Annotated in this window: 32 protein-coding genes, 1 pseudogene and 1 riboswitch (1 of these 34 running past the window's edge); of the genes and pseudogenes, 14 read left to right on the top strand and 19 right to left on the bottom strand. The window is 35.4% G+C overall.

Translation table 11 applies throughout. The annotated features are described in order from the left end of the window. The 3 genes from ABXT06_RS14785 to ABXT06_RS14795 form a co-directional block, all read right to left on the bottom strand. A partial coding sequence (locus ABXT06_RS14785) for a four helix bundle protein (protein ID WP_354591589.1) occupies positions 1-91 on the bottom strand: 91 nt, incomplete at its 3' end. 398 nt (positions 92-489) lie between these two features. After that, positions 490-1,635, bottom strand: coding sequence for a YncE family protein (locus ABXT06_RS14790; protein WP_354591433.1), 1,146 nt, complete (start codon positions 1,633-1,635; stop codon positions 490-492). Further along, the gene (locus tag ABXT06_RS14795) at positions 1,632-3,680 is read right to left on the bottom strand and encodes a TonB-dependent receptor (RefSeq protein ID WP_502909048.1); all 2,049 of its coding nucleotides are present in this window, start codon (positions 3,678-3,680) and stop codon (positions 1,632-1,634) included. Before ABXT06_RS14795 ends, ABXT06_RS14790 begins: the two co-directional genes overlap by 4 nt. A gap of 110 nt (positions 3,681-3,790) precedes the next feature. Then, a riboswitch (cobalamin riboswitch) is annotated at positions 3,791-3,994 on the bottom strand. A gap of 101 nt (positions 3,995-4,095) precedes the next feature. Here ABXT06_RS14795 and ABXT06_RS14800 point away from each other — a divergent pair. Then, entirely contained in the window at positions 4,096-5,031 is a 936-nt protein-coding gene (locus tag ABXT06_RS14800; RefSeq protein WP_354591435.1) for a hypothetical protein, read from the top strand. 120 nt (positions 5,032-5,151) lie between these two features. Here ABXT06_RS14800 and ABXT06_RS14805 read toward each other — a convergent pair whose 3' ends face one another. From ABXT06_RS14805 to ABXT06_RS14820, 4 genes are all read right to left on the bottom strand, one after another. Continuing rightward, positions 5,152-5,796 (bottom strand): porin family protein, encoded by a 645-nt coding sequence (locus tag ABXT06_RS14805; protein WP_354591436.1) that lies wholly within the window; start codon positions 5,794-5,796, stop codon positions 5,152-5,154. A gap of 66 nt (positions 5,797-5,862) precedes the next feature. Next, positions 5,863-12,000, bottom strand: coding sequence for a M4 family metallopeptidase (locus ABXT06_RS14810; RefSeq protein ID WP_354591437.1), 6,138 nt, complete (start codon positions 11,998-12,000; stop codon positions 5,863-5,865). Between the two features lie 385 nt (positions 12,001-12,385). Further along, complete coding sequence (locus tag ABXT06_RS14815) at positions 12,386-14,011, bottom strand: tetratricopeptide repeat protein (protein ID WP_354591438.1); 1,626 nt, start codon at positions 14,009-14,011, stop codon at positions 12,386-12,388. A gap of 100 nt (positions 14,012-14,111) precedes the next feature. Beyond that, positions 14,112-15,023: a YybH family protein gene (locus tag ABXT06_RS14820; RefSeq protein ID WP_354591439.1), complete on the bottom strand. Its 912-nt coding sequence runs from the start codon at positions 15,021-15,023 to the stop codon at positions 14,112-14,114. Positions 15,024-15,274: 251 nt separating this feature from the next. On the opposite strand from ABXT06_RS14820, the gene ABXT06_RS14825 reads away from it, so the two are divergent. From ABXT06_RS14825 to ABXT06_RS14835, 3 genes are all read left to right on the top strand, one after another. Further along, positions 15,275-15,868, top strand: a complete 594-nt coding sequence (locus ABXT06_RS14825) for a hypothetical protein (RefSeq protein WP_354591440.1) — start codon at positions 15,275-15,277, stop codon at positions 15,866-15,868. Between the two features lie 127 nt (positions 15,869-15,995). After that, entirely contained in the window at positions 15,996-16,481 is a 486-nt protein-coding gene (locus ABXT06_RS14830; RefSeq protein WP_354591441.1) for a GNAT family N-acetyltransferase, read from the top strand. A 2-nt stretch (positions 16,482-16,483) separates the two neighbouring features. After that, positions 16,484-16,963 carry a MarR family winged helix-turn-helix transcriptional regulator gene (locus ABXT06_RS14835; protein ID WP_354591442.1) on the top strand — a complete coding sequence of 160 codons (480 nt, stop codon included), beginning with the start codon at positions 16,484-16,486 and terminating at the stop codon, positions 16,961-16,963. Here the strand turns inward: ABXT06_RS14835 and ABXT06_RS14840 are convergent. Then, on the bottom strand, positions 16,960-17,316 hold the full coding sequence (locus tag ABXT06_RS14840) for a winged helix-turn-helix transcriptional regulator (protein ID WP_035690806.1): 357 nt from the start codon (positions 17,314-17,316) through the stop codon (positions 16,960-16,962). The two genes, ABXT06_RS14835 and ABXT06_RS14840, sit on opposite strands and share 4 nt — an antisense overlap. Positions 17,317-17,423: 107 nt before the next feature. On the opposite strand from ABXT06_RS14840, the gene ABXT06_RS14845 reads away from it, so the two are divergent. The 3 genes and pseudogenes from ABXT06_RS14845 to ABXT06_RS14855 form a co-directional block, all read left to right on the top strand. Then, the gene (locus tag ABXT06_RS14845; protein WP_354591443.1) at positions 17,424-18,056 is read left to right on the top strand and encodes a nitroreductase family protein; all 633 of its coding nucleotides are present in this window, start codon (positions 17,424-17,426) and stop codon (positions 18,054-18,056) included. A 268-nt stretch (positions 18,057-18,324) separates the two neighbouring features. Further along, entirely contained in the window at positions 18,325-18,702 is a 378-nt protein-coding gene (locus ABXT06_RS14850) for a hypothetical protein (protein WP_354591444.1), read from the top strand. A 128-nt stretch (positions 18,703-18,830) separates the two neighbouring features. Next, positions 18,831-19,253: pseudogene (locus tag ABXT06_RS14855) on the top strand (IS1595 family transposase); the annotation flags it as partial. A gap of 232 nt (positions 19,254-19,485) precedes the next feature. Here the strand turns inward: ABXT06_RS14855 and ABXT06_RS14860 are convergent. Continuing rightward, on the bottom strand, positions 19,486-19,977 hold the full coding sequence (locus tag ABXT06_RS14860) for a hypothetical protein (protein WP_354591445.1): 492 nt from the start codon (positions 19,975-19,977) through the stop codon (positions 19,486-19,488). A gap of 308 nt (positions 19,978-20,285) precedes the next feature. Here ABXT06_RS14860 and ABXT06_RS14865 point away from each other — a divergent pair, with 308 nt between their 5' ends. From ABXT06_RS14865 to ABXT06_RS14890, 6 genes are all read left to right on the top strand, one after another. Next, positions 20,286-21,044, top strand: coding sequence for a helix-turn-helix domain-containing protein (locus ABXT06_RS14865; RefSeq protein ID WP_354591446.1), 759 nt, complete (start codon positions 20,286-20,288; stop codon positions 21,042-21,044). Positions 21,045-21,074: 30 nt separating this feature from the next. Next, on the top strand, positions 21,075-22,277 hold the full coding sequence (locus ABXT06_RS14870; protein WP_354591447.1) for an FAD-dependent oxidoreductase: 1,203 nt from the start codon (positions 21,075-21,077) through the stop codon (positions 22,275-22,277). Between the two features lie 99 nt (positions 22,278-22,376). Beyond that, positions 22,377-23,438 (top strand): BamA/TamA family outer membrane protein, encoded by a 1,062-nt coding sequence (locus tag ABXT06_RS14875; RefSeq protein ID WP_354591448.1) that lies wholly within the window; start codon positions 22,377-22,379, stop codon positions 23,436-23,438. A gap of 407 nt (positions 23,439-23,845) precedes the next feature. Then, the gene (locus ABXT06_RS14880) at positions 23,846-35,053 is read left to right on the top strand and encodes a PKD domain-containing protein (protein ID WP_354591449.1); all 11,208 of its coding nucleotides are present in this window, start codon (positions 23,846-23,848) and stop codon (positions 35,051-35,053) included. Between the two features lie 54 nt (positions 35,054-35,107). Continuing rightward, a complete protein-coding gene (locus ABXT06_RS14885; RefSeq protein ID WP_354591450.1) occupies positions 35,108-36,031 on the top strand; it encodes a PorP/SprF family type IX secretion system membrane protein in 924 nt (307 codons plus the stop codon). Positions 36,032-36,043: 12 nt separating this feature from the next. Beyond that, complete coding sequence (locus ABXT06_RS14890; protein ID WP_354591451.1) at positions 36,044-37,972, top strand: OmpA family protein; 1,929 nt, start codon at positions 36,044-36,046, stop codon at positions 37,970-37,972. A 79-nt stretch (positions 37,973-38,051) separates the two neighbouring features. Here ABXT06_RS14890 and ABXT06_RS14895 read toward each other — a convergent pair whose 3' ends face one another. The 9 genes from ABXT06_RS14895 to ABXT06_RS14935 all read right to left on the bottom strand — a co-directional run bounded on the left by ABXT06_RS14895 (position 38,052) and on the right by ABXT06_RS14935 (position 51,513). Next, positions 38,052-38,465: a 3-hydroxyacyl-ACP dehydratase FabZ family protein gene (locus ABXT06_RS14895; RefSeq protein WP_202001850.1), complete on the bottom strand. Its 414-nt coding sequence runs from the start codon at positions 38,463-38,465 to the stop codon at positions 38,052-38,054. Positions 38,466-38,609: 144 nt separating this feature from the next. Further along, positions 38,610-39,590, bottom strand: a complete 981-nt coding sequence (locus ABXT06_RS14900) for a glycoside hydrolase family 43 protein (protein ID WP_354591452.1) — start codon at positions 39,588-39,590, stop codon at positions 38,610-38,612. A gap of 196 nt (positions 39,591-39,786) precedes the next feature. Further along, entirely contained in the window at positions 39,787-40,962 is a 1,176-nt protein-coding gene (locus ABXT06_RS14905) for an aldose epimerase family protein (protein WP_354591453.1), read from the bottom strand. Positions 40,963-40,984: 22 nt separating this feature from the next. After that, positions 40,985-42,007: a glycoside hydrolase family 43 protein gene (locus ABXT06_RS14910; RefSeq protein ID WP_354591454.1), complete on the bottom strand. Its 1,023-nt coding sequence runs from the start codon at positions 42,005-42,007 to the stop codon at positions 40,985-40,987. A gap of 109 nt (positions 42,008-42,116) precedes the next feature. After that, entirely contained in the window at positions 42,117-43,925 is a 1,809-nt protein-coding gene (locus ABXT06_RS14915) for a glycoside hydrolase family 2 protein (protein WP_354591455.1), read from the bottom strand. A 219-nt stretch (positions 43,926-44,144) separates the two neighbouring features. After that, positions 44,145-45,173, bottom strand: a complete 1,029-nt coding sequence (locus ABXT06_RS14920) for a glycoside hydrolase family 43 protein (protein WP_354591456.1) — start codon at positions 45,171-45,173, stop codon at positions 44,145-44,147. 343 nt (positions 45,174-45,516) lie between these two features. Next, on the bottom strand, positions 45,517-46,692 hold the full coding sequence (locus ABXT06_RS14925) for a cellulase family glycosylhydrolase (RefSeq protein ID WP_354591457.1): 1,176 nt from the start codon (positions 46,690-46,692) through the stop codon (positions 45,517-45,519). A 273-nt stretch (positions 46,693-46,965) separates the two neighbouring features. Continuing rightward, entirely contained in the window at positions 46,966-48,489 is a 1,524-nt protein-coding gene (locus ABXT06_RS14930; protein ID WP_354591458.1) for a RagB/SusD family nutrient uptake outer membrane protein, read from the bottom strand. Positions 48,490-48,507: 18 nt separating this feature from the next. Then, positions 48,508-51,513: a SusC/RagA family TonB-linked outer membrane protein gene (locus ABXT06_RS14935; protein WP_354591459.1), complete on the bottom strand. Its 3,006-nt coding sequence runs from the start codon at positions 51,511-51,513 to the stop codon at positions 48,508-48,510. A 395-nt stretch (positions 51,514-51,908) separates the two neighbouring features. Between ABXT06_RS14935 and ABXT06_RS14940 the strand changes: the two genes are divergently transcribed. Beyond that, positions 51,909-55,838: a hybrid sensor histidine kinase/response regulator transcription factor gene (locus ABXT06_RS14940; RefSeq protein ID WP_354591460.1), complete on the top strand. Its 3,930-nt coding sequence runs from the start codon at positions 51,909-51,911 to the stop codon at positions 55,836-55,838. Between the two features lie 75 nt (positions 55,839-55,913). On the opposite strand, the gene ABXT06_RS14945 is transcribed toward ABXT06_RS14940, so the two are convergent. Beyond that, on the bottom strand, positions 55,914-57,671 hold the 3' portion of the coding sequence (locus ABXT06_RS14945; protein WP_354591461.1) for a TonB-dependent receptor. The gene runs 447 nt beyond the window's last position; 1,758 of the gene's 2,205 nt are visible here — the last part of the coding sequence; its start codon lies off the right edge, out of view; it ends in the stop codon at positions 55,914-55,916.

The raw sequence follows: 57,671 nt of genomic DNA on the forward strand, positions 1-57,671 counted from the left end.
CAGCTTTGGAAATATAATTTGTCGCAATTAATATTTCTAACCAATACATTGACTCATCGCATTCTTTTTGAGAAATTGATAATTTATGAATCCAACTGCGGGACGAAAATCAAATACATTAGAAATATATTTACTGTACGTTCCTGTTTCCTTTGTGACATTTATTGATGAGTTGTAAATCTTGGTTTCTCCGTTTATCTCAACTTTTAAAGTCAGCGGATAATTTTTCTGAAACGGACTTATAAAATCTAAATCTGCATTTTCTGAAATAATCGAATCTTTAATACTCCAAATCAGTTTTGCTGAGCTTGGAAGGTTTGCAGCAATATTCAGGACTTTAAAGCGGTCAATTGTGTACGATTCTTTCAGCACTTCTGCTGGAAGCAAATCTTCTTCGCTATCATTATCCTTATCGCAAGAGGCAAATCCCAAGAAAAGAATTAAAAACATAGCGATTTTTAAAAGGTCTTTATTCACCATTTTTAATTTTTAATTTTTAGTTATAAAAGCAATATGAGCAGGAATATTCCCTGCGGTTGTTTTCCATTTTAGTTTTCCATCTGGCGTAAAACAGTAGATATAACCTGTTACGACATAGTTTTGCGCATCGGTAATGTAGATTTCTTTGGTTTCTGGATTCACTTGAAGTCCGTACGGAATCATGATTTTTTTATCGGTTCCATCCGTAATAATCTGATTGGTAATTACTTTTTTAGTTTTAGTATCTAAAATTCCGTAACTCACTTTATTACTACCTGATAAGTAACTCCAAGAAACGCTGTAGTAATACAACAAATCATCGACTAGACAGGTTCCAGAAACGGGAATATCGAGTTGCATTTTCTTTTCGTCAGTCTTTGTATCAATCACAAAAAGATTGGATGGCGTGTTGTAATAATCACCTCGTGAACTCACATAAATATCGCCTCGACTGTCAATTTGCATGCTGTACAAATTGATGCCCACATCTATTTTTTTGATTTCTGTGAAAGTCGCCAGATCAATAACTGAAACGGTTCTATCGTAATTCGGAACTCTGTAACCGCCAGAATTCGCGACATACAATTTTCCGTTATGAATAACCATTTGTTCAGGCTGATAGCCAACGGTTACTTTTCTTTTTATTTCTAATGAAGTAGTATCTATTTCGGCCACAAACCCGATTTCTGCATTCGGATTTATGGCAACTGGCCCCGAATACGAACTTACATAGGCTTTGTCTTTATAAAAAGCCACATAACGACAATTGGGAATATCTATTTTTTTGATGCGTTTTGCCGTCCATTTTTCTAAAACCTCAACTTTGTTGGAGCAATTTATAACTGCATAAACCTTGTTTCCATAAATTTTAATATCGTTTCCAACATCTCCCAATTCTTTTACCACACTCGGATTTCGTTCTGAATATACATCTGTAGTATAATTTCCTGTTCGGTAATTAAAAACATCCAGACTAGCTCGGTTCATTCCCATATTTCCTTCGTTTAAAAGATAGAAACCTTCAATATTTCCGTCACTTCTTGGCGCGGCAACAGCTGCATCAGAAGAAAGAAATACGGTTTCGTCTTCACGGCAGGAAACCAACAAAACAGATATGCTTAAACCAAATAGTATTTTTAAAAAGCTCTTTTTCATAACTCAAAACTGATTATAAATTTGAATGTTCGCCCCGGCATCGGATAATTGTAGATGACTTCATATTGCTGATTGAAAGCGTTGTTGACTTCAATCGTTCCGTTTAATTTGTAATTTTTGAATGCGAAATATTTCTGAACCGCCAAATCGTGCGTGTACCAAGGCTGTACTTCGTTTACTTTGATATTATTGACATTGCCGTTATAGCGTTTTCCGACATAAATGAAGCTGTAATTGAAGTTCCAAGATTCGTAATTGGCGTTTAAAATTCCAGATCCGCTATGCCAAGGCGTGTACGGAATCTGATCTCCGTAAGAGGACATTTCTAAACCAACAAACTTTGTAAAATCCTGACTTTGAGAATATGTGTATGTTAAATTGGCATCTAGTTTTAGCTTATTAAAATGAGTTCCCATATTTAGAACCGTTTCAATTCCTTTTCCTTTTACCTGTCCGATATTCGTCATCATCCAGCGAAATAAATTTCCAGTTGGAGCGGCAACAATTTTGTCTTTTGTATTGGTATAATAAGCATCTGCTTGAAAAGAGAATCTATCAAAAAAGCTTTCCTTTACAGGGAAATTATACGTAAACCCAACATCGTACTGATTCATGTATTCGGGTCTCAAAGTGCTTGAACCAATCATGGTATAATACAAATCGTTGAAAGTTGGCATTCTGAAAATGCGTTTGGCAAACGCCCTTAAATTGAAATCGTATTTCTTAAACGGAGTATAACCCAAAAATATAGCGGGAGTAAATTCGGTTTTATTGGGTGCTTTGGCATTGTATTTTACTTCCTCAATGACACGAGTTCCTAACACATTTCCTAAAACTTTAAAACCTTCATATCGATACGAAGTTGCTAGAGAAACAAGGGCTGTATAACGCTGTGGAAAAGAGAATTGTGTTTGGATTCCTCTTCTTGTCGCATTTAATTTATTGTATTGAAAATCGGTTGAAAGCGAAACATCCCAAGTGGGTAAAATGCTATACATATTAACTGCGGAGAAATAAGCTTCCTGCTGATAATAACTATCATCTGATTGTGCGCCTTCTGTTACGGTTTCACCTAAAACGTTTGTCGTATCTCGTGCAATATAATGCGTGTAATCGTAGGCAAATTTTCCTTTTAGCTGAAATTTATATTTATCTGAAACATCTTTTGTTAGAGAAGATTGTCCAAAAAAGTTTTTGTCAAATTGTCTAAAACCGTCTTTAAACTTATTTTCTACAATGGCTCCTGGTGCACCGCGTTCAGAATCATAATAATATACTTTTGCATCCCAAGTTCCTTTATTTATTTTTCCATACAAACCAGATTCAAATCGGAATGCTTCTATATCACTGTTCCATCGTGTAGCTGTAGTATCGTAGGCAATACTTCCATCTTGATTTTTTCTTTTATATCTAAATTTATATTGTCCGTTTGATTTGATGTATTCAGAACTTACGCTCATGCTGACTTTATCGCTCAGTTTTTGTTCCCATCTAAAAGAAGGATCATGGTAATTGATAGACATTGTTTTGTAACGAACCAGCAGATTTGTTTTTTTATTGCCTGTAAAAACAGGACGTTTGGTTCGCAAATAAATAGTCGAAGCTGATGCAAAGTCTTTTGCCGACTGAAAGATTTCGCTTTTCTGTCCATTATACATCGTAAGCGATTCCATATCATCAAGCGAATATTTCCCTAAATCGGTTACGCCGTTTTGCGCATTTCCAAGCTGAATTCCGTCATAAAAAACACCAACATGATGCGTTCCCATATTACGAACATCAACCGTTTTGAGTCCGCCGACTCCGCCATAATCTTTAATTTGCGTTCCCGCAAAATAACGAAGCGCATCGGCAACATTGTGACTAGAAAGATTTTCGAGCAGAACACCCGAAAGACTTTGCACGGGAATAACTTCCTGATAAGGTTTTCCTTTTAAAATAACTTCTTTTAAAACACGCGAACTATCAGTCACTGCTTGCGAATGAAGCAAAAAAGGAAAAAGTACTAAAAAAGCAGAAAATAAAGTTTTCTTCAAATTACACATCACGATTTAATTAAATAAACTTTGTGTGATGCAGTAATTATACAACAGTAGTAATCCTACTATAGAATAGCAGGTTATTATCTTGTCATCAACTTCATACCACGAAAGTTTTAAACTATGTGATCGTGGCAGGTCTCCTGACTTATTCTATCTTTAAACGGCCTTCTCACCCCTAAAATGGAACAATGGCATTAGTATGTTTAAAGACTTTGTGTAGAACTTACAGTAGCGGGTCTGTTCAGGATTTGCACCTGATTCCCTTTTAACTGCTTATTTCAGATTGAAAAAAGCAGACCAAAATCTGGGGTAAAGATATAATTATCTTTGTATTTTTTTTATTTGTTTTTTATATGATACTATTATTTTTACAATTTAATTTGCTATTTACTTATGTTTGTGCAATTAAAACTAACCAATGACCTTAGCTGATTTAATTAAAGACTTTATTGACTCAACCAAAGAAAGATTAAAAAACCCCATATCTGGCGCATTCCTATGGTCATTTGTATTTTATAATTGGCGACCAATTTGTCTATTACTTTTTTCAAAAACATCAATCGAAAATAAAATTATTGTGATTAACCATGAATATTGTTCTTTCTGGGCAATCTTTTTCCCAATTGTAATTGCAACATTTTACACATTATTAATTCCTAAAATAATGCTGGAAATTGATAAAGACTTAGAACCAACTAAAGACGCAAGGATAACTAAACGCTACGCTTCAAAAAAACATGAAGTAGTTGAAAAGACAAAAGTTGCCAAAGCGGAATTTTTATTAAAAAGCGAGGAATCTGGGACACAAACTATACAAGAATTTATGAGTCAAATTGAAGCTCTTAAGGAAAACAATAATAATTTGCAAGATAGTATCAAGCAAATTAACGAATCGAACAAAGTTACTGTTGATGGTCTTAATCATTCTTTGCAGATCGCAAAACAAGCTTTAAATGAAAAAGAACAGCAAAATGTTATCTTAAAAAGAATAAATGACTTAAAGAAAGATAATGCACCAGATATACACATTCAAGATGATGATACTATTAGTTATAGATTTTTAATTAAAGGATTGATAAATAAAGCACAACTATCTGAAATTGAAACGACGCAGTTATTAAAAATTACTGATAACTTAAATGCAGCACAATTTGATTCAATTGAAAGTTTAGAGAAAAACAGTCATGGCATGGTAATATTATCCAAAGTAAAAGATTACACTAACGTACAGGTTTTGCTTGATCGAGGAGTTCTCCAGAGAAGAGTTGCAGGGAACAGATTATCATATCATTTCACCAACGAGGGGAAAATAATCCATAACTTATTAAAAAACAGTTCAAACACCAACTCTTAAAAACATTAAAAACGATTTACCAATTTTTTTTTTTAATATCAATACGATAGGGAAGATAAAAACAAAAAACCACTCTTAAAAAAGAGTGGTTTTAAAACAGTTATGAAGGTGTTACTAACTCTATTTAAAAAAATAACCGATTGTTATTTGAAAAACTTTATTCTTCATATCGCTGTTGATAACATAATTTGTGTTTGCCGTAACATCTTTAAACACATTGGCATACGACAAATTATATCTTGCATCTGCATAGAAATTGCTAAACTGATAACCCAATCCGAAATTTACTGAAGCATCTACTCCGTTTGAATAGTCTTTTAAATCCATTTTTTCATGGTTATCGTAACCTAAAAAATTGTCTTGGTATTTATTGTTTGCTTTCAACAGAATTCCGACTTGAGGTCCCGCTTGAATGCTTAAACCTTTCGCCACATAATATTTTAACATTACTGGAATGTTTAAATAATTTAAGGCAATTGTGCTTTTGTAATGTGAGTTTTGTACTTCTGGATCAGAATAAGATAATTTCATTCCCTGCTGGCTATACAATAATTCTGGTTGTACCGAAAAGTTTTTTGCCAAAGGAATTTCTGCCATTAATCCTGCTGTAAATCCTGTTTTACTAGATGAATCCAATTCGTTTTCATCAAATGTTAGGCTCGAAATATTCAATCCTGCTTTTACGCCCAGTTTGACCTTTTCGGTTTGAGCCATTACACCTGCACACATAAACAATGCACAGATTATTAGCTTTGATTTTTTCATCGTATTTTTCGTTTTTTTTAAGAAGGGCAGCTCTACATGAGAACTGCCGTTTCTATCTATAATTTGTTACTTTTTAATAATCTTAGCTGTGTACTTTTTGCCTTGTACGGTACAATCTAAAATATAAACTCCTGTCGTAAGCTGACTAACATTTACACTTGATGGAACAGCAGAATAGGTTTTACTCCAAACCGCATTTCCTTCCATAGAGTAAATTTTCATTTCAGCTTCGCCTTCAGCTTTTTCAGCCAAGAAGATGTTTACATTATCTGCAGCTGGATTTGGGAACACTCTGAAAGAATTTGTCAATTTTCCAATAAGAAGACCTTTAGAATCTATTGGAGCAGACATACTTGTACAACCATGTGTATTTGTTACTTGTAGAGTATACGTTCCTTCCCAAATTGTAGAAACCATTTTTTCGGTTGCATTAGGAATAATTCTTCCGTTTAAATACCACTGATAACCCTCAGAATCAGCAGAAGCTGTAATTTTATTTCCTTCTAATGCTTGAATTTCTGGAACTGTGTTTTCAAGAACATTGATTGTTGTTGTGAAAATTTTTCCTAATCCGTGTTCGTTGTAAACCGTTACGTAATAATCTCCGCTTTCTGTTGTTTTGAAAGTTGGATCTGTAGAACCATCAAACCATTCGTAAGCAGCATAATTTCCAGGATTTAAAACTACTTCTGGACCACAAACATCTCCGCTTACAAGTTCAGATTCGAAAGTATCAAATATCACAGTTACTTTTTCAGTAAGACTGCATCCGTTTTCTAATGTTGCCGTTACAGTATAATCTCCTGCTTTATCAACATTTATAGAATTGGTGCTTTCACCTGAACTCCATTTATATGAAGTTGCTTCTAACTCTTTAGCAGCAATGTTTCTCTCTGCATCCAGAAATACACTTTTACCTGCATAAGCATGGATAACTGAAGCGTCAAATATTTTAAAATCTGACGGTACGCCTTGGTATACATAATTCTTGATACTATTGTTTGATTCGATAGCATCGTTTTCCATTTTTGCATTTACGGCAAATACATGAGAATCTCCAGAATCATCTAATTTAGGCTGTTTGATAAAAGTATAATCGATGCTTTCGCCAACCGGAATTCCTGATGCAATGGCTTCTGAGATTTTTTCTGATGTATTACTGTACTCCAAATCTAATTGGATAGAATTTTCTTTAATAGCAACTTGTCCTTCATTTGTCAGCCTAACTTTTACTTCGCTATTGCCACAAATATCTTTTGGAGATAAAATTTGAACAGAAACATCTAAAACAGCCTCACTCATTACTTTAAGATCGTCTAAAACCATATAAGAATATCCATCTGATTTTGCATGTCTAAAACGGAACAATACTGATTTTCCAGCGTATTTTGTAATGTTTAAAACTGCTTTTTGCCATTCAGTATCTACATAAGTTCCTTGACTAGTCGCTCTCCAAGCTTCAGTCCATTCTCCGCCAACTGGCTTAATATCTACAATTAAAGCATCATTAACATTGCTCTGCAAAGCGTAATAAAACTCTAAAGCCGTAGTACTTTCAGACAGTTTGTAAAGTGGAGAAATTAATTCGCTATAGTAATAATAGCCTTCTAATTGACTGTATAATAGTTTTCCGTTAGTATCTCCCGAACGGTTTTTTAAAGGAAGTGTCAAATTGATATTATCTGGAGTTGTAACCGCTCTCCAAGGGTAATTTTCATCACTTTGATTAGAAATAAATCCTTTTGATCCAAATATTGAACCTTGTGTTAGGCTAGAGAAATTCTCTGTGCTTAATTCTAGCGCTTTTTCAGCAACTTGAAAAGATGCCGTAAGACTTTTAATATTCGTATCTAGCTCTCCATCGGCAGTTGCCTGCACTTTAATTTCGTAATTGCCAGCAGCTAATTTTGAAAGACCGTCTATTTTATAAACAAGAGTTTCACCTTGTCGGATTGTTTTCGTTCTTTCTAATGAAACTGGTTCGCCAATAGCATTTCCGTTCTGAAGAATTTGATATTTAAGCGTAACTTTTTCCAATGTTTTATAAGCTACATTTCTTGCATCAATATAAAACTCATGCGTAGGTACATCTTCATAAACTGTTTCGCCTACAACTAAATTCGAAAGCTGTAAATTACTTTTAGTTGGTGTAATTTCAATATTATCCACCGCAAAACCATTCGCAAAAAAGCCATTGTCATTTTGTTGAAAAGCAACTTGCACACAAGAATTTCCGGCGTAAGCACTTAAATCAACATTATAACCAAACCAAGCGCCATAATAAGGCATTTTAAATACTTCTTTCCAAGTTGTTCCGCCATCGGTACTTACTTTTACAAAACCATCTGACCATTGCTGAGGATCTCCAAAACCATCAAATGATAAATGCGCTTCTTTGTAATTGGTTAAATCAAATACGGGAGAAACCAGCATATCGTTTGAAGCATCGCAATTGCATTTGTCATCATTACTTGCCATAAATTTGGTATGATCTGCAATAAACCATCCAGGAGAACCTAAATCTGCACGCACGCCATGTTTCCATCCTGCAGAACCTTTATTCTCAGAAGTTCTCCATCCTTTGTATTTAGAAGCGTCTTCAAAGTCCATTTTATACGGAAGTACAGAAACTTTCATGTCTTCGTTATTCCAATTATCGTACGTTAATGTGACAGCATTATTTCCTTGTTTAAGGTCTTTTGCCATATCTACAGGAAAAACAGAAACCGAAATTGTATACTCTCCAACATTCTTCAAATTAATATTAGGAATAGAATAGTTTATTGTGTCTTTAAACCTAGCGAAGTTTAAAGTTGTTTTTTCGATTTTTGAAAAAACTTCGACTTTTGCTGCATCAAGAACTTTAGTTGTAATATTAACTTCCTGACTTGCTGTAGCAAAATTGTTTGTTATTTTGGCAACTACTGCAGCATTATTATTGTTGATATCACATTTACCAGCGTCAACTTGTGCCGACACAACTTCTAAATCATAAGGCGCATCGCTTACCAAAATGTTATCTATAAATCCGCCTAAGAATCCATCATAATAGTCGTCTGATTTTACGTGGAAACGAATAGCCACTTTTTTTCCTGCCAATTCATTTAACCGAATTTGGTACGGATCTTTTTTCAAACTATTATTTACTCCCGTAAACCAACCTCCATCTAATAAATCATTATTATGTTCTATTTCCGGATAATTAACTGTATTTATTTTTTTCCAGCTTTTACCTTTATCTTCAGAATATTCAACAATTAAACCATCATACGTTCTATGCAATAAATAATACAAATCGAACTCCACATACGGAGAAACCACATTGGTAAAATCAAAGATTGGCGATTCTAAAACGAAATCAGAATTAAGTCCCATTCTTTCAGTTCCCTTAAAGTCAACCATTCCCCACATGTATTGTGATTTAACCGTTCTAAAAGACGCAGGATAATTTTGAAATAAAAACTTCTGATTTCCGCTTAACGCTTTTGTGTTCCATCCTCCAGGCGTTCTCTCGAATCCTTCAGTATAAGGAAATTGTGTTATAATATCGCTGTAAGCAGCATTTATAATACTATTATTTGTTGTAATCGGATCTTTATCATAAGTTACATAAGCTTCGTAAGTGTGTAAACCCGCCGCTGATAAATCGACAGCAGTATCAAAAGCTATTTTCATTTCCGAATTTCCTTTGAAAGCAGTCTGCAATGTTACATCTTTCCAAATCGTTGTGCTTCCTGCTTTTGTATCGGCATATCCAATTTTTAAAACAGTTCCTGCTGGAATATCTTGACAGCCTAAATTAAAAATCGTAATAGCTGGAGTATAACTTGTTGTAAGTAAATCTCCTGTATACATTGGAAGATCTAAAGCCGTTGCTTTGATATCAAAATCTTTTTGTGCAGTGGCAACATATATGCCTGTAACAAAAGAATATCCCTCTTTAACACCAAAATCTACAATAGGATCAAGATCTACTTTAACTTCTACGTAGCTCGTCGCATTTATTTGATATGGTATTTTGCTTTTTATTGCAATAGTTGTTTCTTCTCCAATTCCTAAATCTTTAGCAAAAGGAACTTTACCGTCGTTGGTATAAAAAGTAATGAGTCTGCCAAGTGCGCTTGCCATGGCTCTTAGTTTGAAATTTAAAACTTCATCCGCTTTAATTACAGCAGTTCCTGTATTTCTTAGTGTAATATAAAAAGGCTCTTCTCCTTTTAATGGCCCGCAAGACGCTGAAGGATTTTCTACCGAAACAATCGTTATTTGTCTATCCGCATAAGCGGTACCTACACCAATCGCATACCAAGCATTAGTTACTTGTTTAAACTCTTCAGAACCTAGACCGTATAAATCTTCTACAGCCATCAAAGTTGCCTGACGCATGTCGCTAAAATTTGAAGACGGTGATAAATATTCTGTCAATGCCAAGTACGCAATCTTTTCAGCTTTAGCTAAACCAATCGGTTTAACAGTATAACTGTTGTTAAGGTCATTAACTCCTTCTCCACCTTCAGCTAAAAGATAAAACCAATAATTGGTAATACCGCTGTTAATGTGCACACCTCCATTATCATAAGATGTATTGGCTGGATTTACCCAATTTGTTCCTCCGTATGTATCAGGCTGACCTTGAGCTTTTGGATTAGCCATACTTCTTAAACTTCCGTGAGAATACAATTCATCTCCCAAAAGCCAGATATCATTTTTAGTATCTCTTCCAGCGTAAAATTCGATAGAAACACCAAAAATATCACTAAAAGATTCGTTCATTGCACCCGATTCTCCTTGGTAAATTAATCCTGCAGAAAATTGTGTTACGGCGTGTGTTAATTCGTGTCCTGTAATTGCCAAACTTACAAAAGGCTGGTTTTTACCATCTCCAAACTGCGCCCATCCTCCTGTCCAAGAGGCATTTTCTACATTGGTTCCTAAGTGAGCAAGACCAAAAATGGTCATTCCTTTGTCATCGACACTATTTCGGTTAAATTTTTCTTCGTAATAGTTTAAAGTCTTTTGTAATCCCCAATGAATATCAATTGCCACTTCATCGTGATCTTTGTTGTATAAATCATTCCAATTATTATCCTCATCGATATATTCTGTAAGCACTTCATCTGATGCGTGCTCTGCATGATTCATATTCAAAGTATAAATTGGCACTTTGTATTTTCCTTCCAAAGTTTCCAATCTATAACCATCTGAATATTGAGTTGTTCCAAAAGTAACATCTCCTGAGAACCTTGCTTTTCCTTTACCTACTGCACTTCTTCCATCAGCAAAAGGTGAAGAAGACGAATGAAGATCTCTGCTTAAGTCAATTTTTAAAATGACTTTCCCTGTATTAGCATCAACATAAATGGTCTGACTTGACTGCGGATTTGTAGCGAAAACATCGTATTTCCATGCCAAATGGTATTCTGTCAATTCAGAAGAAAAATTAGGTCCCACATAAACCAATTCTCCTTGCGGTTTTGTACTGATTTTTTTATGGACTAAAGACGATAATTTTTTGCTTTGCCAAACGTACTCTTTAGCATTTACAGTATTTAATGCGTTTTGTAAAGCAGCCGACGCGTTTACTTTGTAATTACTGTTTGCAGGCAATTTTTTACTGATATGCCCAAATGCTTCAATTTTACTCTTGTTATCTCTTACTTTATAAATAGCACCTTCTACAGGCACAGCATTATGCATTTGCTGATACGTTGCCAAACTTCTGCCATGTTTATCAGAAACCGATCTTAATTGCATTTTGTCTGCATTCGAAAGTTCAAAATCTGCTCTTTTAACTTCAAATACATTGCGGATAGTCAAATTAGATGATTTTGCAAAAGATCTCACTTTTGTACTGTCTGTAGTTTGAACATTCTTAGCTGTTGAAGCGCTTTGGCTTTTATCAAAAAGCTTCTGGCTTGCTTTTAATCTCTTATTTACATCATCACTTTCTTCCTGCGAAAGCGCTTTTCCGTTTATGTTTTTTTGCGTTAAAAGAGTATTGGCTTCATCCTCTTGGTTAACATTTGAATCGTTGTTTTTCTGATAAACTTGATTCTTTTTCTGATTAGCAGCTGGCGATTGCATGGCCGTCTGCGCATTAGATGTTTTGTTTTTTGGAAAAGGAGACTGAGCCATTCCGACGGAACAGATCAAGAAACCTAACAAAAGAAACAAATACCTGGGTTTAGAGTAAATCTGGTTCATTTTTTTTAATTTAAAATTAGTATTAAGGCTGCGAGTTAATAGATATGATGGTTCGCAGAAAACCACAAAAGCAAGTCCTTAGAATCAATTCGGCGGTTGATTCTTAGAACTTGCTTTCGTTATTTTTTGTAGAATTTTTAAGAGCGCACTCTTCTTTGTTTTTGTTTCTTCTAAAAGCTCATCTAAACTTTTATTCGGTTCTTCTTTTTTCGTGGTATTCATCCAAACTTGTTTTTGATAATGGTTTGGTAAAAATAGACGGACGCTATAAGGCTCGAAAAAAAAGGACTAATGCAAAAACACTCGCAGACAGAAATAGAACACTCAGAAAACACTCATTTTAAATTAAAAACAATTATATCAAACAGTTACAATTAAAATTATTTTACAGTGAATCACCTTTAAAACTGTTCAGATAAGTGGAAAGATTTACTTTTTCGTTGGTTAAATCGAATTTTTTGCGCAATCTGGTTCTGGCATTTTCTATCGATTTAAAGGATTGTCCTGTAATTTGGGAAATTTCTTTTGTAGTTAAATCTAAATAAAGCAGCGCACAAAGTCGGCGCTCTTTTGGAGTAAGTGTCGGATAATCGATGGTCAGTTTATCGAAGAAAGATTTATGAACCTGTTCAAAACTAATTTCAAATTCTTTCCAGATATCGGCATTCAAATCTTTTTCCAAGCGTTTCAAAACAATATCAATTGCTTGTTGTAATTCTTTATTGGCTGTTTTTAGTTTGATTTTTTTAAGATCGGTCAGGATTTCGTTGATATTATCGGTACGGTGAATTTCGGCCATAGCCTTGCCTACCAAAACCATATTTTTGGCTTCAAGGCTTTGATTCAATTCCTGCTGTTTGGCTTTTAACTTCTCTTTTTCTAGCTGATTTTTAATATTCCTATTTCGATAACGGATAAGCAGAAGAATTAAAGTCAATATTCCGATAACTAATATTAGCCCAACGACGTAATATTTAAATCTAGTTTTCTCTTCAACAAGAGTTCGTATTTGGTTACGTACTTTATAATCCTGCTCAAGTTTTATTCTTTCCAGGTTTACGGCCTTTTGTTCGATATTAATACTATCACTTATCTTATTGAACTGCTGAAAATAAAAAACCGCATTTTTATAATCACCCATATTTAAATAGGCTTCATAAAGCATTTTATTCAAACGCATACTCGAAAAACCAAATGGATTTCCTTGAGAATATTCTAAAGACTTTTTCGCATTTAAAATGACTTTATCCAGTTTTTTTTCTTGTAAATTATATTCGGAAAACGATTCAAAAACAAAGGCTTTTAGTGAATCATCGATAGGAGTATCTATTAGAGAAAAAGCTTTTTCAAAATATAAATCAGCATTTTTTTTATCTCTTTTTAAACTATAAGCCCTAGCCAAATTGGTGTACACATAAACTGTCAAGGTATTGTTTTTTAGTTTTTTTGCAATTGCATCGGCTTTATGATAATAATGCAGGGATGAATCTAAGCTTTTACCAAGATAAGTTGTACCAATGTTGTTTAATATTTTTACCAGTTTATCTGGCTGGTTCTTAGATTTCTGATAACGATATACATTTAGGAAATACTTGAGCGCTTTTTCTTGGTTATTGGTTTTTCCATAGGTAATGGCTAAATTATTTTCTACCTGAACAATTTCATCTTCAATGTTATTGCTTTTATAAATTTCATAAGCCTTTAAATAATATTGCAAGGTTATATCTAGTACGTCTTTTGAACTGTAAATTTCTCCAGCAGATAAATAAACTTTAGCTAAAGCTAAATCGGCTTTGTCTGTTTTTTTTGCCTCTGTTTCAGCCAGCTCTACATATTTTATCGCTCTATCCCAATCAGAATCTTGAAGTTGGGAAGCGATTTTTAGGGCTAAATCCACTTTTTTTTCGTGATTGTCTATAGTATTTAAGCTATCAATCCATTCTTTTGTTGAAGATTGCGGATAAATATGAAAAGTGGTGAGAATAAAAAATATGCAAAGTAATCGACCCATCGTGTGTAAAAATGATAAAGATGGGTTCAAAATTATAGAAAATTATCAGCAATTAACAACAAATCGATAAAAGAAACATTATTCTAAACAAACTAAAAAGTTAATCATGATTTACGATTTGGCGAAAAAGCAGCAATGTTCCATTATTATCTTTTTTCCATACATTGATGCTTTTTCCTTTTACATTTCCATGATTATCACCATCACGCCAATCTACACTGTAAAACCCAAATTCTATAATTGCCGTTCTGGCATAAATAATTTCAGAAGTCAGAATCGAAATTTTATCAATACTTAAAGTTCCTGGTTTTTCGTGCTCGGCAAAATAATCTGTAATTTCTTTTTCACCCGAAAGAATCGGAGTGTAATAGGTAAGATACATGGCATCTGTCATAAACATTTTGGCGTGTTCTGCTCCTTGCCTATTTTGAACCAATTCCTTTATTTTATTATTTCTTTCTTTTACTTCTAAAGTTAATTTATCTGTCGGAATATATTCTTTAATCTTTAAAATTGCGGTATCGTCTATCTCAGGAATTTTTTTATCATCAAAATAACTTGAAGATCCCCAAATTTCAGCGGCGATTGTTGGAGGCAGGCTCCTATTGGAAGGCTTTTTCCATAAAACCGCATATTTGCCGACATAAGAAAAAGGATTTTGCTCGTTTAGATTTAAAGTTTCAGCGAAGGTTCCAATCTCTAAAACATAGTTTCCAAAATCCTGCAGGTCCAAAATTTTTCTTTCATAAGTAGTAATTTTTGCCTGACTCAGCCATTGTTTGTAAAAGTCTAGAATCGTTTTGCTGCCAACTCGCTGTCTGCTGTGTTCTGGCATAAATATAGTTTTATCTGTATAAGCTTTTACCAAATCGCCCTGATTTCCTTTTATAAAAGCATTTGCAAATGAAGTATTATACTCTTCAATTTGCTTTTTAAAAACCGAATCACTTTTACTTCCCTGAGCAAAACTAGCAAATGCAAAAAGAAGTAAGGCCAAACTTAACTTAATCATAGCATATTTTTTTCGATTGAAATACAAATATAAAACATTAACAATCAATATATTAAAAACACATCAAAGTATTTAAAAACGATTTTATATTAAGTATATTTATACTTAAAAAAAACAAAGCAGAAAGTTAATTTTTAGAAAAATAACCTCTTATAAGGCAATAATTGGTTTTATAAAATGTTTATATATAAAAGATTAAGATGCATCTAATTTTTTAAATCAATACCACACAAGATTAATAGTATAAAAACATGAAAAAAATATTTTTGATAATTGCCTTTGTTTCTTTTTCAGTGCACAGTTTTGCTCAGGAATTGGATAATAAATTCAAATCGATTCCGGTAAAAAAATCTCCTGTAAAAGAAGTTATTCCGCCTAAAGAAGAAGCGCCTAAAGAAAACCCGCCAGCGCCTATTGAAAAACCAGCTCCGTTGCAGGTTAATCCAGACGAATTATTTAAAAACACCAATCTTTATAAGCCAGAAGCTAATGTCGAAGGGATATTTTACAGAAGAAATCAGTTTTTAGGCAATTTCAATACTACTGCCGTTACTTCTACGATAATGTACCGTGATGCAGCTTTTGTAGACGGCGATAAAGTAAAAGTATATTTGAACGATAAAGTTATTGAACCTGAAGTCTTTTTGAATGGCGATTTTAAAAGCGTAAAAATAAATCTCGAAAAAGGAATCAATAAAATTGACATTGAAGCTTTAAACGAGGGTTTTGCTTCTCCAAACACAGCCGAATTTAAGGTTTATGACGATAAAGGCCAGGTTATTTCGTCAAGCGAATGGAATGTTGGAACAGGCTATAAAGCTGTTATCGTATTAGTTAAAGAATAAAAATCTGGAATAAAATTGTAATTAAATCATAAAAAACACTTAAAACTGCTGGTTTCAGCAGTTTTTTGCTTGTATATATGTAGTTAACTACGTAGTTTTGTACTCATATTTAATTTTTGAAATAACCATGCAGATTAAACCTATACAAAATGAGTACGAAAATGAAATCGTAGATCTCATATTAAACATTCAGCAAAAAGAATTCAATGTACCTATTACTTTAGAAGATCAGCCAGATTTGTTAGATATCCAAAACTTTTATTTCAAATCGGGCGGTACTTTTTTGGGTGCATTTATTGACGAAAAATTGGTCGGTACAATCGCTTTGGTAAAATTTAATCCAGAAGCTGCAGCCATCAGAAAAATGTTCGTCAAGAAAGAATTCAGGGGAAAAGAATTTCAAATTGCCCAACAATTATTGGAGCAATTAATTGAATACAGCAAAGAAAACGGAATTAAAGACCTATATTTAGGAACGGTTACTTTATTGCAGGCAGCCTTACGTTTTTACGAAAAGAATAGTTTTGTAACAATACCAAAAGAAACACTTCCTGTTGATTTTCCGTTAATGAAACCTGACAATGTTTTTTGTCATTTAAACTTAAATCCATAGAAATGAATATAATTGACGAAATTGGAATTTTAGCCATATCAACGCGTTTGCAGCGTCTTAGCGAACAATTACGCAAAGATGGCGCACAGATTTACAGTTATTTTAATATTGATTTTGAACCGAAATGGTTTCCTGTAATTTATACTTTACACGTAAAAGAAATGTTGAGCGTGGTTGAAATTGCCAATGAAATTGGCTACAGTCATCCGTCAACCATCAGTCTATTAAAGGAATTGGAAAAAGAGAAAATTATTAGTTCTAAAAAAGACAAACAAGATGAACGCAAGAGATTGATCATCTTAACAGCAAAAGGAGAAGAACTAGTTACTAAAATGCAGCCCGTTTGGAGCATTATGACAAAAGCTTTAAACGAAATCACCAATACTCAAAACAATCTTCTAAAAGCGATTGAAGAAGCAGAACAAAATCTAACACGTCAAGGTTTTTTTCAGAAAGCAATTGAGCTAAAAGACAAAAACTAATCTTTTCCTGTAATTTTCTTTCTGTGGTTGTGCCCCCATTTCGCAAGAGAATCGATGACTTCTTTTAATGTATGTCCGTATTCTGTTAATTCATACTCAACGGTAACAGGCTGTGTATTGAGAACAGTTCTCGTTACTAACTGATTTTCTTCTAGATTCTTTAATTCTCTGCTTAGCATTTTTCCAGAAATGCCTTCAACTTCTCTTAACAAGTCGGTAAATCTCAATGTATTAAAACAAAGTGATGCAATGATAGAGATTTTCCATCTTCCGTTTAAAATATACATGGCGTCGTGCACGGCCATAATATGCTGATTGCACGATTTTTTATCGTGTATTGGTTCTTTTATCATGTTATATTAGTAGGTTACCTAGATGTTACAGTTACTTTTGGTAATCAGATGACAAAAATACACTTAAACTACTTACATTTGAATACAATTTTAATCAATTAAAAAAAATGGCCTTAATAGATGCACTAAAGTGGCGTTACGCTACAAAAAAAATGAACGGACAAGCTGTTCCGCAAGAAAAAGTAGATTATATTCTTGAAGCTGCAAAACTTGCGCCTTCTTCTTCTGGTTTACAACCTTATAAAATCTTTGTTATTACAAACCAAGAAGTAAAAGAAAAACTAAGAGCAGTAAGTTTTGATCAAAGTCAAGTTACTGATGCTTCTCATGTTTTGGTTTGGGCTGCTTGGGATGGTTACAGTTTAGAGAAGATTTCTGCTGTATTTAATAAAACAATTGCTGAAAGAGGAATTCCTGCTGATGCAATGGATGAATACAAACAGAGACTATGGGGTATGTACGAGCCTCTTGGACAAGAATGGCATGCTAACCATGCTGCAAAACAAGCTTATATTTCGTTTGGTATCGCAATCGCTGCGGCAGCTGAACAGCAAGTAGACGCAACTCCAATGGAAGGTTTTATTCCTGCTGAAGTAGACAAACTTTTAGGTTTAAACGAACTTGGACTAAAAAGCGTTTTGGTTTTACCTCTTGGATACAGAGATGATGCAAACGACTGGTTGGTGAACTTGAAAAAAGTGAGAACTGCTCAAGAAGAATTTATAACAGAAATCAAGTAAAAAATTATTTTTTCACTTAATTAAGAATGCTTTTGAAATGCGCTACAACGTATTTTCAGAAGCATTTTTGGTTTAAATATTTCATTTTCAATTTAAAACAAATTCAGTAAAAAAAACAAAATAAACCGATTTTATCAGATTCGTGTTATTTTTTAATTATGTATAAAAAAAGGTACGCAATACGGATAATTAAATAATATTGTATCCCTAATTTTGTTTTTATCCAAAACAATTCAATCTTATTTACAACAACTAAAATTCTAACATTATGTCTGATTTTTTAACGCAATTTGGGGAAGACCTAAAAAAGAACGTCCCAGGGTTCATCGCAGTTTCTGTAGCTGAAATTGCAAGCGGTATGTCATACTATTCTCAATCTGTAGTAGCAGATTTTGATCCAGAATTAGCATCGGCTTATAATCTTGAAGTAGTAAAAGCAAAAATGAACGCTATTAAAGCTTTAGGATTAACTGGTCAGGTAATTGACAATATCATGATTACGCTAAGTTCTCAAATTCACATTATTGACGTTTCTGACAATCAGGAATACTTTATTTACCTTGCCGTAGATTCTACAAAAGCTAACTTAGGTATGACAAAATCTATCCTTAATAAGTACAAAAAAGAAATCGCTGCTAAATTATAACACAATTTTGCCCCTTGTAAAAAGGAATATTCTATAGTTGGAGTATTCCTTTTTATTTTTTATACAAATTGTTATTCGTTTCTTTTAAAATATTTTATATTTCGAAGGTAAATAATGGATTTGTATAAATGGAATTACGCGCTTATTTTGAAAAGTATTCTGATGAGGCAACTTGTATTGAAGAACTCAAAAACAAACGTTTAGAGAACGGGCTCATGTGCAGGAAATGTGGACATAATACACATTCTTTCCGTCAGAATGATTTAAAATTTCAATGCCGCAAATGCGGTTGCCGCACTAGTCTCCGCTCTGGAACCGTAATGGAAAATTCCAATCTCCCAATTCGATACTGGATGATCTGTATCGAATTGATGACGCTTTCGCATAGAAAATTACCTATACTCAAGATTCAATTTTTATTAGGACATAAAAGATATGAGCCTATCTGGCTGATGGTGCAGAAAATTCGTCTAGTAATGAAGATTAGAGACGAAAAATATAGACTAAGAGCTTATTCTGAATTTGACCCTGAATTTCTTCAGAAAATTGATAAACTCGCGATGCAGAAAAAAGTCAAAGAATTGTGAATGGTGAGTTGTGAAATTTCAAATGTGAAATGCTAAGATTGCTAATAAAAATAGCCACAGATTATAAGGATTAAAAAAATTAAAAAAATCTGTAATAACCCTTATAATCTGTGGCTTTATAATTCTACTTGAAGATTGCTTTGGAAAATTTACAATTAACCATTTACAATTCACAATTTACAATTCACAATTATTATTATTTCTTTTTATTTTTCTTTGCTTTAGATCGTTTCGCTTTGTTTTTAGCAATTTTTTTCGCCTTTGCTTTTTCTTTAGCTTTTTTAGCTTTGGCTTTCTTTTTAGCTTTAGCTTTTAGTTTTGCTTTTTTAGCTTTCTCTTTCTTTTTGTCTTTTGCTTTTTCTTTTTTCTTAGCAACAGCTTTTTTCTTTTTCTCTTTTTCTTTTTCTTTCATCTTTTTATTTTTTTTAGATTTTGGCTGATCTTCATTTTCTTGAGATGTTTCTGCTTCAGATACAATCTCTTCTTCTACTTCGACTTCTTTATTTTCTACTACTTCTTCAGTTGCAGCTTTTTTTGGAGCTCTTTTAGGTTTTGGTTTTGATTCTGAAATTTCTACAGTCGATTCGGTTTCTGAAACTGGGGTATCTTGTTCCTTCTCTTCGTTTGAAATAACTGGAGCAGCTTCTACTTCTTGATCGATTTCATTAGCAAGTACTTCTTTTGTCATTATTCTGTTAATTTTAAGAAATTGATTAAATTTATTTTGGATTAACTAATTTTTAATGTTATTAAATCATTAAATTAACATCAAAAAATAATAAACAAAGATAGATTGAAAAAGACATTCGCCAATGTTAAGTTTTTCATGGCAACAAAAAACACGATATATTTAATTAAAAATCAGATACTTACCCAATGTTAAGTTTTTCAATGCTATTTTTTCGAAATTAAAAACGTCTTTACAGCCATTTTATAGCTATTCTTTCTTTGCAAGAGTGAGTAGCGAATTGCATAATTTCGCTTTAAATTTGATAAATGATCCATGATTTAAAATATCAATCCATTAAATCGTCTCAAAATCTCTCCGATTTTGTGGACAGTTTTTGGTGCATGGAAAATAAATCGGATCAAACTTTAGAAACAATTGGCCTTCCAGACGGTCGAATAGATTTGTCACTCATAAAAACCGCCGAAACTTCTTTTCAAATCAGACTTCTAGGTTTGGGAACGCAGCAATACGAAAAAGGAAAAATTCCCGCCAATAGTCTCACTTTTACAATCAGTTTTAAACTTCCTGCTGTTGAATATGTTTTTCATGAAAGCATTGCAGATCTTTTAAATTCTGGAAAACTGCTTGAAAATAATTTCTGGGATTTTAACGAAAATGATTTGGAAAATTTTGAATTGTTCTGCGAAAAAGCTTCTGCAAAAATTGAATCTTTATTATTAAAAGAAATCGATAATCGAAAACAAAAACTATTCAGACTCATTTACGAAACCAACGGAGTCATGACGGTAAAAGAATTGTCGGAAAAAGCTAATTGGAGTAGCCGACAGATCAACCGATATTTTAATCAGTATTTTGGGGTTTCATTAAAAGGATATTGTTCAATTCTTCGTTTTCGTGCTTCGTTGGAACATATTGCAAAAGGAAAATTATTTCCTGAAGAGAATTTTTCAGATCAGACGCATTTTATCAAAGAAATCAAAAAGATTTCGGGTTCGCTTCCAAAAGAGTTATTTCAAAACAAAAACGACCGATTTATACTATTATCGGCTCTTTCATCCAAATAATTTTGTGGCATAGATTTTAAATACAAAACTATGTTACTAGAAAATAAACATGTTGCCATTATTGGCGGCGGAATGGGCGGTTTAATGTTAGCCCGCCTTTTACAGCTGCAAAAAATTGATGCGACAGTTTATGAGAGAGACCTCAACTCGGATGTTCGTGTTCAGGGTTCTCCTTTAGACTTACATGAAGATTCGGGTTTGATAGCCATGAAACAGGCCGATTTATTGAATGATTTTTATAAAAATATAAGACCAAACGCCAGTAAAGCTCGAATTGTGAATCAGAATTTCGAATTAAAATTTGACGAACATGATATTCAGAAAGGTGTTTCTCATACAAACTCAGAAAACAATCAAGATTCGCTTCAAGATATTTCAAAACCGCGCCCAGAAATAGACCGTTCGGTACTCCGAAATATTTTATTGGATTCTCTCATACCCGGAACCATTATTTGGGACAGTCAATTTATTTCAATGGAAAAAGAAAATGAAGGCTGGCGAGTGTATTTTAAAAATGGAAAAAATATATATGCCGATTTAGTAATTGCTGCGGATGGTGCAAATTCTAAAGTACGTCCTTATGTAAGTACAGAAAAACCTATTTATTCTGGAATTACGATGATTGAAGGCACTATTTATAACGCCAAGGAGAATGCTCCAAATCTTTTTGAGTTTTCGAAAGGCGGAAAAGTTCTTGCCATGGGAAATGAACAAACCATTATGTATGGCACAAAAGGTGACGGCTCATTGATGTTTTTACTCAGCAGCAAAATTCCCGAAAACTGGATCGCCAAAAATGATTTGGATTTTAAAGACAATTTGCAAATTTTTGAATGGTTTAAAGAGGTGTACAAAGATTGGAGTTTTGAATGGCATGAACTTTTTAAGAGCAATGAGCTGTATTTCATACCGCGTCCGCAATATTATTTTTCTCAAAATCAGTTTTGGAAAACACAAGAAAACCTTACCATGATTGGCGATGCAGCGCATAGAATGCCTCCTTTCGCAGGAAAAGGTGCTAATTTGGCTATGTTTGATGCTTTTGAATTGGCAGATTGTTTAACTAATAATCAATTTTCTGACAGGAGAACTGCTATTTCTTATTTTGAAAAAAGAATGCTGGAAAGAGCTGCAAAGGCTTTAAATGATACTCTAAACAATGGTGAACAATTGCATTCTGAAAATGCTTTAGAAAGATTGCTGTCTATATTTAACCAATCAGCTCAAACATAATTGTTTTTATTTCAAATACTTACATTTTTTGTTTAAATTTACAAATACTCGAAAAACATTTTCTTCGCCATTATAAGTTTCACCAAATAAATTTATATCATGAGGCATCTTCTACTCCTATTCTTTTTTGCTTGTTTTATGAATTCTACTTTTGGACAAAAAACAGCCGATTCTATTCCGAAAAAAGAAAAGAAAATTGAACTGCGAGTAATGCCTTATATAAGTTATAATCGGAATCTTGATTTTATGTTTGGAGCTATTCCGATGGCAATGTACAAAGTGAATCAAGCCGATACTATTTCGCCCAAATCATTGTCAGGAATGTCGGCCATTTATACGACTAATAAATCTTATGCTTTGGCTTTTTTCAATAAATGGTATTTAAATGAAGACAAATGGCGTTTGAAACTTTTCTTTTTTAACGGAAATCAGAATTCTCAGTTTTATGTGGATGATATTGATCAGCCTGATTTTTATGATTACGGAACCAAAATAACGGTTATAAGCGTTGGAGGTCAGCGTAAAATTGTTGGAAAATTCTACGGTGGACTTTCTTATACCTATTCACATTACAATACAGTCTATGAAGATGACATTTCTCCTTCTTCTGTATCGCATAGTAATGCCTTGGTTGTAAATCTATTATATGATACTCGAGATGCTGTTTATTATCCAACAAAAGGATACAAGATTAAATTAGATTGGTCTACTTATCCTGATTTTTTAGACAATGAATTGGCGTCAAACCGAATATCGTTTCAAGCCAATAGATATATTCCCACTAGAGAAAATAAAGATGTTATTGCGACTAGAGTCTTTGGCAAGTTTGGTCTTGGAAATGTTGCATTCGAACAGCAGAGCACGATCGGCGGAACAGATATTCGCGGTTATTCTGAAGGAAAATATAGAGGTGCCGGATTAATGGATGTCCAGGGTGAATACCGCTACAACTTTGCAAAGAAAATGGGTTTGGTCGGCTTTTTTGGTATTGCAACAATTTATGGTTCTGACACTCCAAGCTTTGACTGGAAAATTTATCCTGGAGGAGGAGTTGGTTATCGATATAACCCTTTCAAAAAATCAAAATTTAATGTCGGTTTAGATGGTGCTGTAGGAAAAGGAGATTGGGGAGTTTATTTCAGAATCGGCGAAGCTTTTTAGTTTCATATAAAAACATTTAATAAACAAGGACTGTTTCCTAAACAGTTCTTTTCTTTTTTATAAGATTTCTATGCCGTTTAAAAAAGCTTTTTATAGTGATTTAAAAATTGAATTTCATTATAAAAAACTTATTGTGCCATGTCGGTTTAGAAAAAATAGGACTAATCTATTTTTAGATCAACGCTTTCTCATGCTACTGTAGAGCACTTTATTGTTCCAAAATCTGTTTTTTGTGTTTCATTTTATAATCTGCAACATAGAAAAAAAAAAATCATGACTATCTTTCTTTAAATTTGAATAACCCTCAAATCAAATTCAAATCTTAACTACGATTAATGCTCAAAATCAATTTATTAATTTAAGGTAGTTATAAATTTATTGTGCTGCCTTTTTATTCCAGATTGCTTATGGCACAATTTTATATTTCTTGGAGAATTTGCACTTTATCAAAAAAACTGGCTTTTGCTGCCTTATTAATTTTTCTTTCAATTTTTCAAACAAATGCACAAAACTGTACTGTAAATGCTGGAGTACTGAATGTCACTATATGCGAAACTGATGCATTGGTTCTGACTGGAAACAATCCGACACCAATCACAGGCACAGTCCATTGGACTCAGATTTCTGGTCCAGCTGTTACTATTAATTCACCAACAAGCTCAAGTACAACAGTTTCTGGTTACACAGGAGGAAATACTTATATTTTTAGATATAGCGCAACCTGCAGTGATGGCATTGTATCTTATCAGGATAAAGTGGTGAATATTAAACCTATAACTATAGCCAATGCTGGAGCTAATATTGCAAGCTGTCCAAACAATAACGGAACATTAGCAATTATTGCAAATACTCCTCAAAATACTGGAGAAACAGGATATTGGGAAATCGTAGGCGCAAATAACGCAGGAGTAGTGATTAATTTTCCAAATTTGGCCACCTCAACAATTAGCCTGCCTGATACAAGTTGCGGTGTTACAACACTTCAATGGGTTATTGAGGGGCCAGAATATGCTCCTGGACAGCGATGCAGAACCACGTCTCAAATAACAGTAACCAATTATGGAGGTGTAAAACCTGTTTCAGCTGGTCCAGATCAGACTTTAAGCAATTGCTATACAACTACGCAGTCAACTAATTTAAGTGCTACTTATGGCGGTTGTGGTCTTAACGGGCAAAATGGACAATGGACTTTTGTTAGTGGTCCTAATACGCCATTTATAAGCAATCCGAATGCTAATAATACAGGAATATCAAATTTAGTTCAGGGAACCTACATATTCCGCTGGACAGTTACAGGGCCTTGCGCTTCGGGAAATGATACAGTTATAATTACTGTGCCGCCTGCAACTCAAGATGTAACACAGCTACCTGGCGGAGACGAAAACATATATTTTTGTGACAATACTATAAATCAGGTAACTCTTGTTGCACAAACACCTTTATATGCTGGTGAAACTGTAGCTTGGTCTCAGATTTCTGGAGACACTGGTGCTGTGATTGTTTCTCCAACAAATCCTACTACTTTAGTAACCAATATCTTTCAGGGAGGTGATCCGTATCGTTTCCGTTATACTCTTACAAATAATAATACGGGCTGTGTTTTTACCAAAGATTATATTGTACAATATAATGGTGCCACTAGGACTATTGTAGCAAATGATGGAAAAGATATTGTTGGAAGCTGTAATGCAACTGTATTTACAATTCCGCTTACAGTAACTGGAACAGGATCCAATCAATATCGTATTGTGAGCGGTCCTCCACTCTCTCCTCTTGGACCATTTCCTACTGCTTTGACAGATGTTGGAAACTCACTTACTTTAACTCTTACTGCACCTGGAGAATATACGGTCGAATTTGTCCGAAAACAAACTGGGGCATTAACTGTTGAGTGCGATTTTGGTTTTGACACCTTAGGAATTTTGGTCTCTGGAGATCCCACTCCATCAAATGCTGGAACTGATGTCAGTTTGCCTTGTGGTGACACAGCTACCGTTCTTTCTGGTGTAAGCACAGATGATGGCTTGCATTTTTGGAGTCAGCTCAGCGGTCCCAATACAGCTACAATTGCCGATAATTTTGCAGTTGATACACCAGTCTCAAATCTTATTTCAGGAACGTATGTTTTTCAATATATTACAAAAGGTGGTGGTGCTACTTGTGGTTTTTCAGTAGCAACGGTAACTGTTTACGTTTCAGACAGTACAATAAGTAATGTCAATGCTGGAACAGATCAGGTAGTTTGCGCAAGTTCACTAGTTCCTCTTAGCGCCATTCCTGCCGTCGCTGGTGAAATAGGAACTTGGAGCCAAGTGTCGGGTCCTGATACCATTACATTTTCAAATGTAAACGATCCTAATGCCATTGCATCTGGTTTTCTGACACCCATGGCAACTTATGAATTGCAATGGACAGTATCTTATTCGCATCCAGGTCCGTCTTGTGGTGCATCTGTTTCAGATACCGTAACCATTAGCACAAATAATAATACAGCACCCACACCATCAGACGCAGGACCCAATGCCTGCTATTCTTCAGGCACAACAACCTTTAACCTTAGTGGAAATACGCCTGCATTAGGAGAATATGGTATTTGGACTGTAGTGCCTTCAGCCGGAGTGGTATTTGCTGATGTAAGCGATCCAAATACAATGGTAACCGTTCCTGGAAACGGAACATATATTTTTACTTGGGCCATTACTTCAAGACTCAGAACATGTATTCCTAGCCAGAGCAGTGTATCGGTCACAGTTGCAGAAACTCCTCCAATTGCCAATGCGGGTCCAGATCAGGAAATCTGCGGCAGTACCATAACAATGGCAGCTACAAAAAGCGGAGGATCAACAGGTACATGGTCTAGAATTTCGGGGGTTGGTAATTATACAATTAGCGATATACACGATCCAAATGCTATTTTCACTTTCTCTTATAGCGGATATTATATTTTCAGATGGACAGTAGATGCTGGCATCTGCGGTCAGGCGTTTGATGATATTAACCTTACCATTGGGCTCCCTCCTAATCAGGCAGCGGCAGGTCCTGATCAAAACATCTGCAACAACAGCACCGTTACTATGGCGGGAAACTCATACGACAGTTTTTTTGAATTAGGCCAATGGTCTGTACTAACTGGCTCTCCTAATCAGCCTACAATTGTCGATCCTTCTAATCCGAATACAGTAATCAATGGTCTAGTAGCGGGAACTTATACTTTTAGATGGACAATAACTGCTAAAAGTATCTTTTTATGCCAAGGTAGTTTTGACGATGTAGTGGTTGTGGTTGATCCAGCGGCGAACGCAGGGATAGACCAAACCTATTGCGATGTTACTAGCGTACAGCTTATGGCCAATGAAAATTCCACCGGAACATGGTCATTGACCAGCACAACCGGAAATCCTGCTGATGTTATAATTACACAGTCACCATCAAACAGTTACATTGCCAATGCAACTGTAGTTCCTGGAAATGATTATGTCTTTACATTCACAACCAACACTACTACATTTCCAAATGGCTCAACATGTACAGGGACTTCAGATTCTGTAAATATTACCATTTTCAATGGCGCAAGTATCGATCCCAATGCTGGACCAGACCAGACATTATGTATTAGTGATGTTGGCGGTGTTGCCACAATGAGCGGAAATGTTCCTCCTCCAGATGTTACGACATTTCTATGGAGATTTGTCTATCAGCCGGCAGGAAGTGTTGCGGTTATTGATACTCCCTCAGCACCTTTAACAACCGTTTCAAATTTAACTGTTCCTGGCCTTTACATTTTGGAATGGGTATTTATGAGCAATAACTGCCGAACTCTTTCAGATATTGTCCGAGTAGAAATGAATGCTCCGCCGAGTACCGCAAATGCAGGACCAGACGATACAGTTGCCTGCCAGACCACTTACAAAACAGCTGCAGTTCCTCCAACTGTTGGTATAGGAACATGGACATTTTTCTCGCAGCCTCCTGGTGGAAATGCTGTGATAGACAATCCAAATAGCCCTGTTACTACTTTATCGAATATTAATGTTTTGGGAACATATATCTTAACATGGACAGTCACTAATGGTCCATTTACAAATCCCTCATTATGCCAGCCCACATCAGATCAGGTAGAAATAACCTTTAATGATGTACCGCCATCTGTAGCCAATGCAGGCCCTGATCAAGAACTTTGCGATGTTACTAGCGCAACAATGAATGCCTTAACAGTAACATCAGGTTTAGGAACATGGACACAGGTTTCGGGACCAAATACAGCTGGCATAGGATCCCCAAACAATGAAAACTCTCTAATGCTTGGTCTAATACCGGGTACCTATGAATTTAAATGGACAGTTACTACAGCCGCTTCAACTAGTTGTATATCTGAAGATACTGTATTAGTGAGCATATATGACCAGCCTTCAACTGCTAATGCGGGACCAGATCAGACTGTTCCTCAGTTTTCGTCTATTAATATGAATGCGGTTGCTCCCACAGTTGGAACTGGAAGCTGGACTCAAACTGCTGGTCCAAGTACTATAGGTTTTACCGATCCTTCTAGTCCAACATCTGCTGTAACTGGAACTATTCCTGGAGTTTATACATTACAATGGAATGTTACAAATGGAAATTGTGCCGTTTCATCAGATACAATGATTCTAAGAATTCTGGCTGTAGCAGATCTTGAATTGACCAAAACCGTAACACCTACAACAGGAAGCGTTGGCGATGTGGTTACTTTTAATATCAATGTTTTTAATAATAATGCATTGGGAGGATCTTCTACTGCTACCAATGTAGCCATACGTGACTTCATCCCGCTTGGTTTTGCGCTTGTTGCCGGATCTGTTACTTCATCAGGAGTGTATAATGTTGGTGACAATACTATTACTTGGAGCGGTATAACAATTCCGAGTGGCAGCATTTTAAATTTATCATTTAAAGCTACTATACTGCCATCAGGAGGATCTTATGTAAATACGGCAGAGGTTATAGCATCAGATCAATTTGATCCAGACAGTACGCCAAATAATCAAAATCCTGCGGAAGATGATCAGGACAGCGCCACAGTAGTCCTTGATGTAGCCGACTTATCGCTTAAGAAAACAGTTTCTCCTACTACGGTCAGCATAAATGATAATGTTATTTTTACCATTTCAGTAACTAATAGCGGTCCAAATAATGCAACCGGAATAACGGTTTCAGACAAATTGCCTCCTGGATATACTTATGTAAGTGATAATGGAGCTGGAAAATATAATAGTCTTACAGGAATTTGGAATGTTGGCAATTTGAACAACGGAAATACGCTTTCTTTACAGATTACCGCTAAAGTGAATGTCGTGACATCAATGAGCGATTACTTTAATACGGCAGAAATACAGACTGCTCATCAGTTCGATCCTGATAGTACTCCTGGAAATGGTGTTACAACAGAAGATGATATATCTACAGCCTCGGTTTCTCTAAAACAAGCCGATTTAGAACTTACAAAATCTGTAACTCCAACTTCGGCCGCGGCAGGAGAACAAGTTAGCTTTACTATAAACGTAACTAACTTAGGTCCCGGAAACGCAACTGGAGTTGGTATAAGAGATATTGTTCCTGTTGGTTACACTTTAATTCCTGGCTCTGTATCAAACGGTGGAACCTATCAGATAGCTACTGCCACTCTAGAATGGAGAAATCTATATCTTCCGGCCAATTCAAATATAGATCTAACTTTCAACGCTATTGTTAATCCTTTAGGAAATTATCTGAATGTTGCCCAAGTAATAACCAGCGATTTGCCTGATCCTGACAGTGTTCCAAATAACAATATTCCTACTGAAGATGATCAAGACGATGCCGAAATTACTTTTATAGGTCCTTCTGCTGATTTGTCTTTGGTTAAAAATGTTGTAGCTGGCAATACAAGTCCTGTGGTTGGAAGTCAAGTTTCGTTTGAACTTAAAATAACAAATGACGGTCCAAATAATGCAACTGGAGTACAGGTAACTGATTTATTGCCTTCTGGTTTTGAATACGTAAATTATAGTTCGTCTGCTGGAACATATGACAGTACTACTGGAATATGGAATGTTGGTACAGTCGATAATGGCGTTACAGAGTCACTTATTTTGGATGCAAAAGTATTGCCTACAGGAGATTATACTAATATAACGCAAGTAACAGCCAGTGACCTTCCTGATCCTGACAGTACACCCAATAATGACGATGGAGATCAGAGTGAAGACGATGAAGATAATGTGGTGTTAACTCCTATACCTCCATCGGCAGATTTATCATTGACTAAAACGGTTAGTAATGCTACTCCTTTGGTAGGCTCCGCTGTAACATTTACTATTATCACAACAAACAGCGGGCCTCAAGATGCAGCTCAAGTTCAAGTAACCGATTTATTACCTTCTGGATATACTTTTGCTACTTTTAATGCAACAAGCGGAACTTATGACAGTACAACTGGTTTATGGACTCTTGACATATTGGAGAGCAGTGAGTCTGAAACATTACAGATAAATGCGATAGTTAACCCAACAGGAGATTATACCAATATTGCAGAAGTGACCAATAGCGACACTCCAGATCCTGACTCAACACCAAATAACGGAGTGCCTACAGAAGACGATTATGGAACAGCTACAACTACTCCTATTCCGCAATCTTCTGACTTATCATTAACTAAAACAGTTAACAATGCAACACCATTAGTAGGCTCTCTGGTTACTTTTGAAGTTGTGGTAACGAATAATGGACCTCAGGATAATTTTGGCGTGCAGGTAACAGACATTCTTCCTTCTGGATATACATTTACAGGATCTACCATTTCTACAGGAACTTATGACAATACTACAGGGATATGGACTGTTGGCAATTTAGTAACTGGCGATTCAGAAACTCTACAGATTGTTGCACAAGTAAATCCAAGCGGTATTTACACTAATACAGCCGAAGTAACCGCAGCTAATCTTCCTGATCCAGATTCGACACCAAATAATGGAATCACGACAGAAGATGATTATGCAGAAGTTACTACTGTTCCTGTTCCAACATCGGCAGATTTATCATTGACTAAAACTGTAAGCAATCCTACTCCTTTAGTGGGCTCTTTAGTAACATTCAGCATTCAAGTAACAAATTCTGGACCGCAAGAAGCAAACGGCGTAATGGTTACTGATTTATTGCCTTCAGGTTATACTTATGTATCATACAGCGCAACAACAGGAACTTATGATCCTGCAACAGGGCTTTGGGATGTTGGAAATATGCCTGTTTCAGATTCTTATACATTGCAAATAACAGCTTCCGTTAATGCCATAGGAAATTATACTAACAGCGCAGAAATCTCAGCAAGTAGCCAGCCAGATCCTGATTCGACTCCGAATAACGGAATTACAACCGAAGATGATTATGCAGAAGCATCAACAACACCGACAGCAACATCTGCCGATTTATCATTAACTAAAACAGTAAACAATACTGCACCTGTGGTGGGTTCACAAGTAATTTTTAGCCTTCAGGTAAACAATGCAGGACCACAAGCTACAGATAATGTTACAATAACAGATTTACTTCCTTCAGGCTACACGTTTGTATCTTACAATACAACAGCTGGAAGTTACGATGCTGTAACAGGACTTTGGACGGTCGGAAGCATGCCGGTTTCATCAAGTCATACTTTACAAATAACAGCTTTAGTAAATGCAGCTGGAAACTATACTAATAGCGCAGAAGTTACAGCAAGTAGCCAACCGGATCCTGATTCGACTCCGAATAATGGAATTACAACTGAAGATGATTATGCAGAAGTATCAACAACTCCAATACCCCAGTTATCTGACTTGTCGTTGACCAAAACAGTAAACAATATAACTCCTTTAGTGGGATCTCATGTAACTTTTACAATTGTGGTTGCAAATAATGGTCCGCAAGATAATACAGGAGTTCAAATAACCGATTTATTGCCTTCGGGATATACATACAGCAGTTTTACAGTTTCTACAGGAACTTACAATTCAACAACAGGTGCATGGAATATTGGTAATTTGGCCAATGGCGAATCTGAAACATTGCAAATTACAGCAATAGTAAATGCTTCAGGAAATTATCAAAATATTGCCGAAGTAACTGCCGCTAATCTTCCCGATCCTAATTCAACTCCAAATAACGGTGTTCCTACAGAAAATGACTATGCAACAGCTACTATTACGCCAACAGCACAAGCAGCAGATTTATCATTAACTAAAACAGTAAACAATGGTAACCCGTTAGTAGGTTCTTTAGTTACTTTTGAAGTAGTTGTAACTAATATCGGCCCTCAAGATACATCGGGTGTAACTGTTACAGATTTACTGCCAAATGGTTATACCTATTCTAACTTTACCATTTCTACAGGAACGTATGATCCAGTAACTGGATTATGGACAGTTGGTAATTTAATCAATGGAAAATCAGAAACTTTACAAATTTTGGCTATCGTAAATCCGACAGGAAATTATGTAAACGTAGCCGAAGTAACTGCAAGTGCACTTCCAGATCCAGACTCGACTCCAAACAACGGAGTTACGACAGAAGATGATTATGCTACTGCAACGGTTACTCCAAATGCCCAATCAGCAGATTTATCTTTAACTAAAACAGTTAATAATACAGCACCATTAGTAGGTTCATCTGTTATTTTCGAAGTAATTGTGACCAATAACGGTCCTCAAAATACTACTGGGGTCGAAGTTACCGATTTATTGCCTTCTGGATTCTCTTTTGCAAATTACAGCTCTACAAAAGGAGCTTATGACAATGCAACTGGCAAATGGATTATAGGTTCATTAATCAACGGAGATTCGCAAGTATTGCGAATAACTGCAGTTGTTAAACCAACAGGAGATTATGTAAACATTGCCGAAGTAACTGCAAGTGCACAACCAGATCCTAATTCAACACCAGGCAATGGAGTTCCTACAGAAAATGATTACGGAACAGTTACTGTTTCTCCTTTGGGACAATCAGCAGATTTATCTTTAACTAAAACAGTTAACAATGCTACTCCGCTAATTGGAACTCCAGTAACTTTTGAAATAGCAATAAACAATCAAGGTCCACAGGATGCCGCAGGAGTTGAAGTAACCGATTTACTTCCGTCGGGCTATACCTATTCTAGTTTTACCGCTACAAAAGGAACCTATAACAATACAACAGGAAAATGGATAATCGGTTCATTGTTAAATGGCGATTCACAGACACTTCAATTAACCGCAATTGTAAATGCTTCAGGCAACTATCTGAATTCAACCGAAATTACAGCAAGCAGTGTACCAGATCCTGATTCAACACCAAATAATGGTATTACCACAGAAGATGATTATGCTGAAATAACAACTATTCCTGTTGTTCCAATGGCCGATTTATCACTTACAAAAGCGATCGTTGGCAATAATATTCATCCAATATTTGGTGCCACAGTGACTTTTGAAATAACTGTAACAAACAGTGGCCCGCAAACTGCAACAGGAGTCAAAGTAATAGATCAGCTCCCAAGTGGTTACGAATACGTAGTATATAGTTCAACAGCAGGACAGTACTACAATGCGACTAGTATTTGGGATGTTGGAAGTATACCAAATGGGGCTTCAGAAACATTATTGATAGGGGTAAGAGTTAACACAACAGGCAATTATCAAAACATTGCAGAAGTTTATGCTTCAAACGAACTGGATCCAGATTCTACTCCAAACAATAATGTTTTAGGCGAAGATGACATGAGTGCTTTATTATTGTCTCCAGTACCTGCTGTAGCCGATTTATCTATTGAGAAAAAAGTAATCAACAACATACTTAATCCTGAAGTAGGTTCACAAATTACATTTTCTGTAACAGTTACAAATTCAGGGCCAAGTATTTCAACTGGTGTTACAATAAAAGACCTTCTTCCGGCTGGATTCGTTTACGATTCTTACAATTCTACTTCTGGAAGCTACAATCCAGCAACAGGAATTTGGTCTCCAGGAATTACTTTACCAGGAAATAGCCATACTTTGCTTATAACTGCTTTTGTAAAAAGCCCAACTGGAACAGCTGATGAATATTTGAACATAGCAGAGATAATGACTGCTGATCAACTTGATCCAAACAGTACACCGGGGAATGGCATTACAACTGAAGATGATTACGATAGTATTTCGGTGACACCTGTAATAATTGAAGCAGATTTATCTTTAAACAAAAGTACGCTTTCAGGCAATCTCGTACATGATGTGGGAAGCACAGTTATATTTGAAATAACAGTCACTAATGATGGCCCTGGAAATACTAGCGGTGTAATGGTCAAAGATCTCCTTCCTCCTGGATTTACCTATTCGACTTATACAGCCACAAGCGGTATATACAACAATATAACTGGAATGTGGAATACTGGGGTTGTCAATGTGGGAAATACACAGACTCTACAAATTTATGCAAGAGTTAATGAGCCGTCAGGACAATCTGGAGAATACACCAACATAGCAGAAATAACAGCCAGTAATCTTCCTGATCCAGACTCAACTCCTAATAACGGAGTTCCAACCGAAGATGACTACGATAGCGTTACTATAAAGGTAAATGTGGCCGATTTAAGTTTGGATAAAACAGTGAGTAACAAAAACGCAAATGTAAATGAAACAGTAACATTTACACTTCAGATCGGAAACGAAGGTCCAAGCGAAGCAACAGGTGTTGCTGTTGAAGATATTATACCATTAGGATACAAAAACATTACAAACATTAGCAATGGTGGAATCTTCAATCTGAATATGATCAGATGGGAAAAACTGACTATACCTGTTGGAGGTCTTACTCTAACCTATAATGCCACAGTTGTTCCTGTACATGGCTTACAAAACTCTGACTATTTGAATATTGCACAGATCACTGCTAGCGATCAATTTGATCCAGACTCAACACCAAATAACGATAACGGTGATCAAAGTGAAGATGACGAAGATTCAGAATTCATCAATATTCCATCCACAGATGTTGCAATAAGAAAAGATGTAGATAAAACCGATGTTCCGATGGACACACAGGTAACCTTTACTATCACAGCAGAAAATCTTGGAACGCTTGCCGCGACAAATGTTGAAGTGCAAGATGTCCTTCCAAAAGGATATTCTTATATAAGTTCGACAGTCAGTTTCGGAGATTATAACCATGTAACAGGAATTTGGCAAATACCAGCAATCAACAGCGGAGCATCTCAAACACTTACATTGGTAGTCAAAGTAATTGATTTTAATGACTATGTGAATACAGCACATATGACACAGCTTGATCAAGTTGACACAAATCCAGCAAACAATCAGGATAGCGCGACCGTTTCTCCAAACTGTCTGAAAATCTATAATGAGTTTTCACCAAATGATGATGGCCAAAATGATTTCTTCTACATTGACTGTATCGAAAGATATCCAGATAATCAGCTAGAGATTTTTAACCGCTGGGGTAATTTGGTTTACTACCAAAAAGGCTATAAAAATACTTGGGACGGAAAAGCAGATGGCTCTGCCAAAACGCTACCAGAAGGCACCTATTTCTATATTCTTGATTTAGGAGATGGATCTAAAAAAACCTCTGGATGGGTTTACCTAAAATAAACCCATTTAGAAAAGAAAAGTTTAAGAATAGGATTAACCAAAATAGAATTGGCTATGATTAAAAATATAAAAAAGGTTTTCGCGATAATTACTCTATTCTCGGTATGTGGAACCTTTGCACAACAGGACCCGCAATACACTCAATATATGTACAATACACTTACAGTAAACTCGGCTTATGCTGGTTCATTAGGACATTTGGCCATCACAGGAATTTACAGAACACAATGGGTGGGTATTGAAGGAGCGCCAGACACGCAAAGTTTTTCATTAGACACTCCAGTGGGAAAAAATGTAGGTCTTGGAATTTCAATTGTAAACGAAGAAATAGGACCAACAGACGAGCAATATTTAGATGCCAATTTCTCTTATACCATTAAATCTGGCGAAACGCACAAACTTTCCTTTGGTATAAAAGGTGGCGGACGCGTCATCAATATCGATTGGTCTAAAGGAAGCTACAAAGATCCTGATGTGCAATTTCGTGAAAACATAACTAACAAATTTCTTCCTGTAGTCGGAGCAGGATTGTACTGGCATGGAGAAAGGGATTATATCGGGCTTTCCGTTCCAAATTTCATGACCCGCGAACGCTACACTTATGATGATATCAGCGAAGATCTAGTTAACCAGAGAATACATGTTTATCTTATTGGAGGTATTGTTTTTGACCTTTCGGCACATACCAAATTTAAGCCTGCAGTTTTTGTAAAATATGTGGCAGGAGCCCCGCTTATAGCAGATTTCTCAGCCAATTTTATGTTTAATAATGTATTGACACTTGGAGCTTCTTATCGTACTTCAGATTCTGTAAGCGGTCTTGTCGGAATCCAGATTACACCAATGATTATGGCTGGTTATGCCTACGATTATACTACAACCGCTCTACAAAATTACAACAGCGGTACGCACGAAATTATGCTTCGATTTGAACTGGTTTCACGCAAAAAAGGATTAAAATCACCAAGATTCTTTTAATACGGATAGTCTATGAAAAGAACAATTACTATACTCGCATTATTGGTTATACAACTGATTTATTCGCAAACCAAAAACAAAGCTGCCGATGCTCTTTTTGATAAGATGTATTATGTTGAAGCCGCAAAATCCTATGAGCTTTCCATAAATAATGGCGATGCATCTAAAGAAACGCTTCAACGTCTTGGAGACGCTTATTATTTTAATACCAGAATGTCAAGCGCTTCTAAGTGGTACGGAAAGCTGATTGCGGATTATCCCAACGAAGTTTCTGCCGAATATTTATTTCGTTATGCACAGTCTTTACAGGGGATTCAGAATTATGAATTGGCAAAAAAATGGATGAAAGCCTTCGCCGAAAAACAAAAATCAACCGATGTTAGAGCTAAAAACTTTTCGCTTAAAAATGTGACATTAGAAGATATAGAAAACATAAAGCCTTCTTTTGTGCTTGAAAACTTAGACATTAATTCTGCCTATTCTGATTTTGGTCCCATGTTTTACAAAGGCGATCTGGTCTACTCTACCACAGTTGATTCTTCGTATTTTAAAACTGAAAAATATGGATGGAATGATCAGCCTTACTTGAATATGCAGTTGGGTAAAATTAGCGAAACACAATCGAATGTTACTTTTAAAGAGCGTTTCGGAAAAGACATTACAACAAAATATCACGAAGCCTGCATCGCCTTTTCCCCAGACGAAAAAACGATTTATTTTACCCGAAACAATTACAACGGAAAACTGAAACGCGACAGTAAAGGCATCAATAATCTTAAAATCTTTTCTGCCACCGCAACAGAAAACAGCAATGGCACAGTTTCTTGGAAAGATATAAAAGAACTGCCTTTTAACAGTGACAATTATTCTGTTGGGCATCCATCCGTAAGCAAAGACGGCAAAAAACTTTATTTTGTTTCTGATATGCCTGGAACAATTGGATCTACAGATATTTTCGTTGTAGAAATATTAGGGAACAATCAATTCTCTGAACCAAAAAATTTAGGAGAAAAAATAAATACGACTGGGCGCGAAATGTTTCCATACATTACCGATCAAGCATTGTATTTTTCTTCTGACGGATTTTTGGGTTTAGGAGGTCTAGATGTTTTTGAAAGCCGAATAAATGATGGAGCATTTGACTCTCCGGCAAATCTTGGAGCACCATTAAACAGTAACAGAGATGATTTTGGCTATATCGTTAACGAATCAACCAATAAAGGATTTGTCTGTTCCAACAGAAAAACTGGTAAAGGCGATGATGATATTTACTCTTTTGAAAGATCATGCAATCAAGCCGTAAGCGGTTATGTTTTTGATGCTATTTCAAACAACAGAATCGCTGGTGCCATGGTAACGCTGAAAAATGCAAACGGAATAAAAGTGGCAGAAACCGTTTCCCAATTGGACGGAAAATACGATTTTAATAACAACGTAAATTGCAATACGCCATATACAATTGAAGTCACAAAAGAGAACTACAACAGTAATACTAAATCAATTGTAACGGCAAACAATTCAGGAAAAACCGAGGCTTTAGTTGGCTTAGATCCTGCTTTGATTGTGCGCGAAAATGGTCTTTTAAAAATCAAAATCGGAATTATCTACTTTGATCTAGATAAATCTGATATTCGTTATGATGCTGCAATAGAATTAAATAAAGTAGTTCTGTTAATGCATCAGTATAATACTGTTGTAATTAAAATTGAATCGCATACCGACTCGCGCGCCAACGACCAATACAATCTCGAATTGTCTGACCGAAGAGCAAAAGCCACACGAGATTATCTAATTTCTCAAGGCGTTGCACCTGAAAGAATCGAAAGCGCAATTGGCTATGGCGAAACCCAATTGCTCAATAATTGTTCAAATGGAGTTCCCTGCACAGAAGCACAGCACCAAGTCAACCGCCGAAGCGAATTCATCATAACAAAAATGTAAAAAAACGCCTTAAGAATCCAATCTTAAGGCGTTTTTCTATAATCTTTCTTCTTGCTTCTTTTCTCTATTGACTATTCTCTCACTGAAGCTTCACACACATCCACTCACCTTTCATAATCAATTTATCTTCATCAAAAGCTTCACCCGATTGTTTTATGATTTTTTCGCTTGTACGAATGTTTTTTACAACAAATTTAACGAGTTTATTGAACTCAACACCCGCAAAAAACTCAACATTGTCCATACTAACCAATCCAAAAACGCCATCTGCAATTCCTAAAAGTTTAATTCCTGCACCTCCACATTGTGCCATAGCTTCGATTAAAATAGTTCCCGGAACAAAATTAAAATCGGGAAAACTGCCCTGAAGCCAAGCATCTTTATCTGTAAACGTCTTTAAACCAATGATTGTGTCTGTTGTATAAGAAATAATTTCATCTACAAAGAGAAATGGGGCACGATGCGGAATTAAATCTTCTATTTTTTTTGTCATGTCTGTAATTTTTAACAATGTACGAATCTGAAGCGAAATAGACAATATTTAAATTGCATCTGTGTTAAAAGCAGGTTAAAATGTTAAAAAAAGGCTGACTCAATTTGAGACAGCCCACTTATCAGCTCTAAAATCACAAAGCTTTTATTCTTCTAGTAAAATAAAACTTTTAGCATTTGCCTTAATTTTATTTCCTTCAAAATCAATATCGATAATTCCAGCTTTTCTTGGAGAAACACCGCTATTGCTAAAATGAGTATGTAGCACGTACTTCATTTTTCCACTCTTATCATAAAAAACATCTCCGTGGCCAACTCCATTTATTCCAACGTCTTTACGGCTTATTATTGGACTTTCTGCAGCTTTTTCCCAAGGTCCATAGGGACTTTTTGCTGTTGCATAACCTACAGCATAATCAGGATTTCTAAAATCATTGGCAGAATAAATCATATAATACAAATCGTTGTGTTTTAATACCGTTGGACCTTCTGTAACTGGCCAAGATACATTTTGCGTATTTTCCCAAGGAAGAACCCCAGAAATGCATTCTTTCAGCGTTTCTTCTTTAATTCCCGAAAGATCTTCTTTTAATTCTGTTACAAAAATTCTGTTCCCATTAGTCAAACGCACGTGATAAAGGTATTTTTTGCCATCCTGATCAACAAAAAAGAAAGGATCGATCTGTTTGCCCGAATTAAACATTGGAGCCTTAGAATCATTCTTAAATGGTCCCAGCGGACTATCACTGCTTGCAATGGCAATATTCTCATCGGCAGTATAAATCATATAGAATTTATTGCTGTATTTAAAAATCTGCGGTGCCCAAAAACCTTTCGTTCCATAAGCATCTCCTTTTTTTAATGCCAATCCATTTTGTGCTCCAACGGGACCCTTCCATTTTTTTAAATCGGAAGAAGTGTACACTTGAAAACCTTCTCCATTAGGAAAATCTCCTGTCGTTGTTCCGTACAAATAATAAACTCCATTTTCGTAAAAAATAGTTGGATCTGCCAACAAGATTGGTTGCTCTTTTGAAGTCGCTTTTTTAACCGTTTCTTTATCTTGAGAGCAACAAATAAAGACACAAAACAGACTTAAAAGCGTAAAATACTTTTTTATTTTCATTATTAAACTTTTTATTTAATTAAATCAATTTAAAAACTAAAAATCAATTAGTTAAAATATTACTATAGAAAAATTCTATGATGCAAATTTTGATAAAAATCCGTCATTTAGCTTCAAAAAACTCCTTTTTATTTTTCACATAAAAGTCTTTCGCATAACGTTTTCCAACTCCTAATTTTCAACTCAAAACTCATAACTATTTAACCGAAAATTTATACAAAGAAACGGTATGATACTTCTCTCCTGCTTTTAATGTTATCTGAGGGAATTTTGGCTGATTTGGCGCGTCTGGAAAGTGCTGTGTTTCTAAAGCAAAAGCAGTTCTAAAATCATCTTTAGCACCTGATTTAAAGGTGTTTTTGCTTTGCATAAAATTTCCGCTATAAAATTGCAATCCAGGCTCTTCTGTATAAATATCTAAAGTAATACCTGAAATATCTCCTTTAATTGTTGCCGCATGAATAAATTCGTCTTTTTTAGTGCTATTAAGCACATAATTATGGTCATAACCTTTTCCGAATTTAAGCTGTTCGTCATTGGTTTCTATTCTTTCGCCAATTTTATGTTTTGATGTAAAATCGAATGGTGTATTTTTTACCGATTTCAATTCTCCAGTCGGAATCAAACCTTCATCAACTGGTGTAAATTTATCTCCGTAAATCTGTAATTCGTGATTTAAAATTGTACCGCTTCCTTCTCCATTCAAATTGAAAAAGGCGTGATTGGTCAAATTTACAATCGTAGTTTTATCGGTTGTTGCTTCATATTCCATTTTTACCGCATGATCATCTGTAATAGAATACGTTACTTTTACGTTTAAATTTCCAGGAAAACCTTGTTCTCCATCTGGTGAAGCATAGGTAAAAACCAGCGTATTCTCATTTGTCTTTTCAGCATTCCAAACAACGTCTTGAAACCCTTTTACACCACCATGTAGCGCATTTTTTCCATTATTTAACGGAATTTGGTACTGCTTTCCTTCCAGCGTAAATTTCCCTAATGCAACTCTGTTGCCTACCCTTCCAATTGTAGCGCCAAAATACGGTTCTGTTGATTTTTTAAAACCTTTTACGCTATTCATTCCGACTACAACATCGGTTGGTTTTCCGTTTTTATCTTTAACCCATAAACCTACCAACCGTCCGCCATAGTTGGTAAAAGCAGCTTTTATATCTTTATTTTCTATCCAATACAAACCGACTTTTTTACCATCAATGATGGTATCGAAGTTTTTAGCTTCTAAAACCATTTTTACTGAATCTGACTTGATTTCTGAGCTTTCTTTTGAAACCGCATTTTCCTTTTTACTGTCTTTACAGCTAAACTGAAAAAGTACAAGCAACAAAACTGCAGCAATTTGAATATTTTTCATTTTTATCTTTTTTTAAATGATTTTAATTTGATGGAATTACCAATTGAATTCCTTCACTAACTGGCTCACCCAAAACTGGAAAACCGTTGGAATCCCAGTCAATTTTCTGCATTCTTGGCGATCTTTTGTTTCCGCAGCCCTCGCCTGGATTTGTATTGGCGTGGTATAGAATCCAATCTTCCTTTCCATCAGGAGATTTAAAGAATGAATTATGCCCTGGAGCATAAACTTTATTTTTTTCAGATTGTTTAAAGATCGGTTCAGACGATTTTTTCCAAGCATTTGGATCTAATAAATTATCGCTTCCGCTAAAAGACAACAAGCCTAGAGCATAGAAATCGGTCCAACAGCCGCTTGCCGAAAACACAATAAAGATTTTTCCATTTCTTTCTAAAAACTGTGGCCCTTCGTTCACATTTACCTGTGGCGGATTCACCTCATCATGCAAAGCGCCATGTGTTTCCCAATCGTTTGTTGGTGCAGAAATCATAACGCGATCGCCATCAATTTGAAGCGGATTTTTCATTTTGGCAATGTAAATGTTCTGCTGACCGTTTTTATCTCCTTCCCAGCCTGCCCAAATCATGTATAGCTGTTTTTTATATTCAAAAACATTTCCGTCAATTGCCCATTTATCGGTTTTCGCAGCGATTTTGCCTTTAAACTCAAACTTTCCTTTAAACGGATCTGAAGATTTATTTTCTAAAACATACATTCTGTGATTGTTGTTGTCGCCATTATCTGCTGCGAAATAGCAATACCATTTTCCCTTGATGATATGAAACTCTGGCGCCCAGATTTCTGCCGAATAATTGGAGTTTTTCGGTGGTGTCCAAATCACTTTGCTTTCTGCATTTTTAATATCTGAAAGGTCTTTTGTTTTCCACAAAACCAATTTGTTTCCAAGTGTGTTCGTGTAGTAATAATAGCCTTTGTAATACGTGCTATAAGGATCTGCTCCCGATGGAAGGATTGGATTTGTGAATGTTTTCTGTTGTGCGAAACTTATCGTTGTTAACAGAAAAAAGATTAGATATTTTTTCATTTTTAGTTTTTTGTTAGTCTTTGAATTTTCTCTCGCAGATTTCGCAGATTTTGCAGATTTCTTTTTATCAGCGTGATCTGCAAAATCTGCGGGAGAAATAAATTTAACTCTAATTCAAAGCATTAATAACCTCCGTATTAATCTTATTCACCGCTTTAAAATCCATTTTATCGACTTTTCTATCGTAGGTCATAAAACCGTTTACTTCACCTTCAACATCTGTTGTTTGAGTGTAGACTGCAGCCGAGAATCCCGTTTTAACGTATTTTCGAAGGATTTCCGCGTACTTTTTGTATTCAGCGGTAACTTCTGCCTCATTTTTAAATTTGATGTAACCCCAGTTGTCATTTGCTCTCCAAAGATGTCCTTCCAACGGAAGACCAATTCCACCATACTCTCCCAAGACCGTAACTCTTCTCGCATCGTACAAATACATTTCTGGCCCTGGATAATTGTGTAAATCTAAAATGTCTCCTGTTTGAAAATGGTTTCCTCCACTTGCAGAATTAATCAGACGCGTTGCATCATGATTTTTTGTCCACTCAGTAATTTCAACGGTTTTAAATTGTCCCCAAGCTTCATTAAACGGAACCCAAACCACAATACTTGGATACGAATACAAATGATCCATAATTTCGCGCCACTCTTTTCTATAGATTTCTTCCGATTTTGCCGAACGTTGTAATTCTGTTCCTTCAAAATACTTTCTGTTTTGCCAAACTGGCTGATCGTCTCCGCTTGGCATATCTTGCCAAACCAAAATTCCTAACTGATCGCAATGCGTATACCAGCGCTCTGGCTCTACTTTTACGTGTTTGCGAATCATATTAAAACCTAATTCTTTAGTTTTAATGATATCGTATTTCAAAGCTTCATCGGTTGGTGCTGTGTACAAACCGTCTGGCCACCAGCCTTGATCTAAAGGACCAAATTGGAAATAATCTTTGTTATTTAACTGCATTCTCATTATCCCGCTTTCATCTCGTTTAGACGAAATTTTTCGCATCGCAAAATAACTTTTCACCTCATCAACCATTTTATTTTTGCTCATCAAGCAAATTTTCGTCTGATATAAAAATGGACTTTCAGGCGACCACAGTTTCGGATTATTTAAAACAATATCATTGCTTTCGCCTACAACCGCTTTTTCTCTAGCGATTTCTTTTCCATCATCAAAAACAGAAATTTCTATTAAATCTCCTTTTTCTGCTCCATTTACCTCAGCTTTTATACTGATCGTATTTTGATCGATATTTGGGGTTGTTTTTAACGATGTAATATTTTTAACATTTACAGGCTCAATCCAAACCGTTTGCCAGATTCCGGTAACGGGCGTATACCAAATTCCTTCTGGATTCTTAACTTGTTTTCCTCTTGGCTGAGGCCCATCGTTGGATGGATCCCAAACTTTCACAACGAGCTTCTGATTTTTCCCTTTTTGGATGAATGGTGTAATGTCGAATGAAAATGGCGTATATCCTCCTGTATGCGAACCTACTTTTACATCATTCACAAAAACTTCTGTTTTCCAATCTACAGCGCCAAAATGCAAAAGGATATTTTTTCCGTTCCAACCTGATTCGATTGAAAAATCGGTTTCGTACCAAAGTTCATTTTTAGAACCAACTTCTTTCATCACGCCAGACAAACTCGATTCGACCGCAAACGGAACTAGAATGTGCCCATCATATTTTGAAGGCGCGGCTTTTCCAAATTCTTGAATGCTATAATTCCACAAACCATTCAGGTTTTTCCATTGTCCACGCTCCATAATCGGACGGGGATATTCGGGCAAAGTTTTATTCGGATCAACCTGCTCTGCCCATTTTGTTTTGATTTTATCTCCTTGCGGTTTCCATTGTGCATTTGCTACAATGACCGAAAACAAGGCTAAAAAAAGGATACTTTTTCTTTTCATACTCTATATTTTTAGGCATTTAATGAATGCCATGATTTTCTTCTAAATCAAAATGAATTACCGGGCTCATCTCCACATAAGCCCGATAATTACTGAACTAAACTAAACTAACTTAACTAACCATATTTTTAATTGTGAATTATGAATGGTTAATTGTGAATTAACTTTTCCTCAATAGCCACCATCAATAATTCACCATTCACAATTTACAATTCACCATTATTTCCCGAATTTCTTCACTAAACTGTCGTATTCTTTTTTAGAGATTGTAATCATACAGCCGTGACGCACTTTTTCTGGGAGACTGTATTTGTCCCAATCTGAGAAAAAAGTGTAGCCTGAGGCTTGAAACCAAGGTCCGTTTAGGTTATCTGCTATTGATAATCCGTATGAAACTCCTGGATATTGTTCGTAATACATATACCATATTTTGTCATCTGGAGAAGGAATCAGCATTGGCGCTTCTCTGAAGTTTGGACTGATAGATTGCTGGGGCAAAGAATAAGGTCCTAAAAGGGATTTTGATTTGGCAATTCGGATGGTTTTTCCCGTTGTCCAATACAAAGTCGGATAGGTTTCGTCTTTAATCACGGCGTAGTAGGAATCGCCAACTTTACGAATAAAAACATCAATCGTCCCCATATCCCAATCAAATAAACGTTTTGGAGTTCCTTCAAAAGTTTTTAAATCTTTAGACAAAACATACAAAGTACGCTGACTTGCCCAATAACGTTCGCCGTCTTCTTTGGTTCCTTCCAAATGCGGTGTGTGCCAAGTCATGATGAACTTTTGAGAATCATTATCGTAATACAATTTAGGAGCACCAATTCGCTGTAAAGCGTTAGAATAATCTGGCGTGCTTTTTAGATCTGGCGTATAATCGGAATGTTTTTTCCAAGTAATTAAATCATCCGAAACCCAGATATTAATGCTTTTAGCATCGTCTCCTGTATTTCCTGCAATGTAATATTTCCCGTCTGGACCTTTGCAGATATCGGGATGTCCCTTATAATCTTCAAAAACGCGTTTTCCATTGTTTAGATTTTCCCAATGCAGTCCATCCAAACTTACAGAATAATATAATCTGCCATAATCGCTATGCGTCATATGCGCAAAAAGATAGGCTTCGTTTTTCGGTTTTTCATTTCCCCTCACTTGTCCTGGCGGATCTGGCTGTTGTGCATTCGCAGGAAAACCTATCACGATTGCCGTTATTAAAAGAAGTTTTTTTATTGTGTTTTTTTTCATGCTGCTAAAAGGTTTAAAAGTTTTTTCGCCACGAATTCCACTAATTTTCGCTAATTTTTTTTGCCACAGATTTCACAGATTAAAATGTTTTTTTTCAAACATAGCCCAAGGTTTCAACCTTGGGAACACGGCGTGTGGAAATTCATTGCGTACCCAAGGTTGAAACCTTGGGCTATGTTTTAATGTTGCTACAGAAAAAAAATCCTTTTGAATCCTTTTGAATCCTTTTGAATCCTTTTGAATCCTTTTGAATCCTTTTGAATCCTTTTGAATCCTTTTGAATCCTTTTGAATCCTTTTAATCTGTGGCAAAAAATTATCTAATCATCAAATTGACACATTATCTAATTCTTTTTATTCGCCTCAGCTGTCATTTTCTTAATCAAATCCGTTTCGGCTTTGATGTATGGCGTTCCGTCTGTGTGTAATACGTCGTGAAACCATAATTTTGGTTCTGCGGTATATGTTTTTGTCCAACTATCCCAAGCATATTTCGTTTGTGTTTTTCCGTCTACAAATCCCCAGTTGATCATTCCTACGTTGTATTTTCTAGCAAGAGGTAAAAATCCTTCGAAAGTGCTTCCATTTGGTCTTGCCATATATTCTGTACAGATTAATGGTTTTCCGTAACGCTTTAATTGTTTAATTACTTTTTCGAAATCCTGAGGTGTGTTGTAATTGTGGAAAGAAACAATATCAGACTGCTCAATTTGCATTTTATGCATTGGTTTCATTTTCGCTTCATCGCTCCAATCTCCTACCCAAACTCCAGAAGTCAATGGCTGAGAAGGATTGCTTTCTCTCGCCCAAACAAAAACATCTTTTAAAAGCGGTAAGATCAAATCGACTTTGTTTTTGATTTCTACCTTTTCGTATGATGGTCCTGTCATGTTATCTGGCTCGTTCCAAACATCCCAGCCTAAAATACGTTTGTCATCTTTAAATTTGGCTACCGTTTCTTTTACGTATTTCTCTAAACGAGGATATTGTGTTTTATCCTGCAAAGCTTTTTGACCTGGCGCCTGAACCCATCCTGAATTATGCGTATGCGGTTTTGGAGCGCGCTGTTTTCCTAAAGCAGGAAACGGATCCCAACAAGAATCAAACAATACAAAAAGCGTTTTGATATGATGTTTGTCTGCGATTTCAAGAAACTGATTCATGCGTTTGTAAAGTCCTTCCGCATCTTGCTGGTGCAATAAATCGTGCAGATAAACACGCATTACATTCATGCCTAAATTTTCTGCCCAACCCAATTCCTGATCGATTCTTTTTGGATCAAAAGTATCTTCCTGCCACATCTCTAACTGATTTATAGCCGTGCTAGGAGAATAATTTGCGCCAATCAACCAAGGCTGTTCTGCGTACCATTTATTGGCCTGATCTTTTGTCCAGATTTCTCTTTTTTCTACAGAGACGGTTTCGTTATTTTTTTCTTCAGGATTACTTTTTTTATTGTTGCAACTAAGCAATACGAGTCCTGCTAACATAAATGTCAGACACAATTTTACTTTCTTCATTTTAATTTTGTTTTTTCTGAACGATTGTTCTTTATAATAAGAGAACCAGATTTTTACATCTGATCCCCTCAAAAAATCAGTTTTAACTCATTGAATAATTTTTTCTATTCTTTAGCTTAATTCAAATCTCTCTAAATCTGATTTAATCTGTATAAATCTGCGTGAAAAATAGATGCAAGAAAGTATTTCACGCAGATTTTAAAAGATTTCAGCAGATCAAATTAGATCTTACTTGTTGAATGAAAGTATTTTATTTTCATCCAATTCGTAATTTTAATATCCAGAGTTCTGCTCTAGATTTGGATTATTATCTACATCACTTTGCGGAATTGGCATTCTGTGATTTTTACCAACTGTGAAGTTTTTAAAATCTGGATCACGAAGCGCAATTTTATCTACAGAAGCTTGAGTATTCAAATCTCCCCAGCGTTTTAAATCTTCCCAACGAACACTTTCGCCGCATAACTCTAAAACTCTCTCCATTTTTAAACGTTCTAAGAATTTATCATGATCGTTTCCAATTTCAGGATGTGCCGTTGCCAATGCATTCATGTTGGCACGAGTTCTTACCAAATCAACATATTGATACGCTTGAGCAGTATTTCCCAATTCGTTTAAAACTTCCGCGTAGCGCAATAAAATATCGGCATAACGAACCAATCTGTAGTTTACTTGGCTGTAGTAATCCTCATTATTTCTGTAATAATCACGGCTTCCTTTTCTAAACCAAGCTTCATTATTGTTCCACTCCCAATTTCTTCCGTAGGTTTTGTCTCCAAAATCAGCTAATAACTGAGGGTAGAATAAAGTCCATCTTAATCTTTCGTCCAATTTTCCGTCTTTATTGTTTTCTTGCTTAAAAGCATCTACTAACCAGATACGCGCTTGTCCGTCAGACCATCCAATTCCTCTTGGGGCAAAAAACTGAGAACGGTTGCTAGAAACAGCCGCATTTTGATCTTCTCCTGTCCCTCCTTTTCTTTGGTCTCCAAATTGGATTTCAAAAACAGATTCACTGTTGTTTTCATTTGTGTCAGTAAAATTATCTCTGTAATTAGACACCAAACTGTATTTAGCACCTGCGCCAGAAATTAGATATTCTAAAGCACTTTTTGCTTCAGACCATTTATGCTGCTGCATGTAAACTTTTGCTAGAAAAGCTTTTACAGCACCTTTATCAGGTCTGCCTGTTTGATCATCTGCCCAATCATTTGGCAAATCTTCATAAGCTTCATTCAAATCTTTTTCGATTTGAGCCCATACTTCCGCTAGTTTTCTTTGCTGTGGCAAATCTGAAGGTAACGATGGTTCTAAAACTAATGGAATATCTTCCCAAAGAATCGCAGCATAGTAATAATGCAATGCTCTAAAGAATTTAGCCTGCGCTAAAATTTTCTTTTTATCATCTTCATTTTGAAAAGTGATATTTGGAACATTAGCCAAAACCTGATTGCATCTAAAAACGGCTTTGTAGGTATCTCTCCAAGTCACAGCATTCCCTTCCCAGAAATTATAATTGATATAATTGAATCTTGTCCAGTCTGCTAATTCTGTCCACGGACTAACACTATAACCTTCGTCTGAAGTTAAATCTAAACGAAAATACATCCATCTTGCCCATAAACCATCTTTATAAAACATGGCATAAATAGAGTTAACACCTGCTTGGGCATCATTTTCAGTTTTCCAGTATTGATCTACTTGTATCTCATTTGGGCTGTCGAAATCAAGTTCTTTTTCACATGCAGTAAAAAAAAGACCTAGAGAAACTACGGTTATTATTAATATTTTTTTCATTATGCTATTTTTTTAAAATTAAAAGCTAAACTCAACACCAAATGAATACGTTTGTAAATTTGGGAAAGCTCCATTGTCAACACCTCTTTCGAAAATATTTCCATTACTAAACTCAGGATCCAAACCTTTATATTTTGTAATTGTAATAACATTTTGCGCTGACAATGTCAATCTCGCTCTTGTAATACCAGATTTATCTAAAACACTTTGTGGGATATTGTATCCAAATCCAATATATTTAAGACGGATAAAATCGCCGTTTTCTAAGAATCTGTCGCTATCTCCTCTTGAGTTTAATGTTGAACCTTTTGTAATTCTAGGAAAATCAGTATTTGGGTTTTCAGGTGTCCAAGGCTGGATTCCTTTTCTGTAATTGCTATTGTCATCAAAACGATCTACAACACTTCTAAATCCATCATAAACAGTAGCTCCGTGAGAAGCAATCCAGTTCATAGAAAAATCAAAACCTTTATACTCTGCTCCAGCGTTTAATCCCATTTCAAATTCTGGCCAAGGACTGCCAACAACCGCTTTATCTTCGTTAGTAATTTGTCCGTCTCCATTATTATCTTTAAAACGAATATCACCAGGAACAGCATTTGGCATAATTACTTTTCCGTCAGAATTTTTATAATTGTTAATTTCCTGCTGATTTTGAAATAATCCGTCAGTTTCCAAAACATACCACATTCCCACTGGCATACCAGCTCTTGTAACCGTGTTTCCAGAGTAGTTTTCGTTTTGTCCGTTACCTAATGAAACCAGTTTGTTGTTTACTTTTGTAAAATTTACAGAAGCATTGAAAGACAATTCATTGATTTTTTTGCTATAAGCCAATTCCAATTCAAAACCTTTATTTTCAACCGTTGCTGCATTAGAAATTGGATTTCCACCATCATTTCCTGTAGTTAATAAAATTGGGAAACCAAATAATACGTCTTCTGTACGAGCAATAAAATAATCTGCCGTTAAACGTAAATCATTATTTAAAACACCAAGATCTAATCCTAAATTGGTTTGTTTTAATTTCTCCCAACGAAGTTCAGGATTTGCTAATTTAACCTGCGTTGCTGAATTGTATGCGTTTTGTCCATTCCCTAAAACAATCAATCCGTTTGTATTAACGAAGCTTTTGTATTCGTAATTTCCAATATTTCCTGAACCTAATTCTCCATAACTTCCTCTTAATTTTAAATCTTTAATAAATTCTGATTTAAAGAAAGATTCATTACTAATTCTCCATCCTGCAGAAACTGAAGGGAAGTTTGACCATTTGTTTTCATCACTAAATCTTGATGATCCATCACGTCTGATAACAGCATTAAATAAATAGCGATTATCATAGTTATATTCTAATCTACCTAAATATGACGCCAAAGCAGCTTCAGATATACTTCCTCCAACTACAGGATCAGTTCCTAAATCTAAAACCTCAAAATATTGTCCTGTTGCTGAATTTATTGGAAGATTTCTTTTTTGACCGTAAATAATATCATATTTATCTTTTTGGTAAGTCTGTCCTACTAAAACAGTTACATCATGTTTACCAAATTCTTTTTTGAAAGTCAATGTATTTTCAAATAACATCGTTTCTGATCTCGCTTTATTTTGATCTGTCAAAGCTGGATCTTGCGGCTGATTTAAAGTCCAGCTTCCCACCTTTCTCAAAAATTTATAAGAGTCGAAACTAGTTTCATAACCAAAATTGAAACGGTATTTCAACCAAGGAGCAAATTTTAGCTCTGACCAGATATTTCCTCTAATTCTAAAATTTTGATTAATAACATTTGCAAAATCAGCAATTGCTAAAGGATTAGTACCAAAAGTATCAGCAACTCCTTGTTTTCCGTATCCATATCCTCCCCAATTAGTTGGGTCATAAAGCGGAATTGTTGGTGTCATTCTATAAACATCTATAATTGGATTTCCAGACATTTCATCTGTTTTAGAATTACTGATTGCTAAGTTTTCTCCAATACTGAAAATTCCTTTTGTACCGCTTGAATTTACTCTGAACGAGATTCTGTCAAAATCGGTTCCTATAACAGTTCCTTCATTTCCAAAATAATTTCCAGACATAAAAAATGTCGAATTTTCATTTCCGCCAGAAAAACTAGCATTATAATCTTGCATCATTCCTGTTTGGAAAGTTGCATCTTGCCAATCTGTATTTACAGCCATGTTAAGATTCTGTCTTTGCAATCCAGCATTATCATAAGCCATGTTGTTGTATTTTGCAAACTCATCAGTCTCCATCAAATCATAACGCGGCATAGTTGTAAAACTGGTTTTTGCTGAAACTTCAACCTGAAGCGGACCTTTTTTACCTTTTTTAGTCGTAATAATAATTACACCATTTGCAGCACGAGAACCATAGATTGCTGCTGCAGATGCATCTTTTAAAACCTGAATGCTTTCAATATCATTGGGGTTAAAATCTCTGTTTGCTGAAGTTACTAAACCATCTATTACATATAATGGATTTGAACTTTGAAGGTTTTTTAATCCACGGATTTCTACACTTGCTTCTTGTCCCGGGCGTCCGCCACCGCGAACTTTAACTCCCGTAACTAAACCTTGTAATCCGTCAGCAACTGTAGTAATTTGTCGTTTCTGGATTTCTTCTGGTTTTACTAAAGCAACTGCTCCCGTAAGATCTTTTTTCTGTTGAGATCCGTAACCTACTACAACTATTTCGTCGAGTTTCATGGCATCTTCTACCATTGTAACATTTATAGAAGTTTTGTTATTGATGGCAATTTCTACTGTTTTATAGCCTTGCGAACTAAAAACTAGTGTCTGATTTCCGCTAGCCGATATTTTAAAGCTTCCGTCAAAATCGGTAACAGCACCATTCTGTGTTCCTTTTATTAAAACATTCGCAAAAGGAACCGCTTGTCCGTCTGCGGTAGTCACTTTTCCCGTAACATTTATTTGCTGGGCAAAAGCGGACTGCAGTAATAAACTAAAGAAAACCAAGAGGTAATATCTCTTCGTTAAAAAGTGAGTGAACTTTGTTTTCATTGATTTTTGCATTTTAGATAGTTTTATTTCTTTTTGTGGTTTGGTTTAATGAAATATTGCTCTTTTTTAGTCGTCTGGAATACGGACAAAAAAAGAACTAATATTCTTTAGTTGTAATAAATTGTTCATTTTGTTTCAAAATTATTAATGGTTAGATTTTTCAAACTTTATTTTAGTGATAGTATATTTTTAACCTTAAAATTTTATCAATATCATTTATTTGAAAATTCAAATTAGGCGCTTTTTATTCAAAATAAAATGCTTCATTTGTGTCAATATCTCTCTCAAATGATTCAAATTGTATTAAAAACAGTCCATTTTCATTCAGCTGCAACATTTTGTAGAATATTGAGACGATTTGCAGAAATCTAGATTTTAGTCTAAAAAACACAACTATGCGTAAATTCTTTCTTTTTTTATATTTCAGCTTTTTTTCGATAAATTTTTCGAATGCACAAGACTATTATTTTAAACATTTTCAGGTCGAAGAAGGCCTTTCTAACAATACCGTATTAACCTCTATTCAGGATAATGATGGTTTTATGTGGTTTGGAACTAAAGATGGTCTTAATCGTTTTGATGGCTATCGTTTTAAAACCTATAGAAGCAACGGAGATCCTGTACATAGTTTAGGAAGCAACTATATACAATCATTGCATGAACATAACGGCACGATTTGGGTAGGAACCGATAAAGGTTTATACCATTACGATAAAAAACTGGATCGCTTTACGATTTTGAATGAAGCTATAAATGATCGTATCAATGACATCAATCACGACCAAAAAGACAACATTTGGTTTGTTTCTGGCAACATTTTGTATAAGTATGCACCAAAAAAGCAACAAACAACCACTTTCAATCCGAACAAATATTTCATTACCACTTCGATAACGAAGGATTATAAAGGAGAAATCTGGGCTTCTTCTCTCAATAAAATCTATCATTACTCTGAAGAAAATCTTTCTTTTGAAAATATTCCTTTAAATCCGCCTGCCAATAAAGCCAATTTTAGAATCACCGTTATTTATGCTGTCGATTCTGAAAATATTGTAATTGGAACACAAGACCACGGCGTACTCCTATATAATAGAAAAAACAAAACGACATCTGAATTGCAATTTGGAATAAAAGAACCGGTTTTCGTTCGTCAATTCAGAAAAAAAGGAAACAATGAACTTTGGATTGCAAGCGAATCTGGCGTTTATGTCTATAATCTAAAAACTAAAACCGCTGTAAATCTTAAGAAAAACTACAACGATCCTTATGCGATTTCAGATAATGCAGCTTATTCAATCACAATCGACAAAGAGAACGGAATCTGGATCGGGACATATTTTGGCGGTGTCAATTACCATCAGAAACAATACACGCAGTTTAAAAAGTACTTTCCGCAGAATAATCAAAACTCCATTAGCGGAAGCGCAGTTCGAGAAATTCATAAAGACGATCACGGCGATTTATGGATCGGTACGGAAGATGCAGGCGTAAATCGTTTTAATCCAAAAACGCAGAAATTTACTTCTTATAATGTTTCTTATTATAATATTCACGCTTTAATGCCCAGAAAAGACAAAATCTGGGTTGGAACTTTTGAGCATGGTTTGGATGTTTTAGATCGAAATTCGGGTGCAATTCTAAAGCATTACAGTGCAAATGATGGCAAAAGCGGACTGCATAGCAATTTCATTTTTTCTTTTTATGAAATGAAAAATAATGATTTGATTGTCGTTACAACATCGGGACTTTATCGCTATAACGAACAAGCAGATAATTTTGAAATTCTGAAATTCTTTCCAGAAACGTATCATTATACGAACATGAAAGAAGACAGCGACGGGAATCTTTGGGCAGGAAGTTATCGCGACGGATTGCTGTTTTATAATCCGAAAACGAAGAAAAAAGAGGTTTTTACGTATGATTATAAAAATCCGAAAGGAATAAGCAATAATACCATCAATGCGATTTTTGAAGATTCTTCGAAAAACTTATGGATTGCAACCGAAAACGGATTGAATCTCGTAAACAGACAAAACCACACTTTTACCAAATTTACTACTAGTAACGGAATGCCAAGCAATGTCTTCTACTCTATTCTGGAAGACGATTCAAAAAATCTGTGGTTGACTACTTCTAAAGGTTTGGTGAAATTTGGTCCAGACCACAAAACCATCAAGATTTTCACCACCGCAAACGGATTATTGAGCGATCAGTTCAATTACAATTCGGCTTTTAAAGATGCAAACGGCGATATGTATTTTGGAAATCTAAACGGAATGATCAGTTTTAATCCGAAGCATTTCAGCAAAAACAAATACACGCCTTTTATTTACATTACCAATCTTCAAATTAATAATAAGGATATCGAGGTAAACAGTCCTGACTCTCCTATTTCGCAGTCTATTTCGTTTTTGGATGAACTAGAACTCAACAACAATCAGTCAACTTTTAATCTCGAATTTGCGTCTTTAAATTATACCGCGCCAGAATTGACCGAATATTGGTTTCAGCTCGAAAACGTAAACAATGACTGGGTTTATTTAGGAAGGAACAACAAAGTTTTCTTTACCGAACTGGCTCCTGGCAACTATGTTTTTAAAGTAAAATCATTGAATAGTTTTGGAGTTTGGAGTAAAGAAGTAAAACTCAAAATTACCATTCTGCCTCCGTTTTATGCCAGCAATTATGCGTATATCTTGTACTTTATTTTGTTCTGTGCCGGATTGTATTACATTATCCGTTATTCTCAAAATCTGACTCAGATTAAGAATAACCGCAAAATAAAGCACTTAAACGACGAAAAAGAAAAAGAAATCTATCAGGCTAAAATTGACTTTTTTACGAATGTCGCGCATGAAATCAGAACGCCTTTAACATTGATTAAAGGTCCGCTGGAAAAGCTTTTGGGAATGAAATACGAATCGGAAGAAGTGCCGCAGCATCTTTCGATTATGAAGAAAAATACATCTCGTTTATTGAAATTGGTAAATGAATTGCTTGATTTTAGAAAATCGGAAATTGGCGGTTTGAAACTGACTTTCGTCGAAGCGAATATTTCTTCGATGGTTCGAAATTTCCATTTAAGATTCAGCCAATTAATTGAAGAACGCGAACTTGAATTTGACTTGGAATTAGGCGAAAAAGACATTCATGCGTTTGTTGATAAAGAAGCTTTCAAAAAAATTCTGAGCAATTTGATCAACAACGCTATTAAATATTCAAACAAAAAAGTCTCTATCTCATTGTTCAGAGATGAAAAGAAATTGCATTTGATTGTAAAAAATGACGGAAATGTGATTCCAATCCATTTGAAGAATAAAATTTTCGAACCGTTTTTCAGAGTTGATGACAGCAGTACGGCTTCTGGAACAGGCATCGGACTTTCGCTGGCGCATTCTTTGGCGCAATTGCATAACGGAAGTTTAGAATTGATTGAAGATGCAAATTACAATATCTTCGAATTGGTTGTTCCGCTACATCAAGAAGAAGAATTTATGCTGTATGCCGATTCTGAAAAAGAACAGACAGAAACTGAAACTCCAAAAGAAACAGTTGAAATCAAAAATGAAAAAGCGCAGGTTTTGGTAGTCGAAGACAATGAAGATCTTTTGAGTTTTATCACCACTGAATTGGCTGGAACTTATACTGTTTTAAAGGCCGAAAATGGCGAAGAGGCCATCAAAATTATTCATAATGAAAACATCCAATTGGTAATTTCAGATGTGACAATGCCTGTTATGGACGGATTTACGATGTGTAAAAAGATCAAAACCAATCTTGAAACGAGTCATATTCCTGTTATTTTATTGACAGCCAAAAACTCACTAAAATCACAAATCGACGGACTTGAAGTTGGTGCAGACGCTTATGTGGCGAAACCTTTTTCTATGGATTATCTGAAAGTTCAAGCGAACAACTTGATTGAAAACCGTAGACAGATTATGAACTATTATGCGAGTTCTCCACTTTCGCACATTAAAAGCATTGCTCACAACAAAACCGACGAAAAATTCCTGAAAAAACTGGACGACGAAATTCTTAAAAACATTACTGATCAGGATTTAAGCGTAGAATCGCTTGCCGAAATCATGAATATGAGCCGTTCGACTTTATACCGAAAAATTAAAGACATTACAAATCTGAGTCCGAACGAATTAATCAATATCGTGCGATTAAAAAGGGCTGCGGAGTTACTGCTAAACGAAAACTATAAAATGTACGAAATCGCAGAAATGGTCGGTTACAAGTCGCAAACTAGCTTTGGGCGAAATTTCCAAAAGCATTTTAATATGTCGCCTTCGGAATACATCAATGCGAATAAGTAATGTGGCAATGTGTCATTAGATAATTATCCAATTACTAACATTATCTAATTTTCTAATTGACACATTGACTAATTTCTACCACATATATTTCAAAATCAAACGCGCATTAAACGGCGTTCCTGCTGTAAAATGAATTTCTTCAACAGGATCGGTTTCGTTTGCTAGTCTTGATTCGGTTAAGAATTGTGTTTCTTTCCATTTGGTGTTGAAAATATTGTCGATGTTTATGCCAATCGAAACTTTCTTAATCTGATAATTTACAGAGAAATCGGTAATGCAATACCCTTTTGCCACAACCGAATTGTCTTCATTTGCTGGCCTATCTCCTAAGAAACGGGTTCTAATGCTTCCTGAGAAACCTTTTAAATCTTTTACCGAAATTCCGTTCATTAAAGTATTTTTCGGAGCCAATGGCAGATAATCATTACCTTTTGGTTCGTCTATTGCTCTTGCATGTGTGTACGTGTAATCGGTATTCCAGAATAACCAATTGGTCAATTGATATCTGAAACCAAAATCGAAGCCTTTTCTTTCTGTTTTTCCGCTTGGTTCAACAACTGCTTCGTCGCCTACGTAAACAAATTCCTGAGCTAGATATAAATACCAAAGAGCTGAATTGATAATCATTCTTGGAAATGGTTTCCAGTTTAAACCTAAATCTGCACCGTATGTTTCTGGAAGGATTTTTTCACCTTTTTGCGCCACTACTACACGTGTATCATTGCTGTGAAACCCTTTTCCTAATTTTAGGAAATAGTTCAATTTGTCATTTTGAGTATACAAAAAGTTCAGTTTTGGGCTCACAATTGCTTTGGTCTGCGTCTGATTGCTGTAAGTTGCAGCCAATTGATCTTCGTACCCAAATTTGAAATAATCCAAACGCAATCCTCCATTTACCAGCCATTTTCCAGACGTAAAATCAAGACTTGAATACGTAAATAAATTGGTCTGATTTACCGTTCCTAAACTCAAATAATCTAAAACTGTCTTTCTGTTTAGAGTATGCGATAATTCTACATCTTTATTATTATCGTTTCGAAGTCCAGCGCCTAATTTAAAACGCCATTTTTCATTTAATTTCTGATCGTATTCAGATTGAAAACCTACAATAGTTCTGTTTTCTTTCTGTTTGATTTGATCGCCGTTTAAAGGATCATTCAAGAAAAAAGTAAAATTAGAATACAGTTCAAAATCATATTTGCTTAAATATGCGCTGCTTTTGATATGTGTATTTTCATCAATTTTTGCATCATACTGCAGATTGAAATTGGTTCTGTCTGTATTTCCGCCTTCATTTGAATCGATCGCTCCGAAATGCGAAATTGTTCCGTCGTTTACAGCACGATCTGGAATCTGTCCACTCGCATCCCATTGGCTTTTAAAATGCGAAACCGAGATAGCCAAACGATCTCCATTTTCCATTTTAGTATTGTATTTTCCAAACAAATTAATTCGGTTAAAGTTCTGAGGAGCATCAAAATAACCATCGGTCATCATGTATTCTCCCGCAAAATAAGCCGACTGGTTTTCTTTGTTCAATAAATTAAACATTGCCACAGTACGAAAAGTATCAAACTGTCCGCCTTCAAAAGAAATAGAACTATTCTGCAAAGCATTTTTGGTATTAAAACCAACATATCCTGCAGTTGTAAAATCGCCTTTATCTACAAAATAAGCACCTTTATCAAAATCAATATTATCGACTGTTTCTGGAATCACAAAATGCAAATCAGAATAGCCTTGTCCGTGTGCGTGTGAAACCATATTTACCGGCATTCCGTCTACGGTGATGTTAATATCGGTTCCGTGATCGCAGTCAAAACCTCTTAAAAA

The sequence above is a fragment of the Flavobacterium sp. UW10123 genome, from assembly GCF_040538975.1.
Taxonomy (GTDB): domain Bacteria; phylum Bacteroidota; class Bacteroidia; order Flavobacteriales; family Flavobacteriaceae; genus Flavobacterium.

Excerpts from the sequence above, each read along its gene's own strand:
- ABXT06_RS14915 (WP_354591455.1), bottom strand. The coding sequence starts at position 43,925 with ATGAAAAGAAAAAGTATCCTTTTTTTAGCCTTGTTTTCGGTCATTGTA.
- ABXT06_RS14925 (WP_354591457.1), bottom strand. The coding sequence starts at position 46,692 with ATGAAGAAAGTAAAATTGTGTCTGACATTTATGTTAGCAGGACTCGTA.
- ABXT06_RS14795 (WP_502909048.1), bottom strand. The coding sequence starts at position 3,680 with ATGTGTAATTTGAAGAAAACTTTATTTTCTGCTTTTTTAGTACTTTTT.
- ABXT06_RS14815 (WP_354591438.1), bottom strand. The coding sequence starts at position 14,011 with ATGGGTCGATTACTTTGCATATTTTTTATTCTCACCACTTTTCATATT.
- ABXT06_RS14885 (WP_354591450.1), top strand. The coding sequence starts at position 35,108 with ATGATTAAAAATATAAAAAAGGTTTTCGCGATAATTACTCTATTCTCG.
- ABXT06_RS14875 (WP_354591448.1), top strand. The coding sequence starts at position 22,377 with ATGAGGCATCTTCTACTCCTATTCTTTTTTGCTTGTTTTATGAATTCT.
- ABXT06_RS14850 (WP_354591444.1), top strand. The coding sequence starts at position 18,325 with ATGTCTGATTTTTTAACGCAATTTGGGGAAGACCTAAAAAAGAACGTC.
- ABXT06_RS14865 (WP_354591446.1), top strand. The coding sequence starts at position 20,286 with ATGATCCATGATTTAAAATATCAATCCATTAAATCGTCTCAAAATCTC.
- ABXT06_RS14805 (WP_354591436.1), bottom strand. The coding sequence starts at position 5,796 with ATGAAAAAATCAAAGCTAATAATCTGTGCATTGTTTATGTGTGCAGGT.
- ABXT06_RS14800 (WP_354591435.1), top strand. The coding sequence starts at position 4,096 with ATGACCTTAGCTGATTTAATTAAAGACTTTATTGACTCAACCAAAGAA.
- ABXT06_RS14790 (WP_354591433.1), bottom strand. The coding sequence starts at position 1,635 with ATGAAAAAGAGCTTTTTAAAAATACTATTTGGTTTAAGCATATCTGTT.
- ABXT06_RS14890 (WP_354591451.1), top strand. The coding sequence starts at position 36,044 with ATGAAAAGAACAATTACTATACTCGCATTATTGGTTATACAACTGATT.
- ABXT06_RS14905 (WP_354591453.1), bottom strand. The coding sequence starts at position 40,962 with ATGAAAAATATTCAAATTGCTGCAGTTTTGTTGCTTGTACTTTTTCAG.
- ABXT06_RS14900 (WP_354591452.1), bottom strand. The coding sequence starts at position 39,590 with ATGAAAATAAAAAAGTATTTTACGCTTTTAAGTCTGTTTTGTGTCTTT.
- ABXT06_RS14930 (WP_354591458.1), bottom strand. The coding sequence starts at position 48,489 with ATGAAAAAAATATTAATAATAACCGTAGTTTCTCTAGGTCTTTTTTTT.
- ABXT06_RS14825 (WP_354591440.1), top strand. The coding sequence starts at position 15,275 with ATGAAAAAAATATTTTTGATAATTGCCTTTGTTTCTTTTTCAGTGCAC.
- ABXT06_RS14935 (WP_354591459.1), bottom strand. The coding sequence starts at position 51,513 with ATGAAAACAAAGTTCACTCACTTTTTAACGAAGAGATATTACCTCTTG.
- ABXT06_RS14920 (WP_354591456.1), bottom strand. The coding sequence starts at position 45,173 with ATGAAAAAAAACACAATAAAAAAACTTCTTTTAATAACGGCAATCGTG.
- ABXT06_RS14845 (WP_354591443.1), top strand. The coding sequence starts at position 17,424 with ATGGCCTTAATAGATGCACTAAAGTGGCGTTACGCTACAAAAAAAATG.
- ABXT06_RS14835 (WP_354591442.1), top strand. The coding sequence starts at position 16,484 with ATGAATATAATTGACGAAATTGGAATTTTAGCCATATCAACGCGTTTG.
- ABXT06_RS14860 (WP_354591445.1), bottom strand. The coding sequence starts at position 19,977 with ATGACAAAAGAAGTACTTGCTAATGAAATCGATCAAGAAGTAGAAGCT.
- ABXT06_RS14830 (WP_354591441.1), top strand. The coding sequence starts at position 15,996 with ATGCAGATTAAACCTATACAAAATGAGTACGAAAATGAAATCGTAGAT.
- ABXT06_RS14870 (WP_354591447.1), top strand. The coding sequence starts at position 21,075 with ATGTTACTAGAAAATAAACATGTTGCCATTATTGGCGGCGGAATGGGC.
- ABXT06_RS14940 (WP_354591460.1), top strand. The coding sequence starts at position 51,909 with ATGCGTAAATTCTTTCTTTTTTTATATTTCAGCTTTTTTTCGATAAAT.
- ABXT06_RS14910 (WP_354591454.1), bottom strand. The coding sequence starts at position 42,007 with ATGAAAAAATATCTAATCTTTTTTCTGTTAACAACGATAAGTTTCGCA.
- ABXT06_RS14840 (WP_035690806.1), bottom strand. The coding sequence starts at position 17,316 with ATGATAAAAGAACCAATACACGATAAAAAATCGTGCAATCAGCATATT.
- ABXT06_RS14820 (WP_354591439.1), bottom strand. The coding sequence starts at position 15,023 with ATGATTAAGTTAAGTTTGGCCTTACTTCTTTTTGCATTTGCTAGTTTT.
- ABXT06_RS14880 (WP_354591449.1), top strand. The coding sequence starts at position 23,846 with ATGGCACAATTTTATATTTCTTGGAGAATTTGCACTTTATCAAAAAAA.
- ABXT06_RS14895 (WP_202001850.1), bottom strand. The coding sequence starts at position 38,465 with ATGACAAAAAAAATAGAAGATTTAATTCCGCATCGTGCCCCATTTCTC.
- ABXT06_RS14810 (WP_354591437.1), bottom strand. The coding sequence starts at position 12,000 with ATGAACCAGATTTACTCTAAACCCAGGTATTTGTTTCTTTTGTTAGGT.